Below are 55340 nucleotides of genomic sequence, written 5' to 3'. Positions count from 1 at the left end.
GGAGCTCCAGCGGGGCGGGCAGGGCAGGAGGCATGGGCGGGGCCGGTCCTTGGGCAGATGCGGCTATCTGAGCATGGCGCCAGGCCGGGTGGAATGGGACGAATCAGGTATTGGGTCACATTGTGATGAAAGCGGCCAGGTTTGACGTGATCGGGCCGTCCGGCGCTGGCGCTCCGGGCCGTAGAGGACTACCGTCGGACGCTTCGCCCGCCCTTTCCCGCGCCCATGACCGAGCCCGCAACGCCTCCCGAGCACCTGCGCCGCAGCCTGTCCAACCGCCACCTGCAGCTGATCGCCATCGGCGGTGCCATCGGTACCGGCCTGTTCATGGGGTCGGGCAAGACCATCAGCCTGGCGGGCCCGTCCATCGTCTTCGTCTACCTGATCATCGGCGCGATGCTGTTCTTCGTGATGCGCGCGATGGGCGAGCTGTTGCTGTCCAACCTGCAGTACAAGTCGTTCATCGATTTCTCCACCGACCTGCTCGGCCCGTGGGCCGGGTTCTTCTGTGGATGGACGTACTGGTTCTGCTGGATCGTCACCGCCATTGCCGATGTGATCGCGATCGCCGCCTACGCGCAGTTCTGGTTCCCTGGGCTGGACGCATGGATACCGGCATTGGCCTGCGTACTGTTGTTGCTGGCGCTGAACCTGGTGACGGTGAAGCTGTTCGGTGAAATGGAATTCTGGTTCGCGCTGATCAAGATCGTGGCGATCTGTGCGCTGATCATCACCGGTGCCGGGCTGGTGGCGTGGGGCTTCACTTCGCCCAGCGGCCACACCGCATCGCTGTCGAACCTGTGGAATGACGGTGGCATGTTCCCGATGGGGCTGGTCGGCTTCTTCGCGGGTTTCCAGATTGCGGTGTTCGCCTTCGTCGGCATCGAGCTGGTCGGCACCACGGCCGCCGAAACTGCTGATCCGGAACGCAACCTGCCGAAGGCGATCAACTCGATCCCGGTGCGCATCATCATCTTCTACGTGCTGGCGCTGATCGCGATCATGGCCGTCACTCCATGGCGCCAGGTGGTGCCGGACAAGAGCCCGTTCGTGCAGCTGTTCGTGCTGGCCGGCATTCCTGCCGCCGCAAGCCTGATCAACTTCGTGGTGCTGACCTCGGCCACGTCCTCGGCCAACAGCGGCATCTTCTCCACCAGCCGCATGCTGTACGGCCTGGCCGAAGAGGGCCACGCACCGCGCGGGCTGTCGCGCCTGTCGCGCGCGGCAGTGCCGGCCCGTGGCCTGTTGTTCTCCTGCCTGTGCCTGCTGGGCGGCACCCTGCTGATCTACCTGATCCCGAACCTGGTGACCGCCTTCACCCTGGTGACGACGCTGGCCACCGTGCTCTTCATCTTCGTCTGGTCGTTGATCCTGGTGGCCTACATGGTCTATCGCCGCCGCTACCCGGAACGCCATGCGGCATCGATCTTCAAGATGCCCGGCGGCGTCGCCATGTGCTGGGCCTGCCTGGTGTTCTTCGTCGGCGTGCTGGTGCTGCTGAGCGTGCAGGGCGACACCCGCCAGGCGTTGATCGCCAGCCCGGTGTGGTTCGTGCTGCTGGGCGTGGGGTATTGGGTGCGGCGGAGGACCGCGAAGTAACCCGGCGTCTTCGTTCCATTGATTGATCCAGAGATCTTTCTGGAGTGGGGTCAGAGCCCGTTGCTCAGCAACGGGATCCGACCCCGGCAGGTCGCGGGATATTGTCGAAGGCGGGGTGGGTCCGGTTGTGGGAGTGTCCGCCTCCTCGCAGGAAATCGGTCGTTGCCGTTGCTGTTGAGGTTGCCGGCCAGCGGCCGGCACTACCGCGGGTGCAGGGCGCAGCCCTGCCGACCCCCATTCACCCAGCATTAGCGGGCGTGGCCGGATGATCCGCCCGCCATGTCCCGCCACCCCTTCCTGCTCGCGCTGTTGCTGCTGCCCAGCCTGTGGCCCGGGTTGGCTGCAGCGCGCACCGTCTATCGCTGCGTGCAGGGCAACACCGTCAGCCTGGCCACCGCACCGGAGCCGGGCTCGCGCTGTACCGCGAAGGAGATCGACGACAACGCCATCCAGACCCCGAACCTGTGGGGCAACATGGGTGTTTTCAGTGGCGTGCTGTACGAACGCGAGCAGGACGGTGTGCTGGTCTACTCCACCCGCAACCTGCCCGGCTCGAAAGTGTTCCTGAAGTTCACCATGGCCACGCCGCCGGGGGAACCGGCACACGAAGGCCTGGGCAAGGTCGGCACGCCGCAGTTGGCACAGCATGCCAAGCAGTTCAAGGCCGCCGCCAAGGCCACCGGCGTGGATGATGCGTGGCTGCGCGCGATCGCCCATGCCGAAAGCAATTTCGATGCGCTGGCGGTATCGACCAAGGGCGCACAGGGCGTGATGCAGCTGATGCCGGATACCGCGCAGGAATACGGTGTGAGCGATCCGTTCTCACCGCAGCAGTCGATCGATGGCGGCGCCCGCTACATGCGGGCGCTGCTGCGTCGCTATAACGGCGACCGGCCGCTGGCCGCTGCCGCCTACAACGCCGGCATCGGCGCGGTGACCCGCTACAAGGGCGTGCCGCCCTATGCCGAAACCCTGGCCTATGTGGACAAGGTGATGGCGCTGTACGCGCGCTACCGTGAAGCGATGGGCATCCGTACCGAGGTGCCGGCGCGCTAGGCAAACGGTGCTGCCCGCACGTGGCGTTGTAGAGCCGAGCCCATGCTCGGCTGTTGCACCTCAGCCGAGCATGGCTCGGCTCTACATGAGAGCTTGCTCAGCGCGAGGTCGAGCTGCCGACCAGTTCGTAGCGTTCGATGCGGCCCATGCGGGCGACCTCGGCCTGCACGTCGGCGCGCTGCTTCAGCGCACGCCAGGCAGCATCGATCTTCACGTCACCCGGCAGCGACGGATAGGTGCGCATGTCCTGCAGGCTGGCCAGCGCGTCGTCGCGATCAAGGGGTGAACGCAGCTGTTCGATCAGCACTGCGGCGGCGCCGTCCAGGTTGCCTTCGTCCAGCAGCATCTCGCGATGGAACAGGCGCGCGTTGTCGCGCTCGGCAAGGATGGCGTCGCGCGCGACGTCCATCGCCTTGCTGTCGCCCCGCTCGCGAGCGGCGGCGAACTGTACCAGCGCCTGTGCGGCCCTGCCGTAGCCCGCCAGGCCCTGGATGCCGTTCACCGCCTGCGCGGCATCCTGCATGCGGCCCAGTGAAGTGAACACGAAGCCAAGATTCAGCTGGTGCTCGATGCCATCCGGACCGAGCGCACCGATGCGGGCGGCCTGCTGCGCTGCGGCCAGGGCATCGTCGATGCGGCCCAGGCGGCGCAATGCGGTGATCCGGCTGTTGAGCAGCCATGCCACCCACTCGGCTTCCTCCGCCGAAGGAGATTCGCCCTCTGCGGCCGCACGCGCCATGCCATCGGTCAACGCCAGCACTTCCTCGTTGCGGTCCAGCATCAGCAGCGTGCTGCTGAACTGCGCCATGCGCGCATCCAGCTTGCGATCCAGCAGGCCGGATACACGCAGTGCGTCCAGATGCTTCTGCGCAGCCTGCACGGGATCAAAGCGTGGATCGGCACGATCGACATAGGGATCGAAGCGCTTGTCACTGCGCAGCCGGATGATTTCGGCCGGGCTGTCGATGCGGGCCAGGGTGGCCGGCACGTCCTTGCCACGGCCGTTGTCGACCTGCAGCGTTGCCAGCACCAGCCACATCGCCGTCGGTTCCAGGCCGCCGCTCTTCCAGCCATTGTGGAACAGGGCCTGCAGCAGTTCCATGCGCTGCTGCGGTTGCTCGCGCAGGCGGTATTGCAGATAGTTGATGGTCTGGTGCTCAAGCGGCAGCGGCGCGTCGGCATGCGTCAGTGCCTGCACCAGAAGCCTGGTGGCGGGAGCGGGCTTGTTCTCGGACAGCTCCAGCGACATCAGGGTCAGCAGGATCTGCGCATCGTCCGGCAGTGCTTCCTGCGCGCGCTGCAGGTAGCGACGGGCCTGGTCCGGCTTCTTCTGCACCATCGCGGTCCAGCCGGCCACCTGCGCGGCGCGGCCGCGATGTTCAGCATCGAAGTCATCCAGCATCGGATCTTCCATCAGCCGTTCCATCGCCATCAGTGCGCCCAGCGTGTTGCCACTGCGCGACTGTTGGATCGCCTCATCCCATCGCGTGGCATAGGCCTGGTGCATCGCATCGGCGGTGACGGACGGCTTCTGTGGCGCCACCGTGATCGAGGCGGAGGCCGGCGTGCTGGCCAGTGCAGCCACCAGCAGGGCGGCGAGGGGGAAGACGCGGGGCATGGAGGATCTCCATCCGTGGGAAGAGCATTGAACCCGCTGTAGCCAACGAGAACAAGCGCGACGCATGGAACTCTGGTATCCGGCAGTACGATTGGCCGTGGCGGATCGCGTCTCCAGCGTCTATTGTCGGTGCCTCTTCAAGCAGCAGGCAGGCAGCGCAGCACGATGGCACGGTGGCAATGGATGGCGGCAGGCGTGGCGCTGGCAACGGCGGTGGCATTGGCTGCAACCTGGTGGGAGACCCCGCTGCACCACTTGGCTGAACCGGCAGGCCCAGCGCCCACGCCGCTGGCCTGGACCGCGCAGATCGAGCCGCTGGCCGGCGATGGCCACCTGGGTGATCGTGACGGCGCATCTGCCCAGGCCCGTTTCGCCGACCCGTACGCGTTGCTGCGCAGTGCCGATGGCAGCATCTATTTCACCGATGCCGGCGACAACAACCGCATCCGCCGACGCCTGCCCGATGGCCGCATCGAAACCGTGGCCGGGCAGGGCGAGGGGCGCATTGATGGCCCTGCACTGCAGGCCAGTTTCAATACGCCCTCCGGGATTGCCGCCGATGCGCAGGGCAACCTGTACGTGGCCGACACCGGCAACCATGCGATCCGCCGCATTGGCACTGATGGCCAGGTGACCACGTTGGCCGGTGGCGAACAGGGCTACGCCGATGGCCCTGCCACGCAGGCGCGGTTCGATGCGCCGATGGGCATCGCGGTGGACGCGCAGGGCCAGGTCTACGTGGCCGACACCTTCAACGACCGCATCCGGGTGATCGGCACCGATGGCAACGTGCGCACCCTGGCCGGCGGCGAGCGCCCGGGTCTGGCCGATGGTCTGGCGGGCGATGCGCGCTTCGATACCCCGGTGGCGCTGGCCTTCGATGCGCACGGCGCGCTGCTGGTGGCCGACCTGTTCAACAACGCGGTGCGTCGGGTCGGTGCCGATGGCACGGTCAGCACGCTGCTGGGCGATGGCGGCGTGATCAATGGGCCGCTGTCGCTGGCCACCACGCACGACGGCGTGCTGTACGTGGGTGACCTTGATGGCCGCGTCGTGCAGGTAACACCGCAGGGCCACCAGATCGCGCTGGTGGGCAACGGCCGCCTGCCGCGACTGGCCCGCCCGAGTGGTCTGGCGATGGATGCCGACGGCAGTGTGCTGGTCGCCGATTCCGCCAGCTATCGCCTGCACCGCCTGCGCCCGCTGCCGGTGGGTGATTTGCCGGCACCGGCACTGGTCGGGCCCGCTGCCGATGCAGCGTTGCCGGACACCGGTGGGCGCTGGCCATTGGCACCGCAGGACGGCTGGCATGAAGTGGTCGGCACGCTGGGCGAGGTGCGCGGCAACTTCAAGGGCGAGAGCCGCCACCACCTGCACGGCGGTTTCGACGTGCGCGGTGATGTCGGCCAGACCGTGCTGGCGATCGCCGATGGCAAGATCAGCAGCCCGGTAGCGGCGTGGAGCCTGGGGGGGCAGGCCGAGGGCCTGGCCGTGGACCGCCTCAAGTACATTCACATGCGGGTCGGCCGCACCCCGCGCGACCAGCCGTTCGATGCGCGCTGGCAGGCGCTGTACGACGAACAGGGCAAGCTGGAACGTATGCGGGTGCGTCGCGGCATGCGCATCCACGTCGGTGATCGCCTGGGCAGCATCAACAACCAGGCGCACGTGCACCTGGCCGTGGGTACCGGCGGTTTCGAAACCAATGCGGTGGCGCTGGGCTTCCACAACTACGCCGACCACTTCGCGCCGCGCATCACCGATGTGGACCTGCTGGACGACAACGACCAGCCGATGACCGCAGGCAGCGACGGCGTGGTGATGGTGACGCGGCAGGGCCGCGGCGTGCAGATCGTGGTCGAGGCCTGGGACCAGGTCGACAACAACCTGCCGCGTCGCCGGCTGGGCATGTATCAGGTGGGCTACCAGATCCTTGATGCTGCCGGGCAGCCGCTGCAGGGCTACGAGCAACCGCGCTGGAACATCGTGTTCAACCGCATGCCGCCGCAGAACGAAGCGGTGCGCGTGGCCTACGCGCCGGACAGCGGCATCACCGTGCATGGCAGCGCGGTGACCCGTTTCCGCTACCTGGCCACCAACACCGTGCGTGACGGCCTGATGGAAACCGGGCGCTGGCAGCCGGCGGCATTGCCACCGGGCGAGTACACCGTGCGCGCCAGCGTGCGCGACTACAGCGGCAACGAAGGCGTGGGTCCGCGCGAGATCAGAGTACGGCTGCTGCCATAGCCGCAGCCGGGGCGCCGCAGCGTTCGCGCTCGGCGTCCATGTCTTCCAGCGGCCGCACCTCGATGCTGCCGAAACGCGCCCACGGGAAATCGCGGGCGATGCGCATGGCTTCGTCGCGGTCGCGGGCGACGATCAGGTTGAAGCCGGCCAGCAGTTCGCGGGTTTCGGCGAACGGGCCATCCAGTACACGGCTGTGGCCATCACGCACGCGCAGGGTCTGCGCGGTGTCGACCGGCTGCAGCTTCTGCGCGGCCAGCAGCGTGCCTTCGGCCTGGAGTTTGTCGGCGTGGGCCAGGCAGTCGCGCATCAGCGCGTTGAATTCTTCGGTGGGCAAGGCCTGCAGCAGGGCAGGCTCGATGTAGATCAGAAGCAGGTACTGCTGCATGGCACGGTCCTGGCGGGGGCGGGGTGTCCATGATGGCGCAGGTTTGCCTGCCGGCATGCTGCAGCGCGAAAGGCCGCCTGCGGCGGGTGATCGGCGAACGGCGGAGCCCCTCCGTGGTGGGGTGGGTTGGTCGCTGAAAGCTGGGTTTCAGAGGGTGGGTCGGGCGGGTGGGATTGGCGGGGACGCCGTGAATCCGTCCCTGGAGGCTTAGCCGCGCCATCCATGGCGCGGATACCCCGCCAATCCCACCCGCCCGACCCCTGACAGATTCCGGTCGCCGAACCACCACGGGAAATCAACAACAAGGCGAAAGCGGGTCGCTTCGCTCGCAAAGCCGAGGCCGCCAGCCAACCGCCGTTGCTGTTGCTTTTGCTTTTGCTTTTGCTTTTTTTCTTGATCTTCCCGTGGTGGAACGGAGACAGGAACTTGTCCAAGGCCGGGTGGGTAGGCGGGGCGGGGGTGTCCGCGGCATGGATGCCGCGGCCAAGCCCCCAGGGACGGGTTTACGGCGTCCCCCGACCCGCCTACCCACCCGGCCAAACCCATGAACCCGAGCTTTTCAGCGACCAATCCAACCCCACCACGGAGGGGCTCCGCCGTTCGCCGACCCCCGCCGAAGGCGCGCTTTCCACGGAAGAAATAATTCTCAGAGAACGTGTCGATTCCCAGCCCTCTGGTTCGTTGTACCCAGTGAAGGGCACGCACCACGCGTCCCCACGGGAGACCGCAATGAAAGTGATGGTGATCGTGAAGGCCAACGCCGACTCCGAAGCCGGCCGCATGCCCAGCGAACAGGAATTGTCCGAAATGGGCGCCTTCAACGAACAACTCGTGGCCGCCGGCATCATGCTGGCCGGTGAAGGCCTGCATGCCACCCAGCGCGGACGTCGCATTCATTTCGGCGGCGGCGCGCCCAAGGTCGAGGCCGGTCCGTTTGGCCCTGCGGGCGAACAGATCGCCGGTTTCTGGTTGTGGGACGTGCGCTCGCTGGACGAGGCGGTCGAATGGGCCAGCCGTGCGCCCTTCGGCAGTGGCGGCACGCTGGAGCTGCGCCCCTTGATCTCCGCTGAAGACTTCGGTGAGGCCTTCACCCCCGAATTACAGCAGCAGGAACAGCGTCTGCGTGCACAGCTGGAAGGCTGACCCGTTCCCTGCTTCACATCTGCCGGGCATACCCGGTGTCACCCCCCTGCAACACTCAACGGAGTAGTGCGATGAGACTGATTCCCTTCCTTGGCTTCAGCGGCCAGGCCCACGACGCGATGGCGTTCTATGCCAAGGCACTCGGTGGCCAGGTCACCTCGGAAATGAAGTACCGCGACATGCCGCCGTCCGATGGCATGCCCGGCTGCAACGAGATGCCGGCGCAGACCCTGGACCATGTCGCACACAGCCAACTGGAGATCGGCAGCGCCATCCTGATGGCGGCCGACGGTCCGGGTGGTGGTGAGGGGGGCTCGACCACCATCAATGTCGACGTCGACAGCATCGAAGAAGCCGAACGCGTGTTCGCGGCGCTGGCCGAAGGTGGCCAGGTGCAGATGCCGATCGCCGAAACGTTCTGGGCGCACCGCTGGGGCATGCTGATCGACCGCTACGGCAAGCCGTGGATGGTCAACTGCATGAAGCAGCCCTGATCCCTCTTTCTTCCATCCACAAGGAGCTTCACCGATGAGTGCACCGCAACCGCAGATGGTCTTCGTCAACCTGCCCGTGCAGGATCTGAATGCCTCCAAGGCCTTTTTCGCCGCGCTGGGCTACAGCTTCAACCCGACCTTCACCAACGATGATGCGGCCTGCATGGTGATCAGCGAGAGCATCTACGTGATGCTGTTGACCCAGCCGTTCTTCAGGCAGTTCACCAACAAGTCGATCGCCGACGCACATCAGCAGACCGAAGTGATCACCTGCCTGTCCGCCGACAGTCGCAAGGCGGTGGATGTGATGGTGGACAAGGCGCTCGCGGCGGGCGCCAGCGAACCGCAGCCGGCGCGTGACTATGGCTTCATGTACCAGCGCGGCTTCCAGGACCTGGACGGTCATCTCTGGGAAATCGCACACATGGACGGCGAGCCGGGCTGACGGTCGCCGCAGGGAGACACCTCATGGCTTACGTGGATGCTTACGTGCTGCCGTGCCCGCAGGACAAGGTGGCGGCCTACCGCCGCCTTGCCCGCAAGGCCGGCGCGGTGTGGAAGGACCATGGCGCGCTGCAGTACATGGAGTGCGTGGCCGACGACGTGGAGCCGGGCAAGAGCACCTCGTTCCCGCGCGCGGTCAAGGCAAAACCGGGCGAAACGGTGATCGTCGCCTTCGTGGTGTTCCGTTCGCGCGCGGCGCGCGACCGTATCAACGCGAAAGTGATGGCGGACCCGCGGCTGGCGTCGCTGGGCCCGAAGGACATGCCGTTCGACACCAGGCGCATGTTCTGGGGCGGCTTCAGGCCCATTGTCGAAGCGTGAGCCACGGCGCTTGTGCGGGCCACGCGTGCGTGCTGTGATCGGCGCATGCTTGATCCCGCACTGACGCAGCGTCTGGAAACCCTCTGGCGGATGGAGTCGCCGGTGTTGATCGCGCGCCTGGCGCGGCTGCTCGGTGGCGATGTCGGCCGTGCCGAGGAGCTGGCCCAGGACACCTGGCTGGCCGCGCTGGAGCGCTGGCCGGAGCAGGGCATCCCGGACAGTCCCGGAGCCTGGCTGATGACCACCGCGCGCAACCGTGCCATCGATGTGCTGCGCCAGCACCAGCGGGTGGCGCAGCAGCATGCGCAATGGGGCGAGGAACTGCATCCGGCCCCCCTGCCGGCGCCGGATGACAGCCAGGCGCTGGAGGATGACCTGGGTGACGACCTGCTGCGGTTGATGTTCGTGGCCTGCCATCCGGTATTGCCGGCCGACGCGCGGGTGGCATTGACCCTGCGCCTGCTCGGTGGCCTGACCACCACCGAGATTGCCCGTGGCTTCCTGCAACCCGAGCCCACCATTGCCCAGCGCATCGTACGTGCCAAGCGCACGCTGGCGCAGAAGCAGGTGCCCTATGAAGTGCCGCGCGCGGAGGCGATGCCCGAACGGCTGGCCTCGGTGCTGGAGGCGATCTACCTGGTGTTCAACGAGGGCTATGCGGCCAGCGCCGGCGATGACTGGATGCGCCCGGCGTTGTGCGAGGAGGCGCTGCGGCTGGCGCGCATCCTGGCGCACCGGCTGCCGGTGCCACCGGTACTGGGCCTGCTGGCGCTGATGGAACTGCAGGCATCGCGTGTGGCAGCGCGGACCGATGCAGAGGGTGCACCGGTGTTGCTGGACCAGCAGAACCGGGCGCGCTGGGACTGGCTGCAGATCGAGCGCGGGCAGCAGGTGCTGGCACGTGCGCTGGCCGCCGGTGGTGGCGATGATCCTTATGTGCTGCAGGCTCGCATCGCGGCCTGCCATGCGGCCGCACGCCGCGCTGAAGCGACTGACTGGCCACGCATTGCCGCGCTCTATACGCAGCTGCTGCAGGTGCAGCCGTCACCGGTGGTTGCATTGAACCGGGTGGTGGCGGTGCTGCGCAGCGAAGGTGCCTTCGCGGCATGGGTGCAGCTGCAGCCGTTGCTGGACGATGCACGACTGCGCGATTACGCACCGTTGCAGGTGGTGCGTGGTGAGCTGCTGCAGCAGCTGGGTCGCCTTGAGGATGCCCGCGGTGCATTTGCCGCCGCCGCCGCGCTGACCGGCAACGCGCGCGAACGCGAGCACCTGCTGTCCCGCGCGCAAGCACCAGGATGACCATCGGGGTCAGATCCCTCTCCCGTCGGGAGAGGGATCTGACCCCGTCTTTCCGAATCCCTTTACACTCCAGTAGGATTTCCCTGCTGGAGAGAGCAATGAAACGAGTGGTACTGGGCGTGCTGGCCCTGTCGGTGTCGAGCGCACTGATGGCGGCCACCCCGAAATTCGATGGCGCGCGGATCTCCGCCGACGTCAAGGAACTGGCCTCCGATGCCTACGAAGGCCGTTCGCCGGCCACCGCCGGTGAAGAGAAGACCATCGCCTATCTCAGCAAGCAGTTCGCCGATGCCGGTCTGCAGCCGGGCGGTGACCTCAAGGACGGCACGCGCCTGTGGACCCAGGCCGTGCCGCTGCGCAAGGGTGACATCCTCGGCGCACCGCAGCTGGCGCTACACCAGGGCGGCAAGACCGTGCCGCTGGAGCAGGGCAAGCAGATCGCCGTGCGCGCCGCCATGAACGGCGCCAGCAACGTCGACATCAGCAAGGCCCCGCTGGTGTTCCTCGGCTACGGCGTGAAGGCGCCGGAGCGCAACTGGGACGACTTCAAGGGCGTGGACCTGAAGGGCAAGATCGCCGTGGTGCTGATCAACGACCCGGACTTCGAGACCGGCCAGGGTGATTTCGACGGCAAGGGCATGACCTACTACGGCCGTTGGACCTACAAGTACGAAGAAGGCGCCCGCCAGGGTGCGCTGGGCGTGCTGATCGTGCATGAGACCGCGCCGGCGTCGTATGGCTGGGCCACCGTGGCCGGTTCCAACACCAACACCATGTTCGACGTGGTGCGCGACAACCCGGCGGAAAGCCATCCGCTGCTGGAAGGCTGGATCCAGCGTGACCTGGCGGTGGAGCTGTTCCGCTCGGCCGGACAGGACTTCGAGGCGCTGAAGAAGAAGGCGCAGCAGCGTGACTTCACCCCGGTGCCGCTGACCGGCGCCAGCCTGGACGCGAAGTACGCGGTGAAGACCGAAGTGATCACCTCGCACAACGTGGCCGCACGCCTGGAGGGCAGCAGCCACCCGGACGAGACGATCATCTACAGCGCGCACTGGGACCACATCGGCGTGGGTGAACCGGACGCACGTGGCGACCGCATCTTCAACGGCGCACTGGACAACGCCAGCGGTACCGCCTCGCTGATCGAGCTGGCCCGTGGCTTCGCCAAGCAGAAGCGCCCGCAGCGCTCGGTGCTGTTCCTGGCGGTCACCGCCGAGGAGAAGGGCCTGCTGGGTTCGGAGTACTACGCTACCCATCCGCTGTATCCGCTGGAAAAGACCGTGGCGGTGATCAACATGGACGGCATGGCGCCGTTCGGCCCGTCGCGTGACTTCGGCATCTACGGTGCCGCGCGCTTCGAGCTGCTGGACCAGTTGAAGGACGTGGCCAAGGGCTGGGACATCCGCTACACGCCGGACCCGAAGCCGGAAGCGGGCCTGTTCTTCCGCTCCGACCACTTCCCGTTCGCCAAGCGCGGCGTGCCGGCGCTGTCGTGGTCGGCCGGCCAGGACTGGGTGGACGGTGGCGTGGCCGCAGGCAAGAAGGCCTCCGAGGACTACACCGCCAAGCGCTACCACCAGCAGGGCGACGAATGGCAGCCGGACTGGGTGTTCGCCGGTGCCGCCCGCGACCTGGAAGTGCTGTACACGCTGGGCAACCAGCTGGCCAACTCGCGCAGCTGGCCGAACTGGAGCAAGGACGAATCGTTCCGCGCTGTGCGTGACGCCAGCGCCGACCAGCGCAAGTAAGGGAATGCGCCGGGTTCGCCCGGCGCCTCCCGGGTAGTGCCGGCCGCTGGCCGGCAACCCTGTGATGCATGCGGAGATAATGGGGAGCCGGCCAGCCGCCGGCTCTACCAGAATGGCTTCCATCCCCACTTTTCCGGCCTTCGTCGCAGCCCGCTTGCTTGCCCGGCGGGCCGCCCTATGCTCGGCTCACCCCCTTCCTCCAAGGCGCCGCCGTGTTCGCCAGCCTCTCTCTCCTGATCCGCCACCTGCTGGCCTGGGCCGCCGCGCTGGTTGTCGCCGGCATGGTCTGGAGCGGCATCTTCAGCGGCATGAACGATGGCCCGGGCTGGGTCTTCGGCCTGCTGGCGATGTTCCTGATGATCTCCGCGCTGGGCAGCGCGATCACCCATGTACGACGGGTCTGGCTGGTCGCCGGCCGGCTGGACTCGACCACGCTGTCCGGGCGCCAGCGCCGCCAGGTGGAACTGCCGATGGATGCCGGCCAGGCCTACGCCGTGGTGGAAGCGGCGATCGCTGAACTGCCGCGCGTCGAAGACGTGGAGAGTTCGGCCGGCAGCCTGCAGGTGCGCGCTTACGTTCGCCGGGTCGATCTCTGGAATGGCCGCCAGCCGTCGCGCTGGAACCTGCCGGCGCGATTGGCGATCAAGCGCAACAGCGTGCTGGCCACGGTCACGCCGGGGCAGGGCACCAGCACGGTCACCCTGCTGTTCGAACCGGATGCCGGCTGGTGGGCCGACCTGCTGGCGCTGGACGAAGGCAGCAACTTCGAGAACGCCGAAGCGGTTACCCGCGCGATCAGCCGTCGTGTTGCCGACCAGCGCCGCGACGAGCAGGCCGCGGCCGAACAGACCCAGGTAGAGAAGGAGCTGTCGGTGGCGCGCTTGAGCCTGCTGCATGCGCAGGTGGAACCGCACTTCCTCTACAACACGCTGGCCAATGCGCAGGTGCTGACCCGCACCGACCCGGCGCGCGCCGAGCAGATGCTGGGCCATCTGATCCAGTACCTGCGCAGCTCGCTGCCGCAGGTGGATGAATCGGTGTCCACGCTGGGCGTGGAGCTGGAACGTACCCGCGCCTATCTGGAGATCCTGCGCATCCGCATGGGCGCGCGGTTGGCGGTGGAGGTGCAGGTGCCGAACGATCTGCACGGCGTGCACCTGCCGGCGATGGCGCTGCAGACGCTGGTGGAAAACGCGATCAAGCACGGCCTGGAACCGAAGCCCGGCGGCGGCACGATCTGGATCCTGGCGCGTGGCTTCGATGACCATGTGACGGTGACGGTGGCCGACGATGGCCTCGGTTTCGGCCAGGGCACCAGTGGTACCGGCATCGGGCTGAAGAACCTGCGCGAGCGCCTGCGCCTGACCTGCGGCGAGCAGGCCGGTGTGGCGATCGTCGCCAACTTCCCCAGCGGCGTGGCCGCGACCATGACCCTGCCGCAGTCGAACAAGGAGCGCAGCCATGCCGCTTGAAGCGCTGATCGCTGAGGATGAGGAACTGCTGCGGCAATCACTGGTGCAACAGCTGGGCCGGCTGTGGCCGGAACTGAAGCTGGTGGCCGAGTGCGAGGATGGTGCCAGTGCGCTGGAACAACTGGCGGAGAAGCAGCCGGACATTGCCTTCCTCGATATCCGCATGCCCGGCATCAGCGGCATCGAAGTGGCGCGTTCGCTGTCCGAGCTGAGCCCGCGCACCCAGGTGGTGTTCGTGACCGCCTACGACCAGTACGCCATCGACGCGTTCGAGCAGGGCGCGATGGACTACCTGCTGAAGCCGGTCAGCGACGAGCGCCTGCTGGCCACGCGCGAACGCATCCTCTCGCGGCTGCCATCAACGCGCCAGGACGATGCCGTACTCGAACGCCTGCTGCAGCGGTTGGGCCCATCGCAGGGCGCTGCCGAGCGCCCGCCCTTGGCCTGGATCACCGCCAGCAACGGCCGCGAGACGCAGCTGATCATGCTGGAGGACGTGGCCTACTTCCGCGCCGACAACAAGTACACCACCGTGGTGACCGCGGCCGGTGAGAGCCTGTTGCGCACCCCGTTGCGCGAGCTGCTGGAGGTGCTCGATCCGCAGCACTTCCGCCAGATCCATCGTTCGACCATCGTCAACATGAAGGCGGTGGCGGCGGTCAGCCGCGACGATACCGGCCGCGGCGTGCTTCGCCTGCGGGGGCGGGCCGAGACCCTGGTGGTCAGCCAACCGTTCATGAGCCTGTTCCGCGGCATGTAGCCGCACCCTGGAGGCACCGTGCGCCTGTTCCTGCTTGCCTGCATTGCCGCGCTGCCATTGGCCGGCTGCGAGAAGTCCAGCAACACCTCGATCACCCGCACCCGTGCCAATGGCGTGGACACGCTGTACAGCAAGGGCACGGTGGCCGATGGCGAGGCGCGGTTCCAGTGCATCGCCAGCAGCAGCGGCCAATGCCACTACCTGGTGCTGGACCCTGCCTGCAGTACCGATGCGGCATGCGCGAAGCCACCGCTGCGCCGGTTCGCAGTGGCGGTGGGACAGACCGAGGCGATGCGCGACCTGCCCGAGGGCTTCCGCCAATGCGTCAGCCAGGACCCGATAGAACAATGCCACCGTGAGTGATCACGGTGGCATTGTGGGTCCCCCCGCTTCCCTGAAGGGTCAGTAGGCAGGCTGCAGTGTCAGGTCGTGGTGGTGCTCGTTCTCGCCGACATGGTTGAGGCGACCGACCAGTTCGGAGTGCTGCTTCATGCGCCCGATCTCGGTCATGATGCGGATGTCCTCATGGCGCAGTTCGCGCCGGGCGGTGACCGCCTGCTTGTAGTCCAGCACTTCCGGATAGTGCTCGGCCAGGTCCAGCGCCTCGGCCACGTGTTCGACACTGTCGGCCTTGGAGCTGATGCGGGCACGGCTGTTGAAGGCCTTCATCCAGCGCTCGAAACCGGCGGTGCGGTCGAACATGTTGGCCATGAACCAGATCACGAACAGGATCGAGATCCACGAACCGAACACCACGACCACGCGGGTGAAGGTGATGTGGTAATCGTCGCGCCAGAGGTAGTTGGTGATCAGGCCGAGGATCAGCAGCGAAGCCGCCTGCCAGCCGACGATCGAGGCGATCAGCCACTGGCACTTGGCCTGGGCCAGCACAGCCACTTCATCGCGGATCTGCTGCTCGCTCAGATTGCGCCAGTGCGCGACCTGTTTGTCGAACGGGCTGCTGTAGAGCTCGTTGTCGCGAAGCAGTAGTCCCAAACCCTTGAACAAAGCAATCATGGCTGGCTCCTTGTGGAACGTGCGTCGATCAGCATTGGACGGTGTGGCGGGTTCAGTTCTAGCACTTCCAGCGAGCCGTGCAATGGGCGGAATGCCTAGCGGCGTAAGGGTTTTGTCTGAATGGGTGAATGCTGCTGCGGCGCAGCATCATCGTCGCAGCCTGCGACAGGATGTCGCAGGGTGAAACATGCTGCAGCCGCACATGAAACCGTTGCTGAGTGCGGAGACTCGCCGTCGGCGTCGTGATCGACCAGAATCGGGGCCGACCGCGCAACGCGTGGCCGTTCTTCCGCCTCTCCTGGACCTGTGATGCCGGCTCTGCTGCAGCGACTCTCCCGCCCCGTGACCGCGCCGATCCGGCGCTGGGTCCTGGAGGCCTTCCCGCGTGGCCAGAGCGGCATCGACTACGACCACCCGCTGGGTGACCCGGGCTGGTTCGGCCCGGACAGCGTCACCTGGCGGCTGCATGCGGAATTTCCGTCGATGCTGGCCGGAGGCCTGTGCGCCCTGATGCTGCAGACCCTGCACCCGCGCGCGCTGGCCGGGGTCTATGACCATTCCAACTTCCGCCAGGACCTGGTGGGCCGCCTGCGCCGCACCACCGCGTTCGTTGCCGGCACCAGCTATGCGCCTGTCGGCGAAGTCGAGACGCTGGTGGCGAAGGTACGCCGCATCCATGCGCAGATCCGCGGCCAGACCGCGCAGGGCGAGGCCTATGCCGCCGATGATCCGCAGCTGCTGACCTGGGTGCATGTGACCGAGGCCTTCGGCTTCCTGCAGGGCTTCCGCCGTTACGGACGCGAGGTGCCGGCGCACATCGCCGATCGCTACTACGACGAGTATCGCTGCGTGGCCGAGGCACTGGGCGCGGTGGATGTGCCGCGCAGTGAAGCGGAAGTGGCCGCCTATTTCTGCGCGCGGCAGCCGGAGCTGCGCGTCGACGAACGCTCGCGCGAGGTGCTGGAGGTGCTGTCCGGCGTGCGCCTGCCGGTACCGGTGCCGGGCCTGTCGCGCGAAGTGTTCCTCGGCGCCGGTGCGGCGCTGCTGCCGGACTGGGCCGAAGGCATGCTGGAACGCAATGCGCGCCAGCGCGCACAAGCTGCAGCGTCGGCGAAGCTGATGCAGGGCATGGCGCCGTTGTTCCGCCGTGCGCTGCCCGACGGCCTGGCCAGCCGCGCCTGCGCGCGGATGGGCGTGCCGGCAGCGGTGTTGCGCGAGTGGCCCGAAATGCTCCGGTAGGTGCCAACCTGGGTTGGCACGCGTTGCGCGATAGAGCTTCATCCACGCATGGCGTGGATCTACTGACACCATGGTTCTGGTAGCTGCCGACCTTGGTCGGCACGCATTTCGCGCAGTGCCGTAGAAGCGCCAACCAAGGTTGGCGTCTACCAGAGCGGATTCCGCAGTAGGTCCACGCCACGCGCGGATCGGCGTTACCCGGCCACCTTCAACCCACGCAACAACATCTCCAGCGCCGCCGTTGCCTGCCGCAGGCGCGCATCACCGTCCTCGCCCTCGGCGATCCAGAACGCGGCCTCGGCCAGGCTGCCGTAGATCAGCGATGCCAGCGCCTGCGCATCCACCGGCACCGCTACGCCCTGCGCGATCAACTGTTCGATCAGGCGCTGCATCGAGTGCACGCAGTGGCGCTGCGATTCCGGTGAGGCGCCACCCAGTACCGCGCGCGCATCACGCAGCACGATGCGCTGGATCTCCGGTTCCAGCGCCATCTCCAGATAGGCACGGCAGCGCTGTACGAAGCCGTCCCAGGCATCATCCGCGCCATCGCTGATCGCCTGCAGGCGCAGGTCGGTCTCGGCATCGAGCTGGGCGACCACCGCCGCCAACAGGCCCTTCTTGTCGCCGAAGTGGTGGTAGAGCGCACCCCGGGTCAGACCGGCCTGGGCGGTCAGGTCATCCATCGAGGTGGCGGCATAGCCATGCTCGCTGAACACCCGGCGGGCGGTGGCCAGCAGGCTGGCGCGGGTTTCTTCCATCTCGGCGCGGGTGCGGCGAACCATCCGGAGCTCCTTACATACGCAGTGCATGATTATTTACATACGACGCGTATGAATGTAGCCTCTTATTCATACGCTCTGTATGTATTGTCGTGGCGCCGCACGCGCCAGGCAAGCCGCTGCCCTGGAGATCCTGATGGCCACCCCCTATCGCGACCTGTTCGCTGCCCCCGGCACCGCCGGCCTCGCTCTGGCCGGGCTGCTGGCACGCCTGCCGCTGCCGATGACCGGTATCGGCATCATCACCCTGCTGTCGCAGCTGCGCGGCAGCTATGCGCTGGCCGGCGCGGTGTCGGCCACCTTCGTGCTGACCTACGCGTTGCTGTCGCCGCAGGTGTCGCGCTGGGTCGACCGGCGCGGGCAGCGCAGGGTGCTGCCGTGGGCCACGGCGGCCAGCGCGGCCGGCCTGCTGTTGCTGCTCGCGTGCACGCTGCTGGCCGCGCCGGACTGGATGCTGTTCGTCGCAGCGATGCTGGCCGGCTGCATGCCCAGCGTGTCGGCGATGGTGCGCGCGCGCTGGACCGCGATCCACCGCGGTCGCCCGCAACTGCAGACCGCGTACTCGCTGGAGACCGTGTTCGACGAGGTCACCTTCATTGCCGGCCCGCCGCTGTCGGTCGGGTTGTCGGTGGCGGTATGGCCGCAGGCCGGCGTGCTGGCCGCGGCCCTGCTGCTGGTGCTCGGGGTGACCGCACTGGTCCTGCAACGCGGTACCGAACCACCGCTGCAGCGCTGCGAAGGCGCAACACCCTCGCGCTCGCTTCTGCGGCAAGCGGAGATCCGCCTGCTGGCATTGCTGATGCTGGCGATGGGTGTGATTGTCGGTACCGTCGACATCACCAGCGTGGCCTTCGCCGAACAGCGGGGACAGCCACTCGCGGCCAGCGTGGTGCTGTCGGCCTATGCGCTGGGCAGTTGTGCGTCGGGCCTGCTGTTCGGCGCGCTGAAGCTGCAGGCGCCGCTGCAGCGCCTGTTGCTGCTGGGCGCAGCGGCCACCGCGCTGACCACGCTGCCACTGCTGTGGGTCGGTAGCCTGCCGGCGCTGGCCGTGGCGGTGCTGGTGGCCGGGTTGTTCTTCGCGCCGACGATGATCGTGGCGATGTCGCTGGTCGAACAGCGCGTGCCCGAAGCGCGCCTTACCGAAGGCATGACCTGGTTGCTGGCCGGACTGAACATCGGTGTGGCGCTGGGGGCGGCGCTGTCCGGGCAGAGCGTGGACGCCGGTGGCGTTCGCAGCGGCTTCATCGTCGCGCTGGCGGCAGGCGCCGTCGTGCTGCTGTTCGCATTGCTGCTGCAACGCGCGCTGCGCGGCGCAGTTGCACCCATTTCCGCTGAAGGAATCGTCCCATGAGTGTCTCTTCGCCCGCGCACGTCGCGCCGGTTGTCCGCCCTCCGTGGTGGGCGGTTTCCGCAGTCGGCCTCGCCACGTTCTCGGTGGTCACCACCGAAATGCTGCCGGTGGGCCTGCTGACGCCGATCGCCGAAAGCCTCGGCGCCTCCACCGGTACCGCCGGCCTGATGATCTCACTGCCGGCATTGCTGGCGGCGCTGTTCGCGCCGCTGGTGGTGATCGCGGCGGGTGGCATCGATCGCCGTCGCATCCTGTGTGCGCTGCTTGCACTTCTGCTGGTCGCCAACATCGCTTCGGCGCTGGCACCGGGCATCGGCTGGCTGCTGGCCGCGCGCGTACTGGTGGGGTTCTGCATGGGCGGGATCTGGGCCATCGCCGGCGGTCTGGCCGCGCGCCTGGTGCCGGCCCACCGCATCGGCCTCGCCACCTCGATCATCTTCGGCGGCGTGGCCGCGGCATCGGTGCTGGGCGTGCCACTGGGCGCGCTGATCGGCGATGCACTGGGCTGGCGCTGCGCGTTCGCGGCGATGGCGCTGTTCAGCGCGGCGGTGATGCTGCTGCATCTGCGCGTGGTTCCGGCGTTGCCGGTCAGCACATCGGTGCAGGCGCGGCAGTTCGTGCAGCAGCTCGGTCATCGCGGCCTGCAGCGAGGACTCTGGCTGACCCTGCTGCTGGTGGCAGGGCACTTCATCGCGTTCACCTATGTGCGGCCGCTGCTGACGTCCGTATCGGGCGTGGATTCGTCGTGGATCGGTGCGCTGCTGTTTGCCTACGGCCTGGCCGGCATCGCCGGCAACTTCATCGCTGGGCCGCTGGCGGCGCGGCATCCACGCAGCACGCTGCTGGCGATCGCGTCGGGCCTGCTGCTGACGCCGCTGCTGTTGCTGTGGGTGGGTGGCACGCCGAGTGGTGGCATTGCGGTGTTGCTGCTGTGGGGCCTGGCCTACGGTGGTGTGTCGGTGGGCCTGATGAGCTGGATGATGAAGGCGCTGCCGCAGGCCGTGGAGATCGCCACCGCGCTGTACGTTGGTGTGTTCAATGTGGGCATCGCGCTCGGGGCGTGGGGCGGTGGCCGGCTGCTGGATGGCATGGGCCTGCATGCGAATCTGTGGGTTGCCGCGGTGTTGGCTGCGAGCGCTCTGCTGATGGTTGCCACCACCCGCCGGTAGATCCACGCCATGCGTGGATTCCTACCCCGTGCCGACCAAGGTCGGCACCCACCAGAGCCGAGGCATTTTCCAGCCAAGGTTGGCAGCTACCAGAGCCGGGGCATGTGCCGACCAAGGTTGGCAGCTACCAGGGCGAGGCATGTGCCAACCAAGGTTGGCAGCTACCGGGAAATGAAACGGGCGCCTTGCGGCGCCCGTTCCGGTTACATCACCACACCTTGACCCGCTTGTCCGGGGCCAGGTACAGCTTCTGGCCTTCCTTCACTTCGAACGCCGGGTACCAGGCGTCGATGTTGCGTACGGTCAGTGCGCGGAACTGGCCCGGTGCATGCACATCGGTCAGCAGCGAATTGCGCAGCGCCTGCTCGCGGCTCTTGCTGCGCCAGGCCTGGGCGAAGCCGAGGAAGAAGCGCTGGTCCGGCGTGAAGCCTTCCAGGGTCTGGCCCGGCTTGCCCTGCAGCGACAGCTGGTAAGCGTCGTAGGCGGTACCCAGGCCGGCCACGTCGGCGATGTTCTCGCCCAGGGTCAGCTTGCCGTTCACGTGCACGCCCGGGAACGGTTCGTAGCTGCTGAACTGTGCGGCCAGCGCGTCACCGGCGGCGTTGAACTGCTTCAGGTCCTCAGCGGTCCACCAGTTGTGCAGCTTGCCGGTCTCGTCGAACAGCGCACCGGCATTGTCGAAGCCGTGGCTGATCTCGTGGCCGATCACGGCGCCGATCGCACCGTAGTTCACCGCGTCGTCGGCGGCGCCGTCGAAGAACGGTGGCTGCAGGATCGCGGCCGGGAACACCAGGCGGTTTTCCAGCGGCACGTTCATCGCGTTGATGGTCTGCGGCAGCATCGCCCATTCGGTGTGCTCGACCGGCTTGCCCAGCTTGGCGATGTTGCGCTGGTACTCGAACAGCTCGGCGCGCTGTGCGTTGCCCAGTGCGTCATCGCGGCGGATCTCCAGGCCGGTGTAGTCGCGCCACTTCTCCGGGTAGCCCATGCCCACGGTCAGGCCGGTCACCTTGGCCTTGGCATGCGCCTTGGTCTGTGGCGACATCCACGACAGCGCATCGATGCGCTTGGCGAAGGCGGCGATGATGTTCTTCGCCATCTCGTCCGCGCGCTCCTTGGTCTTGGCGTCGAAGTGCTTTTCGACGTAGCGCTTGCCGATCGCTTCGCCGATCGCGTGGTTGGCGTCATCGACGGCACGCTTCCAGCGGTCGCTCTGCTGCGGCGTGCCGCTCAGCGCGGTGCCATGGAAGGCGAAGCGGGCGTCGGCGAACTTCTTCGGCAGGTAGGCGGCGGCGCGGTCCAGCGCGTGGAAGGCCAGGTAGTCCTTCCACACCTCCAGTGGCTCGGTGGCGACCAGCTTGGACAGGCCGGCCACGGCCTTGGGCTGCCACACGATGAAGTCCTGCTGGTTGCCCAGCGCGGCCGCATCAAGGAAGGCGTTCCAGTCCATGCCCGGCGCCTTGGCATTGAAGTCGGCCTGGGTCCAGGGGTTGGCACCCTTGGTCACGTCGTTGGTTTCTTCCTGGGTGGCGTGCGCCTGCGCGATCTTGGTTTCCAGCGCGAGGATGCGCTGCGCCTTGCCGGCCGGATCGGCAACGCCGGCCAGCTGCAGCATCTGCGCGACATAGGCCTGGTACTGCTTGCGCAGTTCGGCCATGCGGCCGCCGCCCAGGTAGAAGTCACGGTCCGGCATGCCCAGGCCACCCTGCACCAGGTAGGGCGCGGTGCGGTCCGGCTGCAGCATGTCGACTGAGACCCACAGGCCGAACAGGCGGTCGGTGTAGAAGTTGGTGGCATTGAGCAGGTCGACGTCGGCGCGCATCTCGCCGCCGAGGGCACGCGCCAGGCCGGCCTTGTCGGCGATGGTCTCGATCGCCTTCAGCTGCGGCTGCACCGGCGCGATGCCGTGCTGCTCGATGCCGGCTTCGTCCATGTAGGCGGCGTAGTAGTCGCCGATCAGCTTGTCGTCACCGCTGGCCTGGGTGTTGCCGGCGGCGCCTTCGAGGATCGCGCGGGTGTCGGCCAGGGTCTTCTCGGCGATGACGTTGAAGCTGCCGAAACGCGAACGATCGGCCGGGATCTCGGTGTTCTTGACCCAGGTGCCGTTGGCGAAACCAAAGAAATCATCGCCGGCGGCAATGCTGCGGTCCATGCCGCTGGCATCGAAGCCGAAGCTGCCCAGCATCGGCTTGGCCGCAGCGGGCGCGGCGTCGGCCGGCGTGGCGGTGCCGGCCGACGGTTCGGCCGGACGGTCGCAGGCGGCCAGGGACAGGCTGGCAACGATGGCCAGTGCCAGGGTGGGACGGCGCAGCTTGGACATGGACTTCTCTTGCAGCGGAAAACACCAAGTCTAATCCGCCCCGGCCCGTCTGGCGGCCCCGCGGCGTGGCCTGCCCTGTGCAGGATCTGGCTGAACGCGCGGAACCGATCTTCACGCCGTCTCCGGTGTGGTGCATGCTGGTCCCGGGAGCCCTGCGCGGACACGGGGAGGTGGCCATGCGGGGGCGGGTCAGGCGTCAAGAATGGCGTCCGCCGGCCGTTGAGGTCGGGGACGTGGAGGATTCGTTCGCGCATGAAGCCAGCCGACTGCACAAGGAAGATCGACCGATGCCCGCGCTGAAGCGGGCGTTGGCCCGGCCACTGCGCGCCATTACCTGGGGCGGGGTGCTGCTGGGCGTGTTGCTGGTGGCCGGCCTGACCACCATGCTGATCAACGACCACCAGCGCCGGCTGGAGGCCGCGCAGCGGCAGAGCCGCGCGCTGGCGGTGGGCAGCGAGCGCCTGCTGGCACTGGAACTGCGCAACCTGGAGCGGGCGATGTCCGGCATCGCCGCCGACGCCGCCGAACTGTTCCGCAGCGTGCCCGCACAGGCCCCGGCGCTGCTGGATGCTTCGATCGATGGCGTGCTGCGCCGCCATGCCGAGCTGCACAGCATCGTCGTGCTCGATCGCCATGGTCGCTCGATCACCGCCGGCAGGGGCGATCTGAACCTGCCGCTGTGGACCGATCCGCAACGCCGTGGCCAGGGCAGCGCGCTGTACATCGGCCCGCCGCAGCGTGCCAGCGATGACGGCTGGGTGGTGCCGCTGGCGCTGCCGATGGCCGGCGACCGCTGGCTGCTGGCACGGCTGCGCTGCGGTGAGCTGCAGCGCATCATCGGTGGCCTCGATGTCGGTCCGAACGGACTGGTCTCGATCAGCGATGCCGAAGGTTACATGCTGGCCCGCGTGCCGGACCCGCATGGTACGGTCGGCCGTCGCTACGACCTGCCGCGCCGCGATCTGCTCGGCAAGCAGGCGGTGGTCGAGCTGGGCAGCCTGCCGGGCGCGGTGGATGGCGTGCCCCGCATCATCACCATCAGCACGCTGGAGCGCAGCCCGCTGGCGGTGCAGGTCGGGTTGGCCGATGAGGACGTGCTGGCACCCTGGTGGCCGTACCTGCAGGCGTCGGTGGCGATCGTACTGGCCTACATCGTGGTGCTGCTGGTGCTGCTGTACGCCGTACGTCGCAGCACCCGCCACCAGCAGTCGATGGCCGAGGAGCTGAAGGCGGGCCACGCCGAGCTGCGCCTGGCCCACCAGGTGGGCCGCATCTGCACGTGGTATGTGGACGAAGACGCCGCGCTGCTGCGCTGGTCGCCGCTGGCGCGCGAGATCTTCGGTGTGCAGACCGATGCGCTGCCGGTGGCGGATTTCTTCGCGCGCGTGCATCGCGATGATGCGGCGCGCCTGCAGCATGCCTTCGACCAGGCCTTTGCCGGTGGCGCGGTGCTCGACCAGGTGTTCCGCCTGGTGCTGCGCGGTGGCGAGGTGCGCTGGGTGGGTGCGCGTGGGCAGCGGGTGGAAATGGCCGACAGCGAGCGGCGCATGATCGGCGCGCTGAGCGATCTGACCGAGCGCTACCAGGCCCGCGAGCAGATGAGCGAAGTGGAGCGTCGCTTCCGCCTGCTGTTCGACCGCAACCCGGCGCCGTTCTGGGTGTTCGATCCGGACACGCTGCGCTTCATCGAGGTCAACGACGCCGCAGTGCGCCAGTACGGCTACAGCCGCGAGGAATTCCTGGCGATGAGCATCCTCGACATCCGCCCGCGCGAAGGCTGGGACGAGGTCAAGGGCGCAATCGCCAAGGCCCGCGTCGGTGAACTGCAGGACGCCACCGTGCGCCTGCACCGGCGCAAGGACGGCAGCGTGTTCGAAGTGCGCGCACATCTGTCCCGGCTCGATTTCGATGGCCAGCCGGCGTGCCTGGTGCTGGCCGAGGATGTCAGCGAACGGTTGGCCTACGAGCGTGACCTGGCCTACCAGGCGCGGCACAACCCAGCCACCGGCCTGCTCAACGTGCGCGCGTTGACCGAGCAGCTGGACGAGCAGGACGAGGGCTACACCATCGCCTTCGTGCAGCTGCGTGGGTTGCAGCTGGTGGCCGATACGCTGGGCCGCGAGATCGGCGACGCGGTGCTGCAGTCGATGGCGACCCGGCTCGGTGGCCTCGGTGCGCGTTGTGGCACGCTGGCGTTCCAGCCAGCGGAGGACTTCGTGTTCGCCATCGGTGCCGGCCACGATACCCAGCGCGTGCTGGACGACCTGCTGCAGATCGTATCGGCGCCGATGCGCGGCAAGGATTCGCTGCACCAGTTCGAGCCGCGCATCGGTGTGGCCGTGCATGTGCCGGGTGATGGCCACTCGGCCGAGCAGGTGATCGGCATGGCCGCACAGGCCGCGCATGCCGCGCGCGCCGAGGGCAACGTGGTGGTCTGGTTCGATGCGGCGGTGACCACGCGGCTGGCCGATCGCCTGCGCCTGGCGGGGCGCATCCACGCCGCCATCGACAACGAGTTCCAGCTGTACTTCCAGCCGATCCGGCACGCCAGCGATGGCAGCCCGGCGGCGCTGGAGGCCCTGCTGCGCTGGCCGCAGGCCGATGGCAGCTTCATCCCGCCCAACGAGTTCATCCAGCTGTGCGAGGACACCGGGCTGATCCTGGCGCTGGGCCGCTGGGTGATCCGCGCCGCGGCGAAGGCGCAGCGGCGGCTGGTCGAGGCCGGTTGGGGTGAGCTGCCGATCGCAGTCAATGTGTCTGCCGTGCAGTTCTTCAACAGCGACCTGGTGGCCGAGTTCACCCGTGCCCAGCAGGACTTCGGCCTGGCCCGTGGCGCGCTGCACGTGGAACTGACCGAGAGCAGCCTGATGCGCAAGCCGGCGCAGGCGATGCAGACCATGCAGCGCCTGCACGAGCAGGGCATCAGTGTGTCGCTGGATGATTTCGGTACCGGCTATTCCAGCATGTCCTACCTGCAGCACCTGCCGCTGGACATCCTGAAGATCGATCGCAGCTTCGTGGCGGATGTGGAAACCAACCCGCGCAATGCCTCGATCTGCCGTGCGCTGCTGTCACTGGGCCACAGCATGGGCCTGACCATCATCGCCGAAGGCGTGGAGACGCCCGGACAGCTGGACTGGCTGGCTGCGCATGGCTGCGACCAGGTGCAGGGCTACCTGCTGGGCCGGCCGGCGCCGCTGGAACAGATCATCGACGCGCTGGATGAGGTTGCCGCCTAAGTGGTAGTGCCGGCCGCTGGCCGGCATTCGCCCAGGACCGGGATGTGTCTGATTGCCGGCCAGCGGCCGGCACTACCGGCAAGCGCCAGACTCGGCTACACCCCCGCATCCACCAAGTGGTCGATGAAACTGCGCACCTTCGGTGCCAGGTGGCTGCGGCTGGTATAGACCGCGAAGATGCCGATCGGCGAGGCCTCCCACTCGGGCAGGACGCGCACCAGGCGGCCATCGGCCAGTGCGTCTTCCAGCAGGAAATCGGGCTGCAGGATCACGCCCATGCCGGCGATCGCCGCTTCGCGCAGCACGTCGCCGTTGTTGGCGTGCAGCAGGCTGCTCACCGAGACCTTCACTTCGCCGCCCGGTCCCTGCAGTGGCCAATGGTCGCCAGCGGCCCAGTAGCTGTAGCTCAGGCAGGCGTGGGCCTGCAGCTCCTGTGGCGTCTGTGGTGTGCCGCGTGCGGCCAGGTAGGCCGGCGCGGCGCACAGGCTCACCCGCGATTCGCCCAGGCGGCGGGCGATCAGGGTAGGGCCCGGCTCGCGGGTGATGCGGATGGCCACGTCGTAGCCTTCCTCGACCATGTCCACCAGGCGGTCGGACAGGGCCAGGTCCAGTTCCACCTGCGGGTAGCGTTCGCGGTAGCTGGCCAGCCGCGGGCCGAGGCGGGCGATGCCCCAGCTGACCGGTGCGTTGATGCGCAGCGTGCCGGAGGGCTCCAGCGCCTGTGCGCCGATACTGGCTTCCAGCGCGTCGAACTCGGCCAGCAGGCGCACGCACTGGGCGTAGTAGGCGGCGCCGGCGCTGGTCGGGCTGACCCGCCGCGTGGTGCGGTGGAGCAGGCGGGTGGACAGGCGCTTTTCCAGCGCGGCGACCTGGCGGGTGACGCCGGCAGTGGACATGTCCAGGGCCTGGGCGGCGGCACTGAAGCCGTTGCGCTCGACCACCGCCACGAACACGCGCATCGCCTCGAGGGTGTCCATTGTTGCGCCTTTTGAAATAAATACGGTCAATCCATCGTATTTATTGGCACGCGAAGGCGCAATAACCTGTGCCCACTCCCTTCAAGGTGTTTCCCCATGCACACCACGACCGCTCCTGTTTCGCCGCTGGCCCCGTACGGCGCCACCCTGCTGCGCCTGGCGCTGGGCGTGCTGTTCCTGGTCCATGCGCTGACCAAGCTGCTGGTATTCACCCCGGCCGGTACGGCGGCGTTCTTCGAGTCGCTGGGCCTGCCCGGCGTGCTCGGCTACCTCACCATCGGCGTCGAGCTGGTGATCACCGTCGCGCTCCTGCTGGGCATCTACGCGCGCTGGGTGGGCCTGGTCGGCGTGCCGCTGCTGCTGGGCACCATCGTCACCGTGCATGGTGCCAACGGCTTCGGTTTCGCCAATGCCGGCGGCGGCTGGGAATACCCGGCGTTCTGGGCACTGGCGCTGGTAGTGCTGTTCCTGGTCGGCGACGGCAAGTGGACCCTGCGTTCGCGCTGATCGCCGCCTGACCCTGCAACTGGAGAATTCCATGTCCCGCCTGCCTTCGCTGTACATCTCGCATGGTTCGCCGATGACCGCCCTGCATCCGGGCCAGGTCGGCGTGCGCCTGGCCGAGCTGGCGCGCGACCTGCCGACGCCACGCGCCATCGTGATGGCCTCGGCGCACTGGCTGGGCCGGCAGCCGCTGGTCGGCGCGCATCCGCAGCCACCGACCATCCACGACTTCGGCGGCTTCCCGCGCGCGCTGTTTGAACTGCAGTACCCGGCGCCGGGCGATCCGGCGCTGGCGGAAGAGGTGGCCGGCCGCATCGCCGCCACCGGCCTGCCGGTGGCGCTCGACCCGCAGCGTGGCCTCGACCACGGTGCGTGGGTGCCGCTGCGGCTGCTGCGCCCGCAGGCCGACATCCCGGTGGTGCCGCTGTCGATCCAGCCGCTGCTCGGCCCCGAGCACCAGTTCGCGCTGGGCCGCGCGCTGGCGCCGCTGCGCGAGCAGGGCGTGCTGCTGGTCGGCTCGGGCAGCATCACCCACAACCTGCACGACTGGGGCGACTACCAGGACGGCAAGGAGGCGCCGTACGTACGGCCCTTCATCGAATGGGTGGAGCAGCGCCTGGCCGCCGATGACCGCCAGGCCCTGTTCGATTACCGCCGGCAGGCGCCGTTCGCCGAACGCGCGCACCCGACCGATGAGCACCTGCTGCCGCTGTTCTTCGCGATGGGCGCGGCCGGCGAGGGCGGTTTCGGCGCACGCCGCATCGACGCCGGTATCGATGCCGGCTTCTTGGCCATGGACCTGTACCGCTTCGACGGGGCATGAGCCGGGGCTGACGCGCGGCGGCTGAGGCCGTCGCGGTCGTGGCCGCGTGTGGTAGTTTTTCCCGGGTTTCCGGCGCTGGCTTGCGAGCCTCCCCGCGCGCCGCTTCCTGGAAGAAGCATGCATACCATTGAAGTCGTCCTGGCGATGCTGGTGGCCGTTGTCGCCAGCGGCTACCTGGTTCGCGTCCTGCCGTTCTCGTTGCCGCTGCCGCTGGTGCAGATCGGCCTGGGCGCGGTGATCGCCGGCGTGTTCAACCGCGGCCATGCGCTGGAACCGGAGGTGTTCTTCCTGCTGTTCCTGCCACCGCTGCTGTTCCTCGATGGCTGGCGCATTCCCAAGCAGGGCCTGTTCCGCGACAAGGGGGCGATCCTCGAGCTGGCGTTCGGCCTGGTGGTGTTCACCGTCATCGGCGCCGGCTTCCTCATCCACTGGTTGATTCCGGTGATGCCGCTGGCGGTGTGCTTCGCACTGGCGGCCATCGTGTCGCCGACCGACCCGGTGGCGGTCGGGGCGATCGCCTCCAAGGCGCCGATTCCCAAGCGCCTGATGCACATCCTGGAAGGCGAGTCGCTGCTGAATGATGCCTCGGGCCTGGTCTGCTTCCGCTTCGCGGTGGCGGCGGTGATGACCGGCACCTTCTCGCTGGCCACCGCCTCGCTGACCTTCGTGTGGGTGGCGGTGGCCGGCCTCGCCGTGGGCGTGGCGGTGACGCTGGGCGTGTCGACCTTCCAGCGCTGGCTGTGGCGCCGCTTCGGCGAAGAGCCGGGCGCGGCGATGCTGGTCAACCTGCTGATTCCGTTCGCAGCCTATCTGTTGGCCGAAGAAATCCATGCCTCGGGCATCCTTGCCGCGGTCGCTGCCGGCATCGCGATGAGCTATGTCGAGCTGACCGGCCGTGTCTCCGGCAGCATGCGCGTACAGCGCGCCGGGGTCTGGAACATGCTGCAGTTCAGCTTCAACGGCATCATGTTCGTGCTGCTGGGCGAGCAGCTGCCCGGCATCGTCGAACGCGCCACCACCACCATGAACGAGACCGGCCACCAGAGTGCATGGTGGCTGCTGGTCTATGTGGTGGTGATCAACCTGGCACTGGTGGTGCTGCGCCTGCTGTGGGTGTGGCTGTCGCTGCGCTGGAACCTGCTGCGCGCGCGTCGTCGCGGCCTGGAGCGGGGCGAGGCACCGAACTGGCGCATCGTGGTGGCGACCTCGGTGGCGGGTGTGCGCGGTGCGATCACCCTGGCCGGTGTGTTGACCCTGCCGCTGTTCCTGCCCGATGGCAGTGCGTTCCCAGCACGTGACCTGGTGATCTTCCTGGCCGCCTCGGTGATCCTGTTCTCGCTGCTGGGCGCCAGCATCGCACTGCCGCAGCTGCTGAAGGGCCTGCAGCTGCCGGCCGATTCGGGCGAGCGCAAGGAGGAGGACCTGGCGCGCCGGTTGTCGTCGAAGGCCGCACTGGCCGGTGTCGAGCGCATGCGCCAGCAGATGGTGATGAACCAGAACACCGAGAACGTGCAGCTGTACAACGACGCCGCCTCGCGGGTGAGCCTGCTGTACCAGCGGCACCTGGAGAAAGACAGCGACGGGCCCGACGTGGACCCGGAGAAGGTGCGGCGCATGGAGCTGGGCTACCGCCAGCTGCGCAGCGCCGGCCTGAATGCCGAGCGCGAAGAGCTGTTCCGGCTGACCCGGCGCGGGGTGATCTCCGATGAGATCTCGCGGCGCCTGATCCGCAACCTGGATCTGCTGGAATCGCGCAAGCGCGAGTGACGCTGCGGTCGGGCGCCGTCGATCGGGGTCAGATCCCTTTCCGCGGGAAAGGGATCTGACCCCAGGATCCGAGAGCCGCGCTTATTCCGGCTTCGTTTCCAGGAAATACACCTCGACCTTGCCCTTGACCTTGATGGTCATCGGGTTGCCGCGGCGGTCGCGGGCCTTGCCGGCCTGCACGCGGATCCAGCCTTCGCTGACCGAGTATTCCTCGACGTTGTCGCGCTCGACGTCGTTGAAACGCACGCCAACGCCGCGCTCCAGCGCCTGTGCATCATGGAAGGGGCTGGCCGGGTTGATCGCCAGGTGGTCGGGAGGGGTATCGCTCATCGCTTCATTCACAGTGACGGCCACCAAGGCCGGCTTCAGCGGCACAGGATAAACCGTAGAATGCCGGCCTGCCCCAGAGGAAGTTCCGCCATGCCCGACAACAGCGACTATTTCGACTTCGAGGAAGACATCCACGACTTCGACGAAGACGGCTTCGAGGCGCGGGTCTGGAACCTGCTGGTGCTGATCAATCCGGGTGACGAGGAACTGGCCCTGCAGCAGTTCAACCGCTGGCGCGAGCACCTGTCCGAGGACGGGCAGCCGCTGGAAGCGGACAGTGACTGGCTGCCGGCGCTGTTCACGGCCATTGCCTGGCAGTCCGGTTTCGAGGTGGAACGAGATGACCTGGAATCGCTGCAGTCGGCGGTGAACGAGCTGTCGGCGCGCTTCAACCTGCAGCTGGACTGGGGCGGCGACCTGGACGACGAGGACTTCGCCGAAGACCTGGACGGCGTGCAGCTGATGTCCACCGCCTTCGACCGCCTGCGCGAGCACAATTACACGCTGTGGAGCGTGGATGCCGGCAGCGACGGCTTCACCGGCGTGATGGCGCTGACCCGCGACGATGACGCGATGCTGGCGCTGTGCTCGCTGCTGAACGTGGAAATCCGGCTGGGCAGCGACCCGTTCTGAGCGGGGCAGGTGGGTGCGGAGCCCGCCTATGGGTGGATGCCAACCTTGGTTGGCATGCCCCGTGCCTGATGTGCGGACCAAGGTCCGCACCCACCATAGGAAGTGGTAGCCCCACCCAGCACAGCAAGCGGTAGCCCCCCGCCACTGCCTACGGCCGGTATTGCGCCCTGGCGTTGGCGATCACTGCTTTGACCAGTTCGCGGTCGGCGTGCCGGGAAATGGCCCGCGCACCGAGCGCGATTGCCTGCGCGCGCAGCTCGGCGGTGACATCGTAGTGGGCGCCGCTGGCCTTGTTCTGGAAGGCCCGCGGGGGAATGCCGAGCTGCGCCGCCATCGCGTGCAGCTCGGCCAGGGTGTCGGCCATCAGGTGCGCCCAGCGCTGGCCGCGCCAGGGATGCACCGCGTCATCGACGTAGACCGTCACCGCCGCGGCCGGTTCAGGCCTGCGGCTTGCTGTCGCTGTCAGCAGCCGGAGCGGCCTCGGCAGCGGCGTCTTCGGCCACGTCGCCCTCGGCGGCTTCGCCTTCCTCGCCCTCAGCAGCGTCGACGCCTTCGAACTCGGCGACCAGCTTGTCCAGGTACTCGTCAGCGGTCTGGCCAGCGTCGGCAGCCAGGGTGTCCAGCAGCTTCTGCAGCAGCTCGGAGTACTCCAGGTTGACCTTGCGGCCTTCCTTCTCCTGCACGTTGGCCAGGTGCTTGAGCATGGCCAGCATCGGCACCGGGTTCTCGGCATTGCCCATGGTCTGGCCGCCGATGGCCAGCAGCCACTCACGGCCCTGCAGGCCGATGGCCGCGACCACCTGGCCGTCTTCGTTGGTCAGCACGGCATGGTTCTGCACCTGCTGCTGGGCGTTCAGGCGGAGGAACGGGCGCTTGGCCTGCTGCTTCTTGCGCTTGTCGCGCTTGGCCTTGGAGTTCTGGGACATGGGGTGGGGTCACCTGGAAACGGAAAGACCGCCATTGTAGCGGGTGCTGCAGGGTGCGCTCGCCGGGCATGGCCTTGGTGGGTGCGGACCTTGGTCCGCACGCTCTGTGCCCGATGTGCGGACCAAGGTCCGCACCCACCGTTTACTTTGCCGGACCCTGCGCGGCCTGCACGTCCGGGTCGGCGGCGGGGGCCGACAGCCCCACCTGCGGGCCGGCACCGGCCAGGGCGGCTGCTTCGGCGGCCTGGGTCATCACCACGATGCTGATGCGTCGGTTGATCGGGTTCTGCGGGTCGGCCTTGTCGAACAGGACCGACGAAGACAGGCCGACCACGCGGGTGATCTTGTTGTCCTCCAGGCCGCCGTCCACCAGTGCCCGCCGTGCAGCGTTGGCACGATCGGCGCTCAGTTCCCAGTTGCCGTAGCCGCGCGCGGCCGAATAGGCGGTGATGTCGGTGTGGCCGGTCAGGCTGATCCGGTTCGGCACGTGGTTCAGGTAGTTGGCCAGCTCGTGCAGGATCTGTTGCGTGTACGGCTTCAGCGTGGCGCTGCCGAGGTCGAACATCGGCCGGTTCTGCTTGTCCACGATCTGGATGCGCAGGCCTTCCGGGGTCAGGTCCAGCAGCAGCTGGTCCTTGAACGGCTCCAGCGCCTGGCTCTTGCTGATCGCCTCCTGCAGTTCCTTCATCAGCGCTTCCAGCTGCTGCTTGTCGCGCTGCTGCTGGTCCACCGGCTGCGGCACCGCTTCCTTCTGGTTCTGGAAGGGATCGTTGCTGCTGCCCCGCGAGATGTCGGTGGCGCCACCGAGCTTGATCATCGAGGTGCTGGCGCCACCCGGGCCGGCCATGCCGGGCGCCGGCGTGGCGTTCTGCCCGCTCAGCGGGCTGGGGTTGCGGAAGTACTCGGAAATGGCCGCACGGTCGTTCTTGTTGGTGGTGGCCATCAGCCACAGCACCAGGAAGAACGCCATCATCGCGGTCACGAAGTCGGCATAGGCCACCTTCCACGAACCGCCATGATGGGCGGCGTGGCCGGCCTTCTTGACCCGGCGGACGATGACAGTGGGCTTGGTCTCGGCCATGGCTTACTTGACCGTCTTCAGGTGCTGCTCGAAATCGGAGAAGGCCGGGCGCACGTTCGACGGCAGCGTCTTGCGGGCGAATTCCAGCGCGATCTTCGGGTTGTAGCCACGCAGGCAGGCCAGCAGGGCGGTCTTCACCGATTCGTAGATGCGGCTGTCCTGCTCGGCGCGCGCTTCCATGGCGGCTGCCATCGGGCCGACGAAACCGTAGCCCAGCAGGATGCCCAGGAAGGTACCGACCAGCGCGCCGGCCACGTGGCCGCCGACCTCGACGATGTCGCCGCCGATCGAACCCATGGTGATGACGATGCCCAGCACCGCCGCAACGATGCCGAAACCGGGCAGTCCGTCGGCCACCTTGGTCAGTACCTGCGAGGGTGCCATGGCTTCGGCGTGGTGCTTTTCCAGCTCCAGTTCCAGCAGCGGCTCCAGCTCGTGCGGCTCGATGTTGCTGCCGATCATCAGGCGCAGGCAGTCGGTGATGAAGTCGATCAGGTGGTGGTCGGCCTGCACCTTGGGATAGTTGCTGAACAACGCGCTTTCGGCCGGACGCTCGACATGGTCTTCCAGCGCCATGAAGCCTTCGCGGCGGGCCTTGTTGAGCAGTTCATAGAGCAGGCTGAGGACATCGATGTAGTCCTGCTGCTTGTAGCGCGGGCCCTTGAACACGCCGACCATGGCCTTCAGGGTCTGCTTGACCGTCTTGGCCGGGGTGCCGACCAGGAAGGCGCCGAGCGCGGCGCCGCCGATGATGACCAGTTCGTAGGGCTGCCAGAGGGCACCCAGGCGGCCGTGGGCACCGAGGTAGCCCCCGATCACGCTGATGATGACGACCAGGAATCCAACGATGATGAGCATGGGGCGACGCAAGGAGAGGGGATATCTCCTTGTCGGCCCGTCGCCCGGTTTTCTGAAGAGGGAATTCTGTGAAATCGGTCAGCGGGGTGTTTCAGCCCGCCACGCCGCTTTCGGCGCCGCCACGCTGCAACGGGTCGGGCCAGGGCTCGCCATTGCCGGTGAACGAAAGTGAGACGGAGTTCAGGCAGTGGCGCTCGTAGGTGGGCGGCGGGCCGTCCGGGAAAACGTGACCCAGGTGGCTGCCGCAGCGCGCGCAGGTGATCTCGGTGCGGACCATGCCGTGGCTGGTATCGCGGATTTCGCGCACGTGTGCCGGGTCGAACGGGGCGAAGAAGCTCGGCCAACCGGTGCCGGAATCGAACTTGGTGCTGGAGCGGAACAGCGGCAGCGCGCACAGCCGGCAGCAGTAGACACCCTCGCGCTTGTTGTCGAGGAACACGCCGCAGAACGGCGCCTCGGTACCGTGCTGCAGCAGCACGCGGCGCTCTTCGCTGCTGAGGCCGGCGATCAGCGCCTCGGTCTGGGTGGCGGTGGGGGGCGTCAGGTCGAAGGCAGTCATGCCGGCTCTCCGTGGGGTTGATGGCCTGGGGATGCCGACAAACGTGGGGCTGCGGGCGCAGCCTTGCAAGTGTGATGGCCGTTCATGGGCGGCACACAGGTGCAGGCGCAAGGTAAATGTGATCCACGCCGGAGCGTGACATGAAACCGACCCTTTCCCTGCTGTTGATGGCCCTGGTGCCCACGTTGGCGCTGGCCCAGGTGCCCACTGCCGACCCCACCGCCACCCGCAGTGCGACCACCGTGGCGCCAGCGCCGGTGGTACCGCCGCCGCAGGCCGCCCGCCCGCAGCCGCAGGTACTGCCCTCGCCGCAGCCGGCGCAGCCGATCAAGTCCACCGGCCCCGCCCAGATCGCGCCCACCCCGGGGCCGAAGCCGGCCGACAAGGTGTACGACCGCAATGGCCGTATCGTGCCTGGTGTGCGCCCGGCCGGTCCGAACCGCGTGTTTGATTCGCGTACCGGCCGCTATTACGACAGCGTGCCGGCCGGCGATGGCCAGCAGATCAAGCGCTGATCTCGGGTGCCAACCGAGGTTGGCAGCTGGCGCACGCTGTTCGGCCTGAACGCACGAAAACAACCTGCTGCAGATCACTGCTTTTTCGCCTGCGATTAACCGTTCCGGGACCAACGTGACCGTGCGTCGGCATTCCGCCGCCGCATGTCCTTCGTCCATTGGATCGCGATCATGAAAAACCAGCAGAACCGTCATCCCGGCAAGGAACCGCAGGGCCGCAACCCGCAGCAACAACAGCAGCAACAGCAGCAACAGCAGCAGATGGAGCCGCAGCAGCCGCACAAGGGTGGCAAGCAGCAGGAACAGCGCTCGCAGAAGCATCCGCAGCAGCGCTGACGGTTGCCATGACCGGGGTCAGAACCCGCTGCGCGGGATCCGACCCCTTGCCGAATCCTGACCGGGGTCGGATCCCGCATGGCGGGCTCTGACCCCAATCGCAGCCGCGCCTCAATCCGGAATCGGCAGGCTCAGCGTTTCCTTCACTTCTTCCATCACGATGTAGCTCTTCGACTCACGTACATGCGGCAGCGTCAGCAACGTGCTGCCGAGCAGCTTGCGGTAGGAGGCCATCTCGCTGATCCGCGCCTTCAGCAGGTAATCGAAGTCGCCCGACACCAGGTGGCACTCCAGCACGTTGGGCAGCTTCAGGGCCGCGCGCCGGAACTCCTCGAAGATGTCACCGGACTTGTAAGCCAGGCTGATCTCCACGAACACCAGCAGGCTGGCCTTCACCGCCGCCGGGTCGAGGTGGGCGTGGTAGCCGGTGATCACCCCTTCGCGCTCGAGCCGGCGCACGCGCTCGGTGCATGGGGTGGTTGACAGGCCGACCCGCTCACCCAGTTCGGTGAAGGAGATGCGGCCCTCGGCCTGCAGGATGCGCAGGATCTTGCGGTCGATCTTGTCCAGTTCGCGGGTACGGGTGGCCATGGCCGTCAACCTTGGGGAATGAATTGCAGGAGAACATCCTGCCGGTTGATTTCAAAACAGGCAAATCAACTGGGAATGGCTGTCTATACTTCCCCAATTATGGTCCCGGCACGCTCCAGTGCAGGGAATGATCGGGTTGGAGAAGTCCCATGCGAGTCCTAGTCCTCGGCAGCGGCGTGATCGGCACCACCAGTGCCTGGTACCTGCGACAGGCCGGGTTTGAAGTCACGGTCATCGACCGTCAGCCCGGCCCGGCGCTGGAAACCAGCTTCGCCAATGCCGGCCAGCTGTCGTTCGGCTACACCTCGCCGTGGGCCGCCCCGGGCGTGCCGAAGAAGGCCATCGGCTGGCTGTTCGAGAAGCACGCGCCGCTGGCGATCAAGCCGGGCATGGACCTGGCCCAGTACCGCTGGCTGTGGCAGATGCTGCGCAACTGCACCCAAGAGCGCTACGCGATCAACAAGGCGCGCATGGTGCGCATGTCCGAGTACAGCCGCGACTGCCTGAACGAGCTGCGCGCGCAGATCGGCATCGAGTTCGAAGGCCGCGACCTGGGCACCACCCAGCTGTTCCGCACCCAGCAGCAGCTGGATGCCTCGGCGCAGGACATCGAGATCCTGGCCCAGTACGGCGTGCCGTACGAGGTACTGGACCGCGCCGGCATCATCCAGGCCGAACCGGCCCTGGCCCATGTCGATGGCCTGGTCGGCGCGCTGCGCCTGCCACGTGACCAGACCGGCGACTGCCAGCTGTTCACCCGCCGCCTGGCGCAGATGTGCGTGGATGCCGGTGTCGAGTTCCGTTTCGACCAGGACATCACCGGCCTGGAATTCGATGGCGACCGCATCACCGGCGTGCGCATCGACGGCAAGCTGGAAACCGCCGACCGCTTCGTGGTCGCGCTGGGCAGCTATTCGCCCGCACTGGTCGCACCGCTGGGCATGCGCCTGCCGGTGTACCCGCTGAAGGGTTACTCGCTGACCCTGCCGATCACCGATCCGGCGATGGCGCCGACCTCGACCATCCTCGACGAGAGCTACAAGGTGGCGGTGACCCGCTTCGACGACCGCATCCGCGTCGGTGGCATGGCCGAAGTGGCCGGCTTCGACCTGTCGCTGTCGCAGCGCCGTCGCGAGACCCTGGAGCTGGTGGTGAGCGATCTCTACCCGAAGGGCGGCGACCTGTCGCGCGCGCAGTTCTGGACCGGCCTGCGCCCGGCCACGCCGGACGGTACGCCGGTGATCGGCGCCACGCCGTTCCGCAACCTGTACCTCAACACCGGCCACGGCACCCTGGGCTGGACCATGGCCTGCGGCTCGGGCCGCTACCTGGCCGATCTGATGAGCGCGCGCCAGCCGCAGATCAGCACCGAAGGCCTGGATATTTTCCGCTACGGCCAGTACGGTCACGCGCCGCAACAAGAGAACCGCACATGCGTCCTGCCCGCGCGCTGATCGATCTGGGCGCCCTGCGCAGCAACTACCGGCTCGCCCGTGAACTGGGCGGTGGCAAGGCCCTGGCGATCATCAAGGCCGATGCCTATGGCCACGGCGCAGTGCGCTGTGCGCAGGCACTGGAAGGCGAGGCCGATGGCTTCGGCGTGGCCACCATCGAAGAGGCGCTGGAACTGCGCCAGGCCGGCATCCGTGCGCCGATCCTGCTGCTGGAAGGCATCTTCGAGCCCAGCGACATGGCGCTGGTGGCCGAGCATGATTTCTGGTTCGCCGTTGGCTCGCCGTGGCAGCTGGAAGCCGTCGCTGCCTTCAACAGCCCGCGTCCGTTGACGGTGTGGCTGAAGCTGGACAGCGGCATGCATCGCCTCGGCCTGGACGTGGACAGCTTCCGCGCCGCGCATGCACGCCTGTTGGCGCTGCCGCAGGTCGAACGCATCGTGCTGATGACCCACCTGGCACGCGCTGACGAGCTGGACAGCGAGCGCACCCACGAGCAGGCCGCGACCTTCGCCCGCGCCACTGACGGGTTGGAAGGCGAGACCAGTGTATGCAACTCGCCGGCACTGCTGGGCTGGCCGGATGTGCGCAGCGACTGGGTCCGCCCGGGCCTGATGCTGTACGGCGCCAACCCGCTGCCGGACAACACCGCGCTGACCGAGCGCCTGCGCCCGGTGATGACGATGCAGTCCAAGGTGATCGCCGAGCGCTGGATCGAGGCCGGTGAGCCGGTGGGCTATGGCGCGCGCTTCGTGGCCAAGGCACGCACCCGCGTGGGCGTGGTCGCGCTCGGCTATGCCGACGGGTATCCGCAGTTCGCACCGAATGGCACGCCGGTGCTGATCGATGGTCATCCCGGAGCCCTGATCGGCCGCGTGTCGATGGACATGCTGACCGTGGACCTGACCTCGCATCCGCAGGCCGGCGTTGGCAGTGTGGTGGAGTTGTGGGGGAGTGCACCGACGCTGGCGGAACTGGCGCCGCGCTGTGGCGTGAGCGCCTATCAGCTGCCGTGCGCGGTCAAGCGCGTGGCGAAGGTGTACGTGTAGCGCCGAGCCCACGCTCGGCGCCGTGAATGCGTGTCGACCAAGGTCGACACCTACCGACGGGCGTTACGCGCAGTGGTCGCCTGGTGCGGGTCGCCGTGGGGACTAACGCGCGGCGGTGGCCTGGCTGGCCAGCTGACGCCTGACCCAGTCATCGATCAGGCGCTTCTCGTAGCGCAGCGGGTCACTGTCGCTCTTCAGCCCCAGGTTGTGCAGGTAGCCTGTATCGCTGAGGCGCGCATCGCCCTCGCTGACGATACGGCCGCTGGCGTCCTTCAATGTGTACTGCAGGCTGATCCGCGGCGGGTAGATGTCGCGCATGATCCGGATGTCGCGGCCGCGCGGGCCGTGCCACGGCTCGTAGTCACCGGCGCGCTTGATGTCGACCAGGGTCACATCGAGCGTCTGCCCTGGTTGCAGCGGTTTGGCCGCGGTGGTCTGCAGGTAGCGCGCCAGCTGCTGCACCCAGTCGCCACGTTCGGCCTCGAAGCGGTTGGTGCTCTGGCGGATCTCGGTGAACTTGGCCGGATCGTCCCACTTCACGCTGACCGGGCCATCGGCCTGCAGTGCGCGGGGAGCTTCCGGATCGGTCACGGTGCGCGGTGCCGCGCTGGCACCGCCCGCCACAAGGGCGCCTGCCAGCAGGGCAATCGCGAGTGAGCGTTTCATGACGGTCTCCTGCGTCCCTCGATGGGGGCGATGTTGATCACGGATCGAGTGTGATCCTGCTTTCAGGCGACAGCAATGGCCTGATGCGTCGTGCGCAAGGGTGGTTGCCGCCAATTCATCGTCGTCAACCATGACTGACGGCGCTTGACGCTGTGAATACGCCCTTTGGAAGATGCTGTGCCTCCAACCCGGCCTGCACAGACGCCCTTGTCCACACTGCCGCCCCTCGTGGAGCGCCCACCGATGATGGTGCCGGCGCCCGAACCCGACCTGCATCATGGCGTGCTTGAGCGCATCAACGCCGGTTTCTGCGTGATCCAGGTGCTGTTCGAGGGCGACCGGGCCGTGGACTATCGATTCATCGAGGTCAATGACGCCTTCGAGCGGCACACCGGGCTGAAGGATGCACGTGGCCAGCGCATGAGCCTGCTGGAACCGAACCATGAGGAAGACTGGTTCCGCATCTACGGCGAGGTCGCACGCAGTGGCCGGCCGGCACAGTTCGAGATGGAGGCGCGTGCGCTGGGGCGCTCGTTCGCGGTCGATGCGGTGCGCGTGGGCCGTCCGGGGGAAGACAAGGTCGGCATCCTGTTCTTCGACATCACCGCGCGCAAGCAGATGGAAGTGGAGCTGGGCGAGAGCGAAGCCCGCTTCAGCGCGCTGGCCGATGGCCTGCCGATGCCGGTGTGGGTGCTCGACGAGCGCGGCCATGCCCGCTTCGTCAACAGCGCCTTCAGCGAGTTCTTCGGGGGTGATGAGACGCGTGTGCCGGAAGACGTCTGGCGTGGCCTGGTGCATCCGGATGATGCGTCGGTGTTCGAGTACGAACTGCAGGAAGCGCTGAAGGCGCAACGTTCGATGCATGCACTGGTGCGGGCGCGGCGCGCCGACGGCCAGTGGCGCTGGCTGGAAATGAATGCCCGCCCGCGCTTCTCGCGCATGGGCCGTTTCATCGGCCTGGCCGGCAGCAGTCCGGATGTGACCGAACGACGTGAGATCGAGCTGGCGCGCGAGGAACTGCTGCAGTCCGAGCGTGCCGCGCGCAGCGCTGCGGAAAACATGGCGCGGCTGAAGGATGAATTCCTGGCCACGCTGTCGCACGAGCTGCGCACACCGCTGACCACCATCCTCGGCTGGAGCGAACTGCTGCTGCAGCGCGTGGACAACACCAGCCCGCTGTACAAGGGCCTGAACGTGATCGCCAACAGCGCGGGTGCGCAGAAGCGGCTGATCTCGGACATGCTTGACCTCAGCAGCATGCTGCTGGGCAAGGTGCAGCTGGAGGTGGAAGTGCTGGACCTGCGCACGGTGCTCGGTGAGGCCATCGGCGCGCAGGAACTGGTGGCCGAAGGCAAGGCGCTGGACGTGCACCTGCAGCTGCCCGAGCAGCCCAGCCTGGTACTGGGTGATGCCACGCGCCTGCAGCAGGTGTTCTGGAACCTGCTCTCGAATGCGATCAAGTTCACCCCGGCCGAGGGCCGCATCGACCTGCAGCTGCAGGCCGAAGGCAATTACTGGATGATCACCGTGCGCGATACCGGCGACGGCATCGCACAGGAATTCCTCAATCACCTGTTCAGTCGCTTCCGCCAGGCCGATGGCACCACCACCCGCCGCCATGGCGGCCTGGGCCTGGGCCTGGCGATCGTGCAGCAGCTGGTCGAACTGCACGGTGGCACCGTTACCGCCGCCAGCGAAGGCCATGGCCACGGCGCCACCTTCACGGTTCGCCTGCCGCAGCACATTCCCGATGCCGAGCGGCGCCCGCTGCGTGAAGTGATCAGCGGGCCGATCCTGGAGCCGGTGATCGTCGAGCCGTATCCGCTGCGGGGCATGCACGTGCTGGCGGTGGAAGACCAGCCGGAAGTGCTGGAGTACCTGCGGCGCATGCTGGAAGAGCAGGGTGCGAGCGTGTCGGCGGCCAGCTCGGCCGGTGAAGCACTGGCGCTGCTGGCCGATACCGGTCACCTGCAGTACCACGTGATGCTGACCGACATCGGCATGCCGGGCATGGATGGCTACGGCCTGGTACGCACGCTGCGTGAGGACATGGGTGTGGATGCCATGACCCTTCCGGCCGTGGCGGTGACGGCGCTGGCGCGTGCCGATGACCGACGTCGTGCGCTGGCATCGGGCTTCCAGGAACATGTCGCCAAGCCGTATTCGGTGGCGCAGCTGGTGTCCGCCGTGCGCAAGGTACAGGTGCCACGCGCGGACAGCGCGCTGCACTGAGCATTCACGGCCGATCGGCGACCCTGCACGCAGGAGGTCGCCGATGTCCCGCACAGCTCCCCGTATCCATACCGATCCAGCGCAGATCGCGCGCCTGGAAGCCCTGTTGCCGCAGCTGGAAGGCGAAACGCAGGTGGAACTGACCCTGCACGATGGCCGTCGCCTGCTGGGCACGGTGGCGGTGAAACCCACCCTCCAGCAGTATCGCGATGAGGCCGGTGACGAAGGCAGCAATGGCCAGCTGCGCCTGGATGACTACGACACGCCGGTGCAGCAGCACCATGTGTGGCTGGACGAGATCGCCAGCATCAACCGCCTGCCACCCAAGGCACCTTGATCCGATGTAGAGCCGAGCCCACGCTCGGCTGCGCCGTCGCCCGAGCGTGGGCTCGGGCGCTACAGATGTATCAATGCTCGAACAACGTCGGCGTCGCCTCGAACCGCCGCGCATAGGCGCGTTCCTCCGCGACCCTCGCCACCTCGTCATCGGCCAGGTCCGGTGCGCCGTATACCGCATAGGCCACGCTGCCATCGGCGCCATGACCGACCTGGTGCAGCCGGTAACGCGAGTGGCCGCCGCCGGTGTCCTCGGGGTAGTGCACGGGCGGATGGCTGCCTTCCAGGTCCATTTCACTGTTGTCGACCACGCCACCGACGAACAAGGCTCGCATGCGGGTTCTCCTGGGTTTCCGGGGGAGCCTCTACCCTGAACGTTTCAATGTTGCTGGCAGATCAAGGCCCCGTTCGGGTTTCGCAAAGTGGCCGCCGGGGCCGGGCCGGCCAAGCCGGTACAATGGACGGCCCTCACGCTTGAAGTACCCGCGCCGATGGCCTCCAGCGACGACGCCCCCCTGCAGACCCTGTTCCTGCCGTTCTCCCAAGGTGCCCTGCGCTGGCCGGAGGGTCCGGTGGCCTTCCTGCGTGCCCGCGACGGCTGGCCGCTGCGCGAAGCGGCCGGCAACCGCGAGGTGCACTGCGAGCAGAGCTTCGCCCCGTTCGCGCAGCCGCTGCAGCAGGCCGCTGGCTGGACTGTCAGTGGCCAGCTGGACGATGTGGCCGGCAAGGGCCGCTATCCGCTGGTGCTGGTGTTGCCGCCGCGCCAGCGTGAAGAAGCCCGCGCGCTGTTCGCCCGCGCGCTGGCGCTGGTTGCCGAGGGCGGACGCATCGTCGCCTGCCAGTCCAACAACGAAGGTGCCCGCTCGGGCGAGGGCGACCTCAAGCAGCTGACCGGCCTCGGTGGCAGCCTGACCAAGAACCATTGCCGCGTGTACTGGACCGCGCCGATGCAGGGCCAGCACGACGCTGACCTGGCCAAGCGCTGGTCGGCGCTGGACGCGGTGCGCCCGATCGTCGGTGGCCGTTTCCTCAGCCGCCCGGGCGTGTTCGCCTGGGACCGCATCGACCCGGCGTCGGCGCTGCTGGCCGAGCACCTGCCGGCTGACCTGGCCGGGCGTGCCGCTGATCTGGGAGCTGGTTACGGTTACCTGTCGCGCGAGCTGCTGGAGCGCTGCCCGAAGATCACCGCGCTGGACCTGTACGAGGCCGAGCAGCGAGCGCTGGCCCTGGCCGAGCTGAACCTGGCGCCGCCGCCGCGCCCGCTACCGCTGCGCTTCCTGTGGCGTGACGTCACCGCCGGCATCGAGCCGGGCTACGACGTCATCATCAGCAACCCGCCGTTCCATACACCCTCGCGTGCCGACCGCCCGGACATCGGCCAGCGCTTCATCGCCGGGGCCGCGCAGGCGCTGCGCCCGGGCGGGCGCCTGTACGTGGTGGCCAATCGCCACCTGCCATACGAGTACACCCTCAACGAGAGCTTTGGCGCGGTGCGCGTGATCGCCGAGCGCGATGGCTTCAAGCTGGTGGAAGCGGTGAAGGGGAAGGGCAAGTGAAGCTGGTCAAGCACATCGCCAACCTGGGCTATGGCAGCCGCAAGCAGGTGCAGTGGATGTTCCGCGAGGGCCGCGTCACCGACGCCGACGGCGAGGTGCTGTACGCCGATGACCAGGTGCCGCACGAGGCGATCCGGATCGACGGCGAGCCGCTGGACCCGCCGGTGGGGCTGTCGATCGCGCTGCACAAGCCCGCTGGCTACACCTGTTCGACCAAGGACACCGGCCGCCTGATCTACGACCTGCTGCCACCGCGCTTCCGCGACCGCGATCCGGTGCTGTCCACGGTGGGTCGCCTCGACCGCGAGACCAGCGGCCTGCTGCTGCTGACCGACGATGGCGGCCTGCTGCACCGGATCATCTCGCCGAAGTCGAAGCTGCCGAAGGTCTACGAGGTGGAACTGAGCGACGACCTGCGCGGCGACGAAGTGGCGTTGTTCGCCAGCGGCACGCTGATGCTGGAGTCCGAGAAGACCCCCCTGCTGCCGGCTGAACTCGAAGTGCTGGATACGCGTCGCGCGCGCCTGGTGCTGCATGAAGGCCGCTACCATCAGGTACGCCGCATGTTCGCCGCCACCGGCAACCACGTGCAGGCCCTGCATCGCAGCCGCGTCGGCGGGCTGGACCTGCAGGGACTGGACGAAGGGCAATGGCGGCAGCTCACTCCCACCGACCTGGATACGCTGTTCGCTCCATGACCACCATCGCTGCGCTGCCGTTCCTGCCCGACGCCGTCATCTTCGACATGGACGGCCTGATGATCGACAGCGAGCGGGTCTCGCTGGCCTGCTGGAGCGAGGCCGCCGACGCGTTCGGGCTGGGCCTGGACGAAACGGTGTTCCTGCGCATGGTCGGCCTCGGTGACCGTGACACGCACGCGCTGCTGCGTGCGCAGGGCATCGAGGACAGCGTGATCGAGGCGGTGGCGGCACGTTGCCATGAACTGTACGAAGCGCGCACGCAGACTGGCCTGCCGCTGCGGCCGGGCATCCTGGAGCTGCTGGAACTGCTGAAGGCGCATGCGATCCCGCGTGCAGTGGCAACCACCACGCGGCAGCCGCGGGCCAACCGCAAGCTGGCCGCTGCTGGGCTGCTGCCGTACTTCGATGCGGTGATCACCAGTGGCGACGTGGCGCGGCCGAAACCGGCGCCGGACATCTACCTGCTGGCCGCGCAGCGGCTTGGCCAGGCGCCGGAACGCTGCCTGGCGCTGGAAGACTCACCGGCCGGCACGCGCGCGGCATTGGCGGCTGGCATGACCGTGATCCAGGTGCCGGACCTGGTGCATCCCGATGAAGAACTGCGCGCACTGGGTCACCGCATCGTCGGCTCGCTGGTGGACGCGCACGCGCTGCTGTTGCCGCTGCTGCCAAGGTAGCGGTGGGTGCCAACCTTGGTTGGCACGCTTTTCAATGCAGTCGAGCAAGCTCGACTCTACGGGTGCCGACCGTGGGTCGGCACACCTGCCCCATCACACCCGCCCGAACACCAGCGCCGCGTTGGTGCCACCGAAACCGAAGCTGTTGGACATCACCGTATCCAGCTTCTGCTCGCGGCTCTCGCGCAGGATCGGGAAGCTCTCCACCTTCGGGTCCAACTCGCCGATGTTGGCCGAACCGGCGACGAAGCCATCGCGCATCATCAGCAGGCAGTAGATCGCCTCGTGCACGCTGGCCGCACCCAGTGAATGGCCGGACAGCGCCTTGGTCGAGGACAGCGGCGGCACCGCGTCGCCGAACACTTCGCGGATCGCGTTGAGCTCGGTGACGTCGCCCAGCGGGGTCGAGGTGCCGTGGGTGTTGAGGTAGTCCAGCGGACGATCGACGCCCTGCAGTGCCATCTTCATGCAGCGCACCGCGCCTTCACCGGACGGCGCGACCATGTCGGCGCCATCGGACGTCACGCCGTAACCGATCAGCTCGGCATGGATGTGCGCGCCGCGCGCAACCGCGTGGTCGTAGTCCTCCAGCACCAGCATGCCGCCGCCACCGGCGATGACGAAGCCGTCGCGGTCCTTGTCGTACGGGCGCGAGGCGCTGGCCGGGGTCTCGTTGAAGCTGGTCGACAGCGCGCCCATCGCATCGAACATCACGCTCATCGACCAGTGCAGGTCTTCACCGCCACCGGCGAACATGATGTCCTGCGCGCCGTGGCGGATCATGTCCGCGGCGGCACCGATGCAGTGCGCCGAGGTGGCGCAGGCGGCCGACAGCGAGTAGCTGACGCCCTTGATCTGGTAGGCCGTGGCCAGGCAGGCCGAGACCGTCGAGCACATCGTGCGCGGCACCATGTACGGGCCGACCTTGCGCACGCCACGTTCGCGCAGCAGATCGACCGCGCCGATCTGCCACTCGCTGGAACCGCCACCGGAACCGGCAATCAGGCCGGTGCGCAGATTGCTGACCTGCTCGGGGCTGAGCCCGGCATCGGCGATGGCATCGCGCATGGACAGGAAGGCGAAGGCCGCGGCGTCGCTCATGAAGCGCTTCTGCTTGCGGTCGATCAGGGCGTCCAGATCGAGGTCGACACGGCCGCCGACCTGGCTGCGCAGGCCGGCATCGGCATGGTCGGCCAGCAGGGTGATGCCCGAGCGCCCTTCGCGCAGCGCGGCCGAAACGGTATCCAGATCATTGCCGAGGCAGGACGTGATGCCCATGCCGGTGATGACAACGCGACGCATCAGAAGCTCCCGGTTTCAGTGAACAGGCCGACGCGCAGGTCGCGCGCGCTGTAGATTTCGCGATCATCCACGTACATGCGGGCGTCCGACTGGGCCATCACCAGCTTGCGGTTGATGACCCGGCTGATGTCGATCTCGTAACGCACGAGCTTGGCGTCCGGCAGTACCTGGCCGGTGAACTTTACCTCGCCGCAGCCCAACGCGCGGCCCCTGCCGGGGGCGCCCAGCCAGGTCAGGAAGAAGCCGGTCAGCTGCCACATGGCATCCAGGCCCAGGCAGCCGGGCATCACCGGGTCGCCGATGAAGTGGCAGCCGAAGAACCACAGGTCCGGGCGGATATCCAGTTCGGCGCGTACCATGCCCTTGCCATGCGGTCCGCCGTCCTCGCGGATTTCAGTGATGCGGTCGAACATCAGCATCGGGTCGTTGGGCAAACGGCCGGCAGCGGTGCCGAACAGTTCACCGCGTGCGCTGGCCAGCAGCTGTTCGCGGTTGAACGCGTGGAGACGGGTCATGAAGCACAATCCTGGAAGCGGGGAAACAGGGAAACAAGCGCTCGAGGATGCCCGTGGAAACTGCGCCGATCAAACATTTCAACCGTACGCAACCGTAGTGTTTTCAAGGGAATACGCGCATCCTGTTGATGTGCAAAGACCATACTTCGGCGTGTGGCCCGCCCGGCCCGCCCCCGCCTTTTCCGCCTGACATGACCCGACTGCGCAAGATCATCCACGTCGACATGGACGCGTTCTACGCGTCGGTGGAGCAGCGCGACGATCCGTCACTGCGCGGCAAGCCGGTGGTTGTGGCATGGCGCGGCGCACGTTCAGTGGTGTGCGCGGCGTCGTACGAGGCACGCGTGTTCGGCGTGCGTTCGGCGATGCCCGCCGTGCGTGCCGAGCGCTTGTGCCCGGATGCGATCTTCGTGCCGCCGGACTTCGCACGTTACAAGGCGGTGTCACAGCAGGTACGCGGGATTTTCCTGCGCCACACCGACCTGGTCGAGCCGCTGTCGCTGGACGAGGCCTACCTGGACGTGACCGAGCCGAAGAGCGGCATCGAACTGGCCACCGACATCGCCCGTACCATCCGCGCGCAGATCCGCGAGGAAACCCAGCTGACTGCTTCAGCCGGGATCGCACCGAACAAATTCCTGGCCAAGATCGCCTCGGACTGGCGCAAGCCCGACGGCCAGTTCGTGATTCCACCGCAGCGGGTGGACGCCTTCCTGCTGCCACTGCCGGTGAACCGGGTGCCCGGCGTCGGCAAGGTGATGGAAGGCAAGCTGGCCGCGCGCGGCATCGTCACCTGCGGTGACCTGCGGCAGTGGGCACTGATCGATCTGGAAGAGGCGTTTGGCAGCTTCGGCCGCAGCCTGTACAACCGCGCACGCGGCATCGACGAGCGGCCGGTGGAGCCGGACCAGCAGGTGCAGTCGATCTCCTCCGAAGACACCTTCGCCGAGGATCTACCGCTGGAAGATCTGGGTGAGGCCATCGTGCAGCTGGCGGAGAAGACCTGGAACGCCACCCGCAAGACCGAACGCGTCGGCCACACCGTGGTGCTGAAGCTGAAGACCGCGCAGTTCCGCATCCTCACCCGCAGTTTCACCCCCGAGCGCCCGCCCGAATCGATGGAAGAACTGCGCGACATCGCCCTGGCCCTGCGCGCCCGCGTCGACCTGCCGGCGGAGACACGTTACCGCCTGGTCGGCGTCGGGCTGGGCGGCTTCCGCGAAAAGGAACCGGTGGTGCAGGGCGAGTTGTTCGAGCACGGGTCGAACGATTCCCCACGTAGCTGATCTTCGTGTCGACCAAGGTCGACACCCACCAAGAGCAGGTCATGCCATCCAGACAGGTTGCGGAGACATGCCATCCAGACAGATCGCAGAGAACTGTCGAAGGCGGGGTGGGTCCGGTTGCGGGGGTGTCCGCGGCATGGATGCCGCGGCCAAGCCCCCAGGGATGGGTTTACGGCGTCCCCCGCAACCGGACCCACCCCGACATCCCACGGATAGCCCGCTGTTGCTGTTGCTTCTGCTGTTGCCGTTGCATTGAGCAGGTGCAGGGCGCAGCCCTGCAAAAGAACCCCCCCTACCTCATGGCCACTGCATCTCGCCCTTGGCCACCTTCGCACTCAGCTCCAGCGACGCCACGCCGTCCAGCTTCGGGTAGCGCGCCTGCATCGCCTTCACCAGCGTCGCACTGTCCTTGGCCTTTGCCGCCTCGGTATCGAACGCGCGGATGTAGTCCGCGGTGAAGCGCAGCGCACTGGCATCCAGTGCCGCGCCCGGCGCGTAGTGCCCCGGCACCACCACCTTCGGCTTCAGTGCCTGCAGCCGCTGCAGGGTCTGCAGCCAGTCGGCATGTGACTTCGGCGTCTGCGTGTCGGCCATCCACACGTGTTCGCCCGCCACCACCGGAATGCCACCGACGATCGCGCGTAGCGACGGCACCCACAGCACCGTGCGGTCCGGCGTCGGCCCATCCAGGCCGATCAGTGGCAGGCGCTCGCCTTCCAGCTGCAGGGCATCGCCGTCCAGCACCTGCGGCACCACGATGCGCGCCGGCAGGTCGGCACCCATCTTCGGCCCCCAATAGGCCAGCTTGCCAGCCTCGGTCTGCTGGATGTGGGCAACGGTCTGCGCGGTGGCGACGATGCGCGCCTGCGGGAACGCGTCCTGCACGGTGGCCAGGCCGAAGTAGTAATCCGGATCGCCGTGGCTGATGTAGATCGTGGTCAGCTGCTTGCCGCTGGCGCGGATCAGCTCGACCAGCTTGCGCGCGTCGCTGGCAGCAAACTGCGCATTGACCAGGATCGCGTCGTGGCGGCCTTCGATCAGCACCGAGGACACCGAGAACATCGCCTGCGGGCCGGGATGGAAGGTCTGCAGGTGCAGCTGGGATTTCGTGGCCGTGGCCGGCGCCGCGGCGGCCGGCGCGGCGAGCAGTGGCGCACTGGTGAAGCTGGCGGCCAGGGCGAGGGGGAGCAGCAGGGCAGCGGTACGCATTGGAATTCCTTGTGTAGAGCCGAGCCAATGCCCGGCTGCAGGTTCGCGTAGCGCCGAGCGCGGGCTCGGCCCTACAAGGGACGCACGTGGATCAATACGCCGCAGTGATGATCTGCTTCGGGTACTGGTGTGCTTCCAGCTCGGCGACGAACGCCGCGCCGTAGTCGGCGTAGCTGATGCGGCTGTGCCCGCTGGCATCGGCCAGGAAGGCCTTGGGCTGCACGCGGTACTGGCCACGCTCTTCGCCCGGGCCGATTTCGGCGGCCGGCGAGAAGAAGGTCCAGTCCAGGTCATCCACCGCCTGCAGGCGGTTGAAGGCTTCACGATGGGCCAGTGCGTACGGCTTGTAGGCCTCCGGGAAGGTGGGGGTATCGACCAGCTGCACGCCCGGCGCCACTTCCAGGCTGCCGGCGCCACCGACCACCACCAGGCGCGGTACACCGGCCTTGCGTGCGGCGGCAGCCAGCTGCGCGGCGACCTCGCCGACGCGGCCGATGTCATCGCCCGGACGCGGGCCGTAAGCACTGGCCAGCACGTCGTTGCCGGTGATGGCGGCGACCAGGGCGTCCTGGTCATCCAGCGAGGCGATCACCGGGTGGGCACCGGCCAGTTCAGCCGGAAGATCCTGTGCGCTGCGCACGATGACGGTGAGTTCGTGGCCGCGGGCCAGCGCGTGGCGGGCGATCTGGCGGCCGATGTTGCCGGTGGAACCAACGAGGGCGATCTTCATGGCAGGACTCCGTGGGGCGGTGTGGGGTGGGAATGGGGCCACTCTAGGCTGCTGCAGTTGATCGAAAAACAGCGTATAACGCGCTTGTTTGTTGCATGGATCGAGCATATGGACCGATTGACCGCCATGACCGTCTTCGTCGAGGTGGCCGAGCGCGGCAGCCTCACCGCCGCCGCCGAGGTGCTGGACATGTCGCGGGCGATGGTCAGCCGCTATCTGGCCGAGGTCGAGGGCTGGCTGGGCGCACGCCTGTTGCACCGGACCACGCGCCGGGTCAGCCTGACCGGTCCTGGCGAGGCGGCACTGGCGCGCTTCCGGCAGATGCTGGCGATCGGTGAAGAACTGCAGGGCGAACTGGCCAGCGATGATCCCGAGCCGCATGGCACGTTGCGGGTGACCGCCAGCGTCTCGTTCGGGCAGAGCCATCTGGCACGGGCGGTGGCTGGCTTCGTCGCGCGCCATCCGGCGGCGCGCATCGAGCTGCTGCTGGTCGACCGCACGGTGAATCTGGTGGAAGAGCGGGTGGACCTGGCGGTGCGCATCGCGCGCCAGATCGACCCCAGCCTGATCGCACGGCGACTGGCCACCTGCCGCTCGGTGCTGTGCGCGACGCCGTCCTACCTGCAGGCGCGTGGCACGCCGACCGCGCCGGAGCATCTGGCCGCGCACAACTGCCTGACCCATCATTACGTCGGCAAGAGCCTCTGGCAGCTGCACCGCGACGGTCGTTCGCTGTCGGTGGCGGTGGGCGGCAACATCAGCGCCAACGAGGCCTCGCTGCTGCTGGAGGCGGTGCGCGCCGGCGCCGGCATCGCCATGCTGCCGACCTACCAGGTGGCGCCGCTGCTGCGCAGTGGTGAGCTGATCGAACTGCTGCCCGATTTCAGCCTGGACGAACTGGGCATTCATGCCGTGTACGCGTCACGGCGCCAGCAGCCCGCTATCATGCGGCGATTCCTGGATTTCCTGGGCGAGTGTTTCGCCAGCCCGGCCTTCCAGGATCTGGATTGGCGCCCACCGGGCAAGGAGCACGCATGAACCATGGACAGGCCTTGATCGACCACAACCGTGCCGCCTGGGACCGACAGGCCAGCGAAGTGCGCGAATGGTCGCGCCCGGTGGAAAGCACAACGATCGCCGCCGCGCGCGAAGGCCGCTGGCAGGTGCAGCTGACGCCCCGCGCGCTGCCGCTGGACTGGCTGGGGGACGTGCGCGGCCGTCGCATCCTGTGCCTGGCCTCGGGTGGCGGCCAGCAGGCGCCGGTGCTGGCGGCGGCCGGGGCAGACGTCACCGTGTTCGATCTGTCCGACGGGCAGCTGGAACAGGACCGCAGGGTCGCTGCGCGTGACGGCCTGCAGCTGCGCACCGTACAGGGTGACATGCGCGATCTGCATGCGTTCGCCAACGACAGTTTCGATGTGGTGTTCCACCCGATCTCGAACCTGTACGTGCCTGATGTGCGCCCGGTGTGGACCGAATGCCGGCGCGTTCTCGCACCCGATGGCCTGCTGATGGCCAGTTTCTACAACCCGGTGCTGTTCGTCGGCGCGCGCGATCCGCAGCTGGACGCACAGGGTCTGATCCGGCCGCAGTACGCCATCCCCTATTCGGACCTGGAAGACCTGGCGCCGGCCGAGCGCGAGGCGAAGCTGGCACGGGGTGACGCACTGACCTTCGGCCACAGCCTGACCGAGCTGATCGGTGGTCAGCTCGATGCCGGCTTCATCATCGATCGCTTCATGGAAGACTGGCAGCCGCAACCGCGCTTCCTGATCGACCGTTATCTGCCCACCTTCCTGGCCACCCGCGCACGCCGGATTGGTTGAGGCGGATCGGCGCAAAAACCAGCGGCGTACAATGGACGGCTCCACGTCATGCAGGTGCCGTTCCTTGTCGTATCCCTATCCGCTGGTCGTGTTCGACCTTGATGGCACGCTGGTCGACAGCGCCGCCGATATCGCCGAAGCACTGAACCGCACGCTGGAGGACATCGGTGTGGCACGCGTGCCGGAAGCCACGGTGCTGGGCTGGATCGGCGATGGCGTGCGCCGCCTGGTCGAGCAGGCCGTGCATGCCGCCGGTCGCGAGGTCGACCTGGCTGAAGTGATGCCGGTGTTCATGTTGCACTACCGTGAGTGCCTGCTGCGCAGCCCGCGCCTGTTCGACGGCGTGGCCGAAGCGCTGGCACAGCTGCGGGAACGCGCGGTGCCGCTGGCGATCTGCACCAACAAGCCCGAAGCGCTGGTGCCGCCACTGCTGCAGCACCTGGGTATCGGTGATGCGTTCGCGCTGGTGCTGGGCGGAGATTCGCTGCCGCAGCGCAAGCCCAGTGGCGAACCGCTGCGGCACATTGCCGCGCACTTCGGGTTGCCGGTGGACACCTGCCTGATGGTGGGTGATTCGTTGACCGACTACCGTGCCGCCGAAGCGGCCGGCATGCCGATCGCGCTGGTGCGCTATGGCTATCCGCGCGGCCTGGATCTGGCCACCGCAGATGCGGTGGCGGTGATCGACGACCTGCGTGAGCTGCCGGGGTTGCAGGCCTGACGCAATGGATAATCCCGTTCGCCGGCCGGCAGACCCGGCTGACGCAATGGGTAGTGCCGGCCGTTGGCCGGCAACCCGGAATGCGCTGCCGAAGGTCATGATGTTGCCTGCCAGCGGCCGGCACTACCATGAACGTTGCGGTCACTTCGGCTGGTAACGCACGCTCAGCTGGTACTCGCGGCCCGGCTGGTTGAACCACGCTACGGTCTCGTAGCGGCGATCGAACACGTTGGCGGCACGCGCCAGCAGCGACCACTCCGGCGTCAGCGCGTACTCGGCGCGCAGGTCCAGCGTGCCGTAGCCGCCAACCTTCACCGAGTTGCTGGCGTTGTCATAGCGCTTGCCTGCACCCTGCACGGTCAGGCCGGCGCGGACGTCACCGAAGCGGCGGTCGACGTCCAGGCGCGCGGTCTGCTGCGCACGGCGCGGCAGCCAGTTGTCGAACTGGGTGCTGCCATGGGTGCGGTTGCGCGGGTCGGTGTAGCTCAGCTGCGCGTTGATGTCGAAACCGGCCAACAGCACGCCACCGGTCAGCTCGGCACCGCGGATGCGCGCCTTCTCCACCTGCTGCATCTTCATCGTGGACGCATCGTAGGTGATCAGGTCATCGATGCGGGTCTCGTACACATCCAGGCCCCAATGCCAGCCCTGGCCCTGCTGCGAAACACCGAGATTGGCGCTCTTGGACTTCTCCGGGTTCAACGTCGGCACGCCGCTCCACGGGTCGTACAGGTCGCTGAAGGTCGGCGCCTTGAACGCCGTGCCGTAGCTGGCATTGACGCGCAGGCCGTGCTCCAGTTCCATCGCCCAGCCCACGCTGCCGGTGGCGTGGTTGCCGAACTGCTGGTTGTCGTCGTTGCGCGCGCTGGCCTGCAGCTGGTGGCGGCCGAAGCGGCCCTGGTACTGCACGAACACGCCGGTGTTGCGGCGGCTGTCGACGAGGTAACCCGCGCTGCTGCCATCCAGGTTGTCTTCGCTCCAATCCACGCCTGCACTCAGCAGCTGGCCCTCGGCCACGCCGAAGTCACCCTGCAGCGAGGCGCTGTCACGATGGGTCTGCGCGCTGCCGAACACCCCCGGTGCGCCGAAGTTGTCCGACTCGTTGTCACTGCGGCCGACGTTGGCGGTGAACGCCAGGCGTTCGGACGGGGTGTAGCGCACCTTGCCGGCCAGCACCTGCTGGCGGGTCTCCGAGTAGTTGTAGTAGCCGTCGTAGTGGTTCTTGCCGTCGGCACGCAATGCGCTGCCTTCCACGGTCCACTGGTCGTTGAAGCTGTAGCCGCCGCGCAGGCTCTTGGACAGGTTGCGGTAGCCGTCGCGGTCATGCTCGTCGGCAAAGCAGCCCGCGGAGAACACCGAGGAGGAGCCGCGGCAGGCATCGATGCCGTCGGAATGCTGGTAGGCGATGTCAGCGCCGAACCAGCCGCGTTCGGTGCCACCGCCGATGCCGCCACTGGCCTCGCGCAGGCCATTGCTGCCGCCACCGAGCTGGAAGTGCGGGGCGAAGTCACCCTGGTTGCGGCGGGTGAAGATCTGGATCACGCCACCGATGGCGTCGGCGCCGTACAGGCTGGACTGCGGGCCACGCACGATTTCCACGCGTTCGATCTGCGCCAGCGGCAGGTCCTGGTACATGGCCAGGCCGAGGTCGGCGCTGTTGATGCGCACGCCATCGACCAGCACCACGGTGTGGCCCGAGTTGGTGCCACGCAGGAACAGCGAGCTCTGCTTGCCCAGGCCGCCGGCATTGGTCAGGTTGATGCCGGCGCGGCCGCGCAGCAGTTCCTGCAGCGAGGTGGCCTGGCTGGATTCGATCTGCGCGCGGTCGATCACCTGGGCCGGCGCGATGCTGTCCTGCAGGGCAATCGGGGTGCGGGTGGCGGTAACCAGGATCTGGTCGAGCGCGGTGGTGTCATCGGCGGCCTGGGCCAGCGCGGGCAGAGCGGCCAGCATGGCCAGGGACAGCATTCGGGACTGCAGCTTCATGGGGGACTCCAGGTGCCACGCACGCCCGCGTGGCGAAGGGGAGGAGCCGCGAAGGCAGGCATGCGCCGACGCCGCAGCGCAGGCTGCGGTCATCCAGCGCCATGCCCACCGCATCGCGACCTGAGGCTTCCGGGCCGGTCTCCGGGCTTGCCGCCGGGTGGCGTGAGGCCACCGTCCAGGCGCCTTCCCATGCCTGCGGCACAGTGGCGGTGTTGCCTGGAACTGACGTGCTTACCGTTGCGGGGGCAGCGCCGGCCTGGCGTGGCATCACGCGTCACCGGCTTCCCGTTTCAACCTGCCGGCCGTGGCCGCAGGTCACCTGGAAGTGCGCGCAGTCTACGGCATCGCAGGCGGCCCGTAGCGTCGAGCCTGCTCGACTGCCTTTGCTGTGCCCTTAGAATGGTCCCTCGATCCCGTGGTGCCGTTGCCGATGTCCGCCCGTTTTCCGCTGTTCCCGCGTTGCCTGTACAGGACGCACGCATGATCCTCGACCTGGTCCGCCATGCCGGCAACGGTCGCGATGAGTTCCTCGATGGCCGCAGCGATCCACCGCAGCTGGCCCGCCTGCCGCAGGAACTGGTCGACGCCTACGCTGCGCAGCCCTGGGAGCGGGTGATCAGTTCGCCGCGGCTGCGCTCGCTGCACACGGCGATGGCCCTGGCCACGCCGCGGGGGCTGGACGTGGAAGCGGACGAGGAATGGGAAGAGCTGGATTTCGGCGAGTGGGACGGGCAGTCGCTGTTCGACCTGCCGGAGGACGCATTGGCGGCCTTCCATGCCGACCCGCACGCGTTCCCGCCGCCGAACGGCGAAAGCTGGGGCCACTTCGAACGTCGCATCGCGCGCGCGCTGGATCGCCTGCTTGATGATGACGATCCGGTGCCGACGCTGGTGGTCAGCCACGGCGGCCCGCTGCGCATGGTGCTGTCGCAGGTCTGCGGCCTGCCGATGTCGCTGTGCTGGGCCCTGCGTATTGACCACGGCACACGCCTGCGGGTGTGGCTCGAGCGCGGCGAGGTCGGGCTGGTGGGCGAACTGCTGGAGCTGCAGCAGCCCTGACCGCACTCGCCGGGCATGACCCGGCGCTACCGATCCCGCATCACAGTGGTAGTGCCGGCCGCTGGCCGGCATCCCCAGGAACGCGGAGGCCTCAATCCTCGTCCGCGCGCTCGGCCACGCTGTCCTCAGCGTCGTCGTCAGCATCGAAGCGCTGCTCATGCACCGGGCCCGAAGCGGGGCCGGCCGCCTTCAGCGGATGCGCAGCGATGCGCGCTTCGTAATCCTGCACCAGCGCCTCACGCTGCGGCTCGCTCAGTTCCTGCCAATGGCAGTCCAGCAACGCGCCTTCCAGTGAATAGAGCAGGTTCAGGCTGGGCTTGAAGCCGGCGCGCTTGACCTTGACGAAGGCACCGACCGCGCCGATCGCAACCAGAT

General features: G+C 67.6%; 55 protein-coding genes and 1 riboswitch (1 of these 56 only partly in view). Of the genes, 34 read left to right on the top strand and 21 right to left on the bottom strand.

Annotated elements, in window-relative coordinates; all coding sequences use genetic code 11:
- Nucleotides 1-225: 225 nt before the first annotated feature.
- Nucleotides 226-1599, top strand: a complete 1374-nt coding sequence (gene cycA / locus VPH47_RS19040) for a D-serine/D-alanine/glycine transporter (protein ID WP_368851490.1) — start codon at nt 226-228, stop codon at nt 1597-1599.
- 279 nt (nt 1600-1878) lie between these two features.
- A complete protein-coding gene (locus VPH47_RS19035; RefSeq protein ID WP_180848209.1) occupies nt 1879-2655 on the top strand; it encodes a lytic transglycosylase domain-containing protein in 777 nt (258 codons plus the stop codon).
- 97 nt (nt 2656-2752) lie between these two features.
- On the opposite strand, the gene VPH47_RS19030 is transcribed toward VPH47_RS19035, so the two are convergent.
- Nucleotides 2753-4273 carry a hypothetical protein gene (locus tag VPH47_RS19030; protein WP_368851488.1) on the bottom strand — a complete coding sequence of 507 codons (1521 nt, stop codon included), beginning with the start codon at nt 4271-4273 and terminating at the stop codon, nt 2753-2755.
- Nucleotides 4274-4438: 165 nt separating this feature from the next.
- Here VPH47_RS19030 and VPH47_RS19025 point away from each other — a divergent pair, with 165 nt between their 5' ends.
- Complete coding sequence (locus VPH47_RS19025) at nt 4439-6520, top strand: gluconolaconase (RefSeq protein ID WP_368851487.1); 2082 nt, start codon at nt 4439-4441, stop codon at nt 6518-6520.
- On the opposite strand, the gene VPH47_RS19020 is transcribed toward VPH47_RS19025, so the two are convergent.
- Nucleotides 6498-6905 carry a YciI family protein gene (locus VPH47_RS19020; RefSeq protein WP_005412102.1) on the bottom strand — a complete coding sequence of 136 codons (408 nt, stop codon included), beginning with the start codon at nt 6903-6905 and terminating at the stop codon, nt 6498-6500. The genes VPH47_RS19025 and VPH47_RS19020 overlap by 23 nt on opposite strands.
- 729 nt (nt 6906-7634) lie before the next feature.
- Between VPH47_RS19020 and VPH47_RS19015 the strand changes: the two genes are divergently transcribed.
- The 9 genes from VPH47_RS19015 (at nt 7635) to VPH47_RS18975 (ending at nt 15012) form a co-directional block, all read left to right on the top strand.
- Nucleotides 7635-8048 (top strand): YciI family protein, encoded by a 414-nt coding sequence (locus VPH47_RS19015; protein WP_180859041.1) that lies wholly within the window; start codon nt 7635-7637, stop codon nt 8046-8048.
- Nucleotides 8049-8119: 71 nt separating this feature from the next.
- Nucleotides 8120-8542, top strand: coding sequence for a VOC family protein (locus VPH47_RS19010; RefSeq protein ID WP_110710913.1), 423 nt, complete (start codon nt 8120-8122; stop codon nt 8540-8542).
- Between the two features lie 34 nt (nt 8543-8576).
- Nucleotides 8577-8987: a VOC family protein gene (locus VPH47_RS19005; RefSeq protein ID WP_368851486.1), complete on the top strand. Its 411-nt coding sequence runs from the start codon at nt 8577-8579 to the stop codon at nt 8985-8987.
- 23 nt (nt 8988-9010) lie between these two features.
- Nucleotides 9011-9367 carry a DUF1428 domain-containing protein gene (locus VPH47_RS19000; protein WP_110710915.1) on the top strand — a complete coding sequence of 119 codons (357 nt, stop codon included), beginning with the start codon at nt 9011-9013 and terminating at the stop codon, nt 9365-9367.
- Nucleotides 9368-9412: 45 nt separating this feature from the next.
- Nucleotides 9413-10669, top strand: a complete 1257-nt coding sequence (locus tag VPH47_RS18995; RefSeq protein ID WP_368851485.1) for an RNA polymerase sigma factor — start codon at nt 9413-9415, stop codon at nt 10667-10669.
- A gap of 98 nt (nt 10670-10767) precedes the next feature.
- Complete coding sequence (locus VPH47_RS18990; RefSeq protein WP_368851483.1) at nt 10768-12417, top strand: M28 family metallopeptidase; 1650 nt, start codon at nt 10768-10770, stop codon at nt 12415-12417.
- A 212-nt stretch (nt 12418-12629) separates the two neighbouring features.
- Nucleotides 12630-13889: a sensor histidine kinase gene (locus VPH47_RS18985; protein WP_110710918.1), complete on the top strand. Its 1260-nt coding sequence runs from the start codon at nt 12630-12632 to the stop codon at nt 13887-13889.
- Nucleotides 13879-14649 (top strand): LytTR family DNA-binding domain-containing protein, encoded by a 771-nt coding sequence (locus tag VPH47_RS18980; RefSeq protein WP_110710919.1) that lies wholly within the window; start codon nt 13879-13881, stop codon nt 14647-14649. The genes VPH47_RS18985 and VPH47_RS18980 overlap by 11 nt, the downstream gene beginning before the upstream one ends.
- An 18-nt stretch (nt 14650-14667) precedes the next feature.
- Nucleotides 14668-15012 carry a hypothetical protein gene (locus VPH47_RS18975; RefSeq protein WP_110710920.1) on the top strand — a complete coding sequence of 115 codons (345 nt, stop codon included), beginning with the start codon at nt 14668-14670 and terminating at the stop codon, nt 15010-15012.
- A 39-nt stretch (nt 15013-15051) separates the two neighbouring features.
- Here VPH47_RS18975 and VPH47_RS18970 read toward each other — a convergent pair whose 3' ends face one another.
- Nucleotides 15052-15666 carry a hypothetical protein gene (locus tag VPH47_RS18970; protein ID WP_110710921.1) on the bottom strand — a complete coding sequence of 205 codons (615 nt, stop codon included), beginning with the start codon at nt 15664-15666 and terminating at the stop codon, nt 15052-15054.
- 309 nt (nt 15667-15975) lie between these two features.
- Between VPH47_RS18970 and VPH47_RS18965 the strand changes: the two genes are divergently transcribed.
- Nucleotides 15976-16905 carry an oxygenase MpaB family protein gene (locus VPH47_RS18965; RefSeq protein WP_368851482.1) on the top strand — a complete coding sequence of 310 codons (930 nt, stop codon included), beginning with the start codon at nt 15976-15978 and terminating at the stop codon, nt 16903-16905.
- Nucleotides 16906-17099: 194 nt separating this feature from the next.
- Here VPH47_RS18965 and VPH47_RS18960 read toward each other — a convergent pair whose 3' ends face one another.
- Nucleotides 17100-17687: a TetR/AcrR family transcriptional regulator gene (locus VPH47_RS18960; protein WP_368851481.1), complete on the bottom strand. Its 588-nt coding sequence runs from the start codon at nt 17685-17687 to the stop codon at nt 17100-17102.
- A 133-nt stretch (nt 17688-17820) separates the two neighbouring features.
- Here VPH47_RS18960 and VPH47_RS18955 point away from each other — a divergent pair, with 133 nt between their 5' ends.
- Nucleotides 17821-19035, top strand: a complete 1215-nt coding sequence (locus VPH47_RS18955) for an MFS transporter (RefSeq protein WP_368851480.1) — start codon at nt 17821-17823, stop codon at nt 19033-19035.
- Nucleotides 19032-20204 (top strand): MFS transporter, encoded by a 1173-nt coding sequence (locus tag VPH47_RS18950; protein WP_368851479.1) that lies wholly within the window; start codon nt 19032-19034, stop codon nt 20202-20204. Before VPH47_RS18955 ends, VPH47_RS18950 begins: the two co-directional genes overlap by 4 nt.
- Nucleotides 20205-20412: 208 nt before the next feature.
- Here VPH47_RS18950 and VPH47_RS18945 read toward each other — a convergent pair whose 3' ends face one another.
- The gene (locus VPH47_RS18945; RefSeq protein ID WP_153856204.1) at nt 20413-22524 is read right to left on the bottom strand and encodes a M13 family metallopeptidase; all 2112 of its coding nucleotides are present in this window, start codon (nt 22522-22524) and stop codon (nt 20413-20415) included.
- A 176-nt stretch (nt 22525-22700) separates the two neighbouring features.
- Here VPH47_RS18945 and VPH47_RS18940 point away from each other — a divergent pair, with 176 nt between their 5' ends.
- Nucleotides 22701-25763 carry an EAL domain-containing protein gene (locus tag VPH47_RS18940; RefSeq protein ID WP_368851606.1) on the top strand — a complete coding sequence of 1021 codons (3063 nt, stop codon included), beginning with the start codon at nt 22701-22703 and terminating at the stop codon, nt 25761-25763.
- A gap of 95 nt (nt 25764-25858) precedes the next feature.
- Here the strand turns inward: VPH47_RS18940 and VPH47_RS18935 are convergent, their stop codons facing one another.
- Entirely contained in the window at nt 25859-26740 is an 882-nt protein-coding gene (locus VPH47_RS18935; protein WP_368851478.1) for a LysR family transcriptional regulator, read from the bottom strand.
- A 96-nt stretch (nt 26741-26836) separates the two neighbouring features.
- Between VPH47_RS18935 and VPH47_RS18930 the strand changes: the two genes are divergently transcribed.
- The 3 genes from VPH47_RS18930 to VPH47_RS18920 all read left to right on the top strand — a co-directional run bounded on the left by VPH47_RS18930 (nt 26837) and on the right by VPH47_RS18920 (nt 29834).
- Nucleotides 26837-27247: a DoxX family protein gene (locus VPH47_RS18930; RefSeq protein WP_075675478.1), complete on the top strand. Its 411-nt coding sequence runs from the start codon at nt 26837-26839 to the stop codon at nt 27245-27247.
- A 31-nt stretch (nt 27248-27278) separates the two neighbouring features.
- Nucleotides 27279-28067: a class III extradiol ring-cleavage dioxygenase gene (locus VPH47_RS18925; protein ID WP_350259822.1), complete on the top strand. Its 789-nt coding sequence runs from the start codon at nt 27279-27281 to the stop codon at nt 28065-28067.
- A gap of 117 nt (nt 28068-28184) precedes the next feature.
- Nucleotides 28185-29834 (top strand): Na+/H+ antiporter, encoded by a 1650-nt coding sequence (locus tag VPH47_RS18920; protein ID WP_110710929.1) that lies wholly within the window; start codon nt 28185-28187, stop codon nt 29832-29834.
- Nucleotides 29835-29915: 81 nt separating this feature from the next.
- Here the strand turns inward: VPH47_RS18920 and VPH47_RS18915 are convergent, their stop codons facing one another.
- On the bottom strand, nt 29916-30164 hold the full coding sequence (locus VPH47_RS18915) for a DUF3297 family protein (protein ID WP_049456360.1): 249 nt from the start codon (nt 30162-30164) through the stop codon (nt 29916-29918).
- A 90-nt stretch (nt 30165-30254) separates the two neighbouring features.
- Here VPH47_RS18915 and VPH47_RS18910 point away from each other — a divergent pair, with 90 nt between their 5' ends.
- Complete coding sequence (locus VPH47_RS18910; RefSeq protein WP_049398337.1) at nt 30255-30797, top strand: hypothetical protein; 543 nt, start codon at nt 30255-30257, stop codon at nt 30795-30797.
- 148 nt (nt 30798-30945) lie between these two features.
- Here VPH47_RS18910 and VPH47_RS18905 read toward each other — a convergent pair whose 3' ends face one another.
- The 5 genes from VPH47_RS18905 to msrB form a co-directional block, all read right to left on the bottom strand.
- Nucleotides 30946-31221 carry a DUF4031 domain-containing protein gene (locus tag VPH47_RS18905; RefSeq protein ID WP_004153991.1) on the bottom strand — a complete coding sequence of 92 codons (276 nt, stop codon included), beginning with the start codon at nt 31219-31221 and terminating at the stop codon, nt 30946-30948.
- Between the two features lie 13 nt (nt 31222-31234).
- A complete protein-coding gene (locus VPH47_RS18900; protein WP_153856207.1) occupies nt 31235-31723 on the bottom strand; it encodes a hypothetical protein in 489 nt (162 codons plus the stop codon).
- 142 nt (nt 31724-31865) lie between these two features.
- Nucleotides 31866-32804, bottom strand: coding sequence for a flagellar motor protein MotB (gene motB, locus VPH47_RS18895; protein WP_368851477.1), 939 nt, complete (start codon nt 32802-32804; stop codon nt 31866-31868).
- Between the two features lie 3 nt (nt 32805-32807).
- Nucleotides 32808-33662 (bottom strand): flagellar motor stator protein MotA, encoded by an 855-nt coding sequence (gene motA, locus VPH47_RS18890; protein WP_014035838.1) that lies wholly within the window; start codon nt 33660-33662, stop codon nt 32808-32810.
- A 91-nt stretch (nt 33663-33753) separates the two neighbouring features.
- A complete protein-coding gene (gene msrB, locus VPH47_RS18885; protein ID WP_005415117.1) occupies nt 33754-34221 on the bottom strand; it encodes a peptide-methionine (R)-S-oxide reductase MsrB in 468 nt (155 codons plus the stop codon).
- 140 nt (nt 34222-34361) lie between these two features.
- Here msrB and VPH47_RS18880 point away from each other — a divergent pair, with 140 nt between their 5' ends.
- Complete coding sequence (locus VPH47_RS18880; RefSeq protein WP_110710932.1) at nt 34362-34736, top strand: classical arabinogalactan protein 4; 375 nt, start codon at nt 34362-34364, stop codon at nt 34734-34736.
- A gap of 171 nt (nt 34737-34907) precedes the next feature.
- Nucleotides 34908-35072: a hypothetical protein gene (locus VPH47_RS18875; RefSeq protein WP_204303703.1), complete on the top strand. Its 165-nt coding sequence runs from the start codon at nt 34908-34910 to the stop codon at nt 35070-35072.
- Between the two features lie 111 nt (nt 35073-35183).
- Here the strand turns inward: VPH47_RS18875 and VPH47_RS18870 are convergent, their stop codons facing one another.
- The gene (locus VPH47_RS18870; protein ID WP_005407919.1) at nt 35184-35663 is read right to left on the bottom strand and encodes a winged helix-turn-helix transcriptional regulator; all 480 of its coding nucleotides are present in this window, start codon (nt 35661-35663) and stop codon (nt 35184-35186) included.
- A 149-nt stretch (nt 35664-35812) separates the two neighbouring features.
- Between VPH47_RS18870 and VPH47_RS18865 the strand changes: the two genes are divergently transcribed.
- Entirely contained in the window at nt 35813-37117 is a 1305-nt protein-coding gene (locus tag VPH47_RS18865) for a D-amino acid dehydrogenase (RefSeq protein ID WP_368851476.1), read from the top strand.
- Nucleotides 37096-38163: an alanine racemase gene (gene alr / locus VPH47_RS18860; protein ID WP_368851475.1), complete on the top strand. Its 1068-nt coding sequence runs from the start codon at nt 37096-37098 to the stop codon at nt 38161-38163. Before VPH47_RS18865 ends, alr begins: the two co-directional genes overlap by 22 nt.
- A 102-nt stretch (nt 38164-38265) precedes the next feature.
- On the opposite strand, the gene VPH47_RS18855 is transcribed toward alr, so the two are convergent.
- The gene (locus tag VPH47_RS18855) at nt 38266-38829 is read right to left on the bottom strand and encodes a DUF3016 domain-containing protein (protein WP_110710934.1); all 564 of its coding nucleotides are present in this window, start codon (nt 38827-38829) and stop codon (nt 38266-38268) included.
- Nucleotides 38830-39072: 243 nt separating this feature from the next.
- On the opposite strand from VPH47_RS18855, the gene VPH47_RS18850 reads away from it, so the two are divergent.
- On the top strand, nt 39073-41061 hold the full coding sequence (locus tag VPH47_RS18850; RefSeq protein ID WP_153856211.1) for an ATP-binding protein: 1989 nt from the start codon (nt 39073-39075) through the stop codon (nt 41059-41061).
- 43 nt (nt 41062-41104) lie between these two features.
- On the top strand, nt 41105-41398 hold the full coding sequence (locus VPH47_RS18845; RefSeq protein WP_110710936.1) for a DUF3247 family protein: 294 nt from the start codon (nt 41105-41107) through the stop codon (nt 41396-41398).
- A 70-nt stretch (nt 41399-41468) separates the two neighbouring features.
- Here VPH47_RS18845 and VPH47_RS18840 read toward each other — a convergent pair whose 3' ends face one another.
- A complete protein-coding gene (locus VPH47_RS18840; protein ID WP_005407925.1) occupies nt 41469-41732 on the bottom strand; it encodes a hypothetical protein in 264 nt (87 codons plus the stop codon).
- Nucleotides 41733-41888: 156 nt separating this feature from the next.
- Here VPH47_RS18840 and VPH47_RS18835 point away from each other — a divergent pair, with 156 nt between their 5' ends.
- Genes VPH47_RS18835 through VPH47_RS18825 form a run of 3 tightly spaced genes read left to right on the top strand, consistent with a single transcriptional unit; the run spans nt 41889 to nt 44331 of the window.
- Nucleotides 41889-42953: a class I SAM-dependent methyltransferase gene (locus VPH47_RS18835; protein ID WP_368851474.1), complete on the top strand. Its 1065-nt coding sequence runs from the start codon at nt 41889-41891 to the stop codon at nt 42951-42953.
- Nucleotides 42950-43651, top strand: a complete 702-nt coding sequence (locus VPH47_RS18830; protein WP_164161796.1) for a pseudouridine synthase — start codon at nt 42950-42952, stop codon at nt 43649-43651. Before VPH47_RS18835 ends, VPH47_RS18830 begins: the two co-directional genes overlap by 4 nt.
- Complete coding sequence (locus tag VPH47_RS18825) at nt 43648-44331, top strand: HAD family phosphatase (RefSeq protein ID WP_110710939.1); 684 nt, start codon at nt 43648-43650, stop codon at nt 44329-44331. Before VPH47_RS18830 ends, VPH47_RS18825 begins: the two co-directional genes overlap by 4 nt.
- A 93-nt stretch (nt 44332-44424) precedes the next feature.
- On the opposite strand, the gene fabB is transcribed toward VPH47_RS18825, so the two are convergent.
- Both fabB and fabA read right to left on the bottom strand, forming a co-directional pair.
- Nucleotides 44425-45633 carry a beta-ketoacyl-ACP synthase I gene (gene fabB, locus VPH47_RS18820; protein ID WP_110710940.1) on the bottom strand — a complete coding sequence of 403 codons (1209 nt, stop codon included), beginning with the start codon at nt 45631-45633 and terminating at the stop codon, nt 44425-44427.
- Nucleotides 45633-46148, bottom strand: coding sequence for a 3-hydroxyacyl-[acyl-carrier-protein] dehydratase FabA (fabA, locus tag VPH47_RS18815; RefSeq protein WP_368851473.1), 516 nt, complete (start codon nt 46146-46148; stop codon nt 45633-45635). The genes fabB and fabA overlap by 1 nt, the downstream gene beginning before the upstream one ends.
- A gap of 191 nt (nt 46149-46339) precedes the next feature.
- Here fabA and dinB point away from each other — a divergent pair, with 191 nt between their 5' ends.
- Nucleotides 46340-47434, top strand: a complete 1095-nt coding sequence (dinB, locus tag VPH47_RS18810) for a DNA polymerase IV (protein ID WP_368851472.1) — start codon at nt 46340-46342, stop codon at nt 47432-47434.
- Between the two features lie 297 nt (nt 47435-47731).
- On the opposite strand, the gene VPH47_RS18805 is transcribed toward dinB, so the two are convergent.
- Together VPH47_RS18805 and VPH47_RS18800 are read right to left on the bottom strand one after the other, a co-directional pair.
- Nucleotides 47732-48643 carry an MBL fold metallo-hydrolase gene (locus VPH47_RS18805; RefSeq protein ID WP_368851471.1) on the bottom strand — a complete coding sequence of 304 codons (912 nt, stop codon included), beginning with the start codon at nt 48641-48643 and terminating at the stop codon, nt 47732-47734.
- Between the two features lie 91 nt (nt 48644-48734).
- The gene (locus tag VPH47_RS18800; protein WP_368851470.1) at nt 48735-49373 is read right to left on the bottom strand and encodes an NAD(P)-dependent oxidoreductase; all 639 of its coding nucleotides are present in this window, start codon (nt 49371-49373) and stop codon (nt 48735-48737) included.
- A 108-nt stretch (nt 49374-49481) separates the two neighbouring features.
- Here VPH47_RS18800 and VPH47_RS18795 point away from each other — a divergent pair, with 108 nt between their 5' ends.
- The 3 genes from VPH47_RS18795 (at nt 49482) to gph (ending at nt 51920) form a co-directional block, all read left to right on the top strand.
- Nucleotides 49482-50411: a LysR family transcriptional regulator gene (locus tag VPH47_RS18795; RefSeq protein WP_153856215.1), complete on the top strand. Its 930-nt coding sequence runs from the start codon at nt 49482-49484 to the stop codon at nt 50409-50411.
- Nucleotides 50408-51199 (top strand): class I SAM-dependent methyltransferase, encoded by a 792-nt coding sequence (locus VPH47_RS18790; protein ID WP_368851469.1) that lies wholly within the window; start codon nt 50408-50410, stop codon nt 51197-51199. Before VPH47_RS18795 ends, VPH47_RS18790 begins: the two co-directional genes overlap by 4 nt.
- A gap of 64 nt (nt 51200-51263) precedes the next feature.
- Complete coding sequence (gph, locus tag VPH47_RS18785; protein WP_368851468.1) at nt 51264-51920, top strand: phosphoglycolate phosphatase; 657 nt, start codon at nt 51264-51266, stop codon at nt 51918-51920.
- Nucleotides 51921-52061: 141 nt separating this feature from the next.
- Here the strand turns inward: gph and btuB are convergent, their stop codons facing one another.
- Nucleotides 52062-53906, bottom strand: coding sequence for a TonB-dependent vitamin B12 receptor (gene btuB / locus VPH47_RS18780; RefSeq protein WP_368851467.1), 1845 nt, complete (start codon nt 53904-53906; stop codon nt 52062-52064).
- Nucleotides 53907-54020: 114 nt separating this feature from the next.
- A riboswitch (cobalamin riboswitch) is annotated at nt 54021-54244 on the bottom strand.
- A 142-nt stretch (nt 54245-54386) separates the two neighbouring features.
- Between btuB and VPH47_RS18775 the strand changes: the two genes are divergently transcribed.
- Nucleotides 54387-54965 carry a histidine phosphatase family protein gene (locus tag VPH47_RS18775; RefSeq protein WP_110710947.1) on the top strand — a complete coding sequence of 193 codons (579 nt, stop codon included), beginning with the start codon at nt 54387-54389 and terminating at the stop codon, nt 54963-54965.
- Between the two features lie 91 nt (nt 54966-55056).
- Here VPH47_RS18775 and VPH47_RS18770 read toward each other — a convergent pair whose 3' ends face one another.
- Nucleotides 55057-55340 carry the 3' portion of a TfoX/Sxy family protein gene (locus VPH47_RS18770; RefSeq protein ID WP_032128727.1) on the bottom strand. The gene runs 79 nt beyond the window's last position, so 284 of the gene's 363 nt are visible here — the last part of the coding sequence; its start codon lies off the right edge, out of view; its stop codon occupies nt 55057-55059.

This window comes from Stenotrophomonas sp. WED208 (assembly GCF_040984485.1).
In the GTDB taxonomy this organism is placed as follows: Bacteria; Pseudomonadota; Gammaproteobacteria; order Xanthomonadales; family Xanthomonadaceae; genus Stenotrophomonas; species Stenotrophomonas riyadhensis.
The sequence above is the reverse complement of the archived record's forward strand: the minus strand, read 5'-3'. Positions and strand labels throughout refer to the sequence as shown.

Coding starts and splice junctions, on each gene's coding strand:
- VPH47_RS18970 (WP_110710921.1), bottom strand. CDS start 15,666: ATGATTGCTTTGTTCAAGGGTTTGGGACTACTGCTTCGCGACAACGAG.
- VPH47_RS18825 (WP_110710939.1), top strand. CDS start 43,648: ATGACCACCATCGCTGCGCTGCCGTTCCTGCCCGACGCCGTCATCTTC.
- fabB (WP_110710940.1), bottom strand. CDS start 45,633: ATGCGTCGCGTTGTCATCACCGGCATGGGCATCACGTCCTGCCTCGGC.
- VPH47_RS18940 (WP_368851606.1), top strand. CDS start 22,701: ATGCGGGGGCGGGTCAGGCGTCAAGAATGGCGTCCGCCGGCCGTTGAG.
- motB (WP_368851477.1), bottom strand. CDS start 32,804: ATGGCCGAGACCAAGCCCACTGTCATCGTCCGCCGGGTCAAGAAGGCC.
- VPH47_RS18840 (WP_005407925.1), bottom strand. CDS start 41,732: ATGCGAGCCTTGTTCGTCGGTGGCGTGGTCGACAACAGTGAAATGGAC.
- VPH47_RS18935 (WP_368851478.1), bottom strand. CDS start 26,740: ATGGACACCCTCGAGGCGATGCGCGTGTTCGTGGCGGTGGTCGAGCGC.
- VPH47_RS19030 (WP_368851488.1), bottom strand. CDS start 4,273: ATGCCCCGCGTCTTCCCCCTCGCCGCCCTGCTGGTGGCTGCACTGGCC.
- VPH47_RS18965 (WP_368851482.1), top strand. CDS start 15,976: ATGCCGGCTCTGCTGCAGCGACTCTCCCGCCCCGTGACCGCGCCGATC.
- VPH47_RS18915 (WP_049456360.1), bottom strand. CDS start 30,164: ATGAGCGATACCCCTCCCGACCACCTGGCGATCAACCCGGCCAGCCCC.
- msrB (WP_005415117.1), bottom strand. CDS start 34,221: ATGACTGCCTTCGACCTGACGCCCCCCACCGCCACCCAGACCGAGGCG.
- VPH47_RS18805 (WP_368851471.1), bottom strand. CDS start 48,643: ATGCGTACCGCTGCCCTGCTGCTCCCCCTCGCCCTGGCCGCCAGCTTC.
- cycA (WP_368851490.1), top strand. CDS start 226: ATGACCGAGCCCGCAACGCCTCCCGAGCACCTGCGCCGCAGCCTGTCC.
- motA (WP_014035838.1), bottom strand. CDS start 33,662: ATGCTCATCATCGTTGGATTCCTGGTCGTCATCATCAGCGTGATCGGG.
- btuB (WP_368851467.1), bottom strand. CDS start 53,906: ATGAAGCTGCAGTCCCGAATGCTGTCCCTGGCCATGCTGGCCGCTCTG.
- VPH47_RS18835 (WP_368851474.1), top strand. CDS start 41,889: ATGGCCTCCAGCGACGACGCCCCCCTGCAGACCCTGTTCCTGCCGTTC.
- VPH47_RS18800 (WP_368851470.1), bottom strand. CDS start 49,373: ATGAAGATCGCCCTCGTTGGTTCCACCGGCAACATCGGCCGCCAGATC.
- VPH47_RS18945 (WP_153856204.1), bottom strand. CDS start 22,524: ATGTCCAAGCTGCGCCGTCCCACCCTGGCACTGGCCATCGTTGCCAGC.
- VPH47_RS18775 (WP_110710947.1), top strand. CDS start 54,387: ATGATCCTCGACCTGGTCCGCCATGCCGGCAACGGTCGCGATGAGTTC.
- VPH47_RS18980 (WP_110710919.1), top strand. CDS start 13,879: ATGCCGCTTGAAGCGCTGATCGCTGAGGATGAGGAACTGCTGCGGCAA.
- VPH47_RS18790 (WP_368851469.1), top strand. CDS start 50,408: ATGAACCATGGACAGGCCTTGATCGACCACAACCGTGCCGCCTGGGAC.
- VPH47_RS19010 (WP_110710913.1), top strand. CDS start 8,120: ATGAGACTGATTCCCTTCCTTGGCTTCAGCGGCCAGGCCCACGACGCG.
- alr (WP_368851475.1), top strand. CDS start 37,096: ATGCGTCCTGCCCGCGCGCTGATCGATCTGGGCGCCCTGCGCAGCAAC.
- dinB (WP_368851472.1), top strand. CDS start 46,340: ATGACCCGACTGCGCAAGATCATCCACGTCGACATGGACGCGTTCTAC.
- VPH47_RS19000 (WP_110710915.1), top strand. CDS start 9,011: ATGGCTTACGTGGATGCTTACGTGCTGCCGTGCCCGCAGGACAAGGTG.
- VPH47_RS18875 (WP_204303703.1), top strand. CDS start 34,908: ATGAAAAACCAGCAGAACCGTCATCCCGGCAAGGAACCGCAGGGCCGC.
- VPH47_RS18855 (WP_110710934.1), bottom strand. CDS start 38,829: ATGAAACGCTCACTCGCGATTGCCCTGCTGGCAGGCGCCCTTGTGGCG.
- VPH47_RS18930 (WP_075675478.1), top strand. CDS start 26,837: ATGCACACCACGACCGCTCCTGTTTCGCCGCTGGCCCCGTACGGCGCC.
- VPH47_RS18950 (WP_368851479.1), top strand. CDS start 19,032: ATGAGTGTCTCTTCGCCCGCGCACGTCGCGCCGGTTGTCCGCCCTCCG.
- VPH47_RS18880 (WP_110710932.1), top strand. CDS start 34,362: ATGAAACCGACCCTTTCCCTGCTGTTGATGGCCCTGGTGCCCACGTTG.
- VPH47_RS19015 (WP_180859041.1), top strand. CDS start 7,635: ATGAAAGTGATGGTGATCGTGAAGGCCAACGCCGACTCCGAAGCCGGC.
- VPH47_RS18995 (WP_368851485.1), top strand. CDS start 9,413: ATGCTTGATCCCGCACTGACGCAGCGTCTGGAAACCCTCTGGCGGATG.
- VPH47_RS19020 (WP_005412102.1), bottom strand. CDS start 6,905: ATGCAGCAGTACCTGCTTCTGATCTACATCGAGCCTGCCCTGCTGCAG.
- VPH47_RS18850 (WP_153856211.1), top strand. CDS start 39,073: ATGATGGTGCCGGCGCCCGAACCCGACCTGCATCATGGCGTGCTTGAG.
- fabA (WP_368851473.1), bottom strand. CDS start 46,148: ATGACCCGTCTCCACGCGTTCAACCGCGAACAGCTGCTGGCCAGCGCA.
- VPH47_RS18920 (WP_110710929.1), top strand. CDS start 28,185: ATGCATACCATTGAAGTCGTCCTGGCGATGCTGGTGGCCGTTGTCGCC.
- VPH47_RS18960 (WP_368851481.1), bottom strand. CDS start 17,687: ATGGTTCGCCGCACCCGCGCCGAGATGGAAGAAACCCGCGCCAGCCTG.
- VPH47_RS18925 (WP_350259822.1), top strand. CDS start 27,279: ATGTCCCGCCTGCCTTCGCTGTACATCTCGCATGGTTCGCCGATGACC.
- VPH47_RS19005 (WP_368851486.1), top strand. CDS start 8,577: ATGAGTGCACCGCAACCGCAGATGGTCTTCGTCAACCTGCCCGTGCAG.
- VPH47_RS19025 (WP_368851487.1), top strand. CDS start 4,439: ATGGCACGGTGGCAATGGATGGCGGCAGGCGTGGCGCTGGCAACGGCG.
- VPH47_RS18990 (WP_368851483.1), top strand. CDS start 10,768: ATGAAACGAGTGGTACTGGGCGTGCTGGCCCTGTCGGTGTCGAGCGCA.
- VPH47_RS18900 (WP_153856207.1), bottom strand. CDS start 31,723: ATGTCCCAGAACTCCAAGGCCAAGCGCGACAAGCGCAAGAAGCAGCAG.
- VPH47_RS18845 (WP_110710936.1), top strand. CDS start 41,105: ATGTCCCGCACAGCTCCCCGTATCCATACCGATCCAGCGCAGATCGCG.
- VPH47_RS18870 (WP_005407919.1), bottom strand. CDS start 35,663: ATGGCCACCCGTACCCGCGAACTGGACAAGATCGACCGCAAGATCCTG.
- VPH47_RS18795 (WP_153856215.1), top strand. CDS start 49,482: ATGGACCGATTGACCGCCATGACCGTCTTCGTCGAGGTGGCCGAGCGC.
- VPH47_RS19035 (WP_180848209.1), top strand. CDS start 1,879: ATGTCCCGCCACCCCTTCCTGCTCGCGCTGTTGCTGCTGCCCAGCCTG.
- VPH47_RS18910 (WP_049398337.1), top strand. CDS start 30,255: ATGCCCGACAACAGCGACTATTTCGACTTCGAGGAAGACATCCACGAC.
- VPH47_RS18865 (WP_368851476.1), top strand. CDS start 35,813: ATGCGAGTCCTAGTCCTCGGCAGCGGCGTGATCGGCACCACCAGTGCC.
- VPH47_RS18955 (WP_368851480.1), top strand. CDS start 17,821: ATGGCCACCCCCTATCGCGACCTGTTCGCTGCCCCCGGCACCGCCGGC.